The following is a 57671-nucleotide window of genomic DNA, read 5'->3' as shown; positions in this document are numbered from 1 at the left end:
TAGCCGGTGTCGGTGCCGGCCCAGAACGGGCTCGACGCGGTGAACGCCTGCAGGTGCGGCACGTAGGCGAGCATCGCGTTCATGATCGGCACCGCCTTGTCGCGGTCGTCGATCCCGACGTGCACGTGCACGCCCCAGATGAGCATCTGCCGGCCCCACCAGCGCGTGCGGTCGATGAGCGTGTTGTAGTGCTCGCTGTCCGCCGTGATCTCCTGCTGGTCCCACAGCGCGAACGGATGCGTGCCGGAGCACATGACCTGGGCGTCGAGGGGCTCGGCGGCGTCGATCACCTCGCCGATGATCCCGGAGAGCTCGGACGTGGCGCCCTCGACGGTGGTGTGCACGCCGGTGACGACCTCGACGGTGTTCGTCAGGAGCTCCTCGGTGACCTTGTCCGGATCACCGAGCCGCTCCTGCACCGCCCTGATCACCGCCGGGGCCCGGGGGGTGAGGTCGCCGGTGTCCCGGTCGACCAGGGGGAGTTCCCACTCGACACCGATGGTCGACGGGTGGGACTCTGTGAAGCGGATGTCCATGCGGCCATCCTGCCGGTCGGTTGTCGGACATGCACAAGGAACGCCGTCACCGGTCGTGCACCTCGCTCCACCAAGTTGTTCCATCACGGTACTACCGTGGAATCGCTCACAGGGAAGAGGTCCGCATGCAGTTGGTCGTGCGCGGTTCGTCCGCACCACTCGTCGGGGAGATCGACGTCCCGGTCTCCAAGTACCACGCGCACCGGGCGCTGGTGCTGGCATCACTCGCGAAGGGGACGAGCGTCGTCTCCGGTATCAGTTCCACCCGGCAGGTCGAGTGGACCGTCGGCACGCTCCGGGCCCTCGGCGTCGACGTCAAGCGTCGAGGGGACGAGTACCACGTCACCGGCCTCGGCGGCCGCTACGCGGCGACGGACGTCGTCGACCACGGCTCGCGCGGCGCGGACGGGATCCTCAACATGGGGTCCTCCGGTACGACGCTGTACTTCATGACCGGGCTCGCCTCGCTGGCCGATCGCCCGATGACGCTCGTCGGCATGAAGTACTTCCAACGCCGGCCGATCGGTGCCCTGCTCGCCTCGCTCACGCAGATGGGCATCGACCTCGAGGCGACGAACGACTGCCCACCGGTCACGGTCCAGCCGAGGCGACCCCGAGGCGGCGACGTCTCGATCGCCGGCACGCTGTCGCAGTGGATCTCCGGGCTGCTCCTCGTCGCGCCCTTCGCCGAGCAGGAGACCCGGGTCCACGTCACGGGCGGTCGGTTGAACGAGCAGCCGTACGTCGAGCTGACCGTCCGGATGATGCGCGAGTTCGGGCTCACCGTCGAGGTCTCCGACGACTGGCTCGAGTACCGGATCCCGGCCGGGCAGCAGGCGACCCCGCACGACTACGTCATCCCGCCGGACATCGGTTCGGCGGCGTTCGGGATCGCGGCCGCCGGCATCCGCGAGTCGGACCTGCTGCTCCGGGGCATGCGGGCGACCACCACGGCGGAGACCGACCACCCGGAGAGCGAGTTCCTCGACCTCGCCGCCGCGATGGGGGTGCCGATGCGGATCGACGAGGCGACCGGCTTCGTGCGGATCCAGCACGACGGGTCGCCGCTCCGGGCCCTCGACATCGACTGCCGGCCGATCCCGGACCTCCTGCCCGTCCTGTCCACGATGGCGACCTTCGCCGAGGGCACGACCCGCCTCTGGAACGTCGCGCACATCCGGCTGAAGGAGTCCGACCGCGTCGCCGCGATGCTCCAGCTCAACCGCATGGGCGGCCGCGCCGAGCAGGGTGCCGACGAACTGCGCGTGACCGGAGTCCGCCCCGGCGGGCTGCACGGCTCCCCGATGTCCTCCTTCAACGACCACCGCGTGCTCATGTCCCTCGCCGTCGCCGCGTCGAAGGCCGAGGGCACGAGCTCCCTGACGTACCCGCGCGCCTACCGCATCTCGTACCCGACCTTCCTCGAGGCGATGAACGGCGTCGGTCTCGACATGGAGGTCGGTGACGCCCTGCTGGCCCGTGCCGACCGGGACGACCGGATGGACGCCACCACCTCCGAGCCGACCGACCTCGGTGAGGACACCGGCACGCCCGCCACGCAGGACGCGCCGGACGCCGCGCTCGCGACGTCCCCCGACCTCCCCGAGCCGGCCGGGGTCGACGCCGACCCGCTCGTCCTCAGCGAGAAGGTCCGGGCGCTGTCCGAACAGGACCCGGACGGCCTCGCGGTCGTCGAGGTCGGCGGCGCAGTCCCCGTCGAGACCACCTGGAAGCAACTGCAGGACGAGGCCGACCGCGTCTCGGCGCTCCTGCTCGAACTCGGCGTCCGGCGGGGCGAGTCCGTCGCGATGCAGCTGCCGAACTGGCGCGAGTTCGTGTCCATCACACTCGGTGCGATCCAGATCGGTGCCGTCGCGACCCCGATCATGCCGGTCTTCGGTCCCCGAGAGACCACCATGACGCTCGCCCGCTCGAAGGCCCGCGTGGTGTTCCTGCCGAACGTGTTCCGCAAGCGCCGCCCGGCCCTCGAGCTCCTCGACGTGGTCGACGAAGCGCGGGCACAGCGGCGGCGGCTGTCGGTCGAGCACGTCGTCGTGCTCCGTGCCGAGGCCCGCGGCCAGGGCGACGTACCGAACGACCAGCCGCCGCTGCCCGCCGACGCGGCCGAGCGGGTCGCGGCGAGCGCCTGGAACTGGCGCTGGTTCGACACCGCGCTCGGCTCGGTGCAGGTGGACGTCGACCAGATCCGTGCGAACGCGCCCGGGCCCGACGACGTCTGCCAGCTCCTCTTCACGTCGGGCACCACCGGCGAGCCGAAGGGCGTCCAGCACCCCCACCGGACGCTCGGCCTCGCGACCGCGATGCACGTCGCGCAGTCCGGGCTCACCGCCGACGACCGGATCTACATCCCGTCGCCGCTCGCCCACCAGACCGGGTTCCTGTACGGCATGCTGCTCGCGTTCCGGCTCGGTGCTCCGCAGGTCATCCAGCCGGTGTGGGACGGCCGGGTCGCGCTCGAGCAGGCGTTCGGTGTCGCGAAGGCGTCGTTCGTGCAGTGCGCGACACCGTTCCTGACCGACCTCGTCGACCTCGTCGAGGACGGAGCACCCGCACCCGAGAGCCTGCGCGTCTTCGTCCCGACGGGTGCCGCGGTGCCGCGGGCCCTGGCGCAGCGGGCGAGCACGGTGCTCGGGAGTGCGATCCTCGGGGCGTTCGGCACGAGCGAGACCTGCCTCGGGGCGCTGTCCAGTCCGTCCGACGACCCGGCCGACGCGTACGGGCACGACGGCCGGGCGCTGCCGGGCATCCGGATCCGCATCGTCGACGACGAGGGCCACGAGCTCCCCGCCGGCACCGAGGGCAACTTCGAGCTGCACTCGCCGACGATGTTCGACGGCTACCTCGACCGTCCGGACCTCACCGACGACGTCTTCACCGAGGACGGCTGGTACCGCACGGGCGACCTCGCGACGGTCGACGAGAAGGGCTTCCTCTCGATCACCGGGCGCGTCAAGGACGTCATCAACCGCGGTGGCGAGAAGATCCCGGTCGTGGAGATCGAGAACCTCCTCTACCAGCACCCCCTCGTCACCGACGTCGCGATCGTGGCGATGCCCGACGAGCGCCTCGGTGAACGTGCCTGCGCCTTCGTCGTGCCGGCGGCGGGGGAGCGGCTCGACCACCGGGGGATGCAGCGGTACCTCGACAACGCGGGCGTGAGCAAGTACTACTGGCCGGAGCGGCTCGAGTACATCGACGAGCTGCCGCGGAACGCGGTCGGGAAGGTGCAGAAGAACGTGCTGCGCGACCGCGCTGCGGAACTCGTCGCGGACGCCCCCACCACCACGAAGGAGAACGAGACACGATGACGATCGTCGAGCAGACGACCGAGGCCTTCGACGAAGCGGCCTTCGAGCAGCTCAAGGCCGAAGTGACCGCGTGGGTGCGCGGCCGCGGTGAGGAGTGGGCCGAGGAGATCGAGCGCACCGGCCGGGTCGCCCCCGAGCTGTTCCAGGAGCTCAAGGAGAACGGCTGGCTCAGCCTCGCCGCACCGCCGGAGCTCGGTGGCGCGGGGATCCCGTTCTCGAAGTACCTCGAGGTCATGGAGATCGTCTCCCGCTCGCACGCCTCGATCCGCATGCTCGTGCACGTGATCAACGGCACCTGGCGCGCCATGGCGCCCTACGCGACGCCGGAGCAGATCGAGCAGGTCGTGAAGCCGAGCGTCGCGGGGGACTCCCTCGTCGCGTTCACGCTCACCGAGGCCACGGCCGGCACCGGAGCGGACATCCGCACGACCGTCCGTCGCGAGGGCGACACGTACGTGATGAACGGCGAGAAGCACCTCATCACGTTCGGCGTCAAGGCCGACCACTGGCTCATCGCCGCCCGCCTCGAGGGCACCTCCGGCCAGGACGGCACCGTCGCGTTCCTCATGCCGAACTCCGGCCTGCCCGGCGCCGAGGTGGTCGACGACTCCGACACGATGGGCATCCGCGGCACCGACCACGCGATCCTCCGCTTCACCGAGACCCCGATCCCCGCCTCCGCCCGCCTCGGCGCGGAGGGCCAGGGCCTCGAGGTCGCCCTCGGCGGCTTCCTCCTGCCGAGCCGCGTCTCGGTCGCGATGAGTGCCGTCGGCCTCGCCGAGCGGGCGAACGAACTCGCGGTCGCGTACGCGAACGAACGCGAGACCTTCGGCAAGAAGCTCTCCAGCCGTCAGGCGATCCAGTTCTACCTGGCCGAGAACTACGCCGACATCGCCGCCGCCCGCGCTCTCGTGCTCGAGGCCGCTCGCGCCTACGAGGAGGGCCGTCCCGACGCCGGCACGCTCTCGAGCGCCTCGAAGATGGTCGCGGTCGACATGCTCGCCCGGGTGACCGACAAGGCACTGCAGGTGCACGGCGGCCAGGGCTACTGGAAGCGCAACGCGATCGAGCGCGTCTACCGCGACGCGCGCGCGCAGCGCTTCGAGGAGGGCACCAACGAGATCCAGAAGCTGGTCGTCGGCCGCGCCGTCGTCACCGGCCAGGCCGGGTTCTGATCCGCAACCACACGACGGCCTGGAGGCGCGGTGCGGGCCCGCACCGCGCCTCCAGGCCCTGAGAACGCAAGGAACACATTGGCTGCAACCACCGCACCCATCGCGCTCATCACGGGAGCCTCCCGCGGCATCGGCCGCCTCCTCGCACAGAAGCTCGGCCAGCGCGGCGTCACCGTCGTGGTGACGTACAAGGGCAACGCCGACCTGGCCGAGGAGTCGCTCGCCGACGTGCGCGCGGCCGGTGGCGACGGCATCACCGCGCAGGTCGACATCGAGCAGCCGGAGTCGATCGACGCGTTGTTCGACCTGGTCCGCGACACCTACGGCCGGCTCGACATGTTCGTCGCGAACGCCGCCGCGAGCGCGTTCAAGCCCGTCGTGGGCCTCAAGCTGCACCACCTCGACCGCAGCTACGCGACCAACGCCCGCTCGTTCGTGCTCGGTGCGCAGCGGGCCGCCGAGCTCATGGACCGCGGTGGCCGGATCGTCGTGGTGACCTCGTACGGGTCGCTCCGGGCGTTCCCGACCTACGCGGCCCTCGGTGCCGCGAAGGCGATGACCGAGGCGTACACGAAGTACATGGCGGTCGAGTTCGGACCGCGACAGATCACGGTGAACGCGGTCAACGGCGGCCTCATCGACACCGACTCGCTCGACTACTTCTACGGTTCCGTGCCGGGGATGGCGCCGATGTCGTCGGTCATCGAGAAGCTCCCGCTCCAGCGGCCGGGCACGGCCGACGACATGGCGGACGCGGTCGACTTCCTGCTGTCCGACAAGGCGTCGTACATCACGGGGCAGACGCTGTCGGTCGACGGGGGGCTGACCGTGATCGCCCCGCCGTTCTGGGCCGACACGACGTCGCCCCTGCGTGACGCCGTCCTGCCTGCGGCAGAGTAGGGGCATGAGCACCGTCGCCATGCCCGACCTCGCCGTCGTCTCCTCGCCGTGGAGCCTCGGCCCGCTGACCCTCCGGAACCGGGTGGTGATGGGGTCGATGCACACCGGGCTCGAGGTGCACGACGACGGCGGGGCCGGCATGGCGGCGTTCTACCGCGAGCGTGCAGAGGGCGGAGCGGCGCTCATCGTGACTGGTGGCATCGCCGTGAGCGACGAGGCCCGGGGTGGCCCCGACTTCGCGGTGTTCGGCGTGGACGGCGCCGACGAGCGCTTCCGCGTCGCTGTCGACGCGGTGCACGACGCCGGTGGCGCCGTGCTCGCCCAGCTCTTCCACGCCGGTCGCTACGCGCTCGTGGGCGGCATGGTCGACCGGCACGGCCGGCCCCAGCGCGCCGTGGCTCCGTCGGCCTTGCCGTGGGCGGCCGCGCGCGGCGTGGTTCCGGAGGAGCTGACCGGCGCCGAGGTCGAGCGCACGATCGAGGACTTCGCGGCAGCCGCCCGGTCGGCGCGGGACATCGGCTTCGACGGCGTCGAGATCATGGCGTCCGAGGGTTACCTCATCAACCAGTTCCAGTCGCCGCTGACGAACCTGCGCGACGACGAGTGGGGTGGCTCGCCGGGACGCCGTCGGCGCTTCGCCGTGGCGGTCGTGCGCGCCGTCCGTGCCGCGGTGCCCGACCTCGCGGTGACGATCCGGCTGTCCGGTGCGGACCTCATGCCCGGGTCGACGAGCGACGACGAGGTCGACGCGCTCGTGCACGAGCTGCTGCCCCTCGGGCTCGACGGGATCTCCGTCGGCATCGGGTGGCACGAGTCCCGCACCCCGACCGTCCAGGCAGCGGTGCCGCACGGCGCCTGGCTGTCGTACGCCAACCGGATCGCCGGCGTGGTCCGTGACGCCGGGTACCCGGAGGTGCGGGTGATCGCGTCGAACCGGATGACGGACCTCCGCGACGGGGAGGCCGTGCTCGCCGACGGCCTGGTCGACGCCGTCGCCCTCGCGCGCCCGTTCCTCGCCGACCCCGCACTCGTGCAGCGCTCGCTCGCCGGCGCGTACGACCTCGTGAACACCTGCATCGGCTGCAACCAGGCGTGCCTCGACCGGTCGATCGTCGGCGCGCCGGTGTCCTGCCTCGTGAACCCCCGCGCCGGGCGCGAGGTCGCGTTCCCGCTCCGTCCCACCACCGCCCCGAAGCGCGTCGACGTCGTCGGCGGTGGACCGGCCGGGCTCGCCGCGGCCGTCGACGCCGCCCGCCGGGGACACGCCGTGACCGTCTGGGAGGCCTCGGACCGACTCGGCGGGCAGTTCGAGCTGGCGTCGCTCGTGCCGGGCAAGGAGGACTACGCCGCGACCGTCCGTGCCGCCAGGGCCGAACTCGCCGAGCGCGGGGCGACCGTGCACCTCGGACGCGCCGCGACCGCCGAGGACCTCGCCGGGAGCGACGCGGTCGTGGTCGCCGTGGGGGTCGTCCCCCGCGAGGTCGACGTCCCCGGGGCGTCGCTGCCGCACGTGGTGTCGTACGAGCGGGCGCTCCGGGAGGGCGTGCCCGCTGGCACCGTGGCGATCGTCGGCGGCGGCGGGATCGGTGTCGACACGGCGGCGTTCCTCGTCGAGTCGCCGGACGAAGCGGCGCGCGCCACGGAGTTCGGGCAGCGCTGGGACGTCGACGTCAGCGACGAGATCGTCGGTGACGTGCCGCAGCGGCTCCCGGCGGCGGCACGCGTGCTGCGTCCGGGACCCGACGTCACGGTGCTGCGCCGCAGCGGCAAGTTCGGCGCCGGCATCGGCATCACCTCCCGATGGGTGGCGATCGGTCGTCTCCGCGACGCCGGGGTCCGCATGGTGGGAGGCGTGCAGGAGTACCTGCGGATCGAGCCAGGTGCCCTGTGGATCCGGGACGAGGACGGCGAGGAGCGACCGGTCCCGGCGGACACCGTGGTGGTGTGCGCCGGACAGGAGCGTCGAGACGACGCGGACGAGCTCGTCGAGGGCCTGCGCTCCGCGGGCGTCCCGTGCGAGGTGGTCGGTGGTGCACGCGACGCACGGAGCGTCGACGCCGTCCGTGCCACGAGCGAGGCACTCGAAGCGGTGCGTCGACTCGCGCCCTGACGCGGAATCTGCAACAATGAACGGTCGAATCGTGCCTGCTCGACCCTCTATCCAGCTGTGCACGACTCTCATCGAGCTTCCACCGTGTGTGCCCCCACGCCCGCGGTCCGGTTCAACCACAACAACACGCAACAGGAGCATTTGTGGCTGTCAAGATCCGTCTCAAGCGTCTCGGTAAGATCCGTGCGCCGTACTACCGCATCGTCGTCGCGGACTCGCACACCAAGCGCGACGGCCGTTCGATCGAGGAGATCGGCAAGTACCACCCCACCGAGGAGCCCTCGGTCATCGAGATCGACTCGGACCGTGCGCAGTACTGGCTCTCCGTCGGCGCGCAGCCGACCGAGCAGGTCGCCGCGCTGCTCAAGCTCACCGGCGACTGGGCGAAGTTCAAGGGCGAGAAGGACACCGCCTCCAAGGTGAAGGTCGCGGAGCCGAAGCAGGCATTCGTCGCCGACTCCTCGAAGAAGGCCGTCCTCAAGCCGAAGTCGGAGAAGAAGGCGGAGGCCCCGGCCGCCGCTGAGGAGACTCCGGCCGACGACGCAGCCGAGACGACCGAGGCGTAATTCCTTGCTCGAATCCGCGCTGACGCACCTCGTCAAGGGGATCGTCGATCACCCGGACGACGTGCGCGTCGCCAGTTCCACCTCCGCGCGGGGCGAGGTCCTCGAGGTGCGTGTGCACCCCGAGGACCTCGGCCGCGTGATCGGTCGCGCCGGACGGACCGCAAAGGCGCTCCGCACCCTCGTCTCGGCTCTCGCCGACGGCAAGCGGGTGCGGGTCGACGTGGTCGACACCGATTCCTAGGGAGACGACCCAGCTCCGGGTGGGTCGCATCACGAAGGCGCACGGGCTCAAGGGCGGCATCAAGCTCGAGCTCTACACCGACGACCCGGATCGTCGGTTCACGTCCGGAGCGACGTTCACGCTCCAGGTCCCGGAGGACTCCCCGTGGTCGGGCAAGACCATTACGCTGGACGAACTCCGCTGGTACAACGGCCACCCGGTCGCCTTCTTCGAGGGCATCGAGGACCGCACCGCCGCTGAGACGCTCGCGCGGGCCATCCTCTGGGTCGAGCAGGACACCGACGCCGAGACCGGCGAGGACGACGCCTGGTACGATCACCAGCTGGTCGGACTCCGCGTGCTCCGCGACGGCGTCGAGGTCGGCGCCGTCGCACGGGTCGACCACCTCCCGGCGCAGGACCTCCTCGCCATCGACACCCCGGACCGCGGCGAGGTGCTCGTGCCCTTCGTCTCGGCGATCGTGCCCGCGGTCGACATCGCCGCCGGGACCGTCACGGTGACCCCGCCGACCGGGCTGTTCGAGGACCCCGAGGACACCTCCCGTCCCGAGACGGTCTCGCCGTCCGACCAGGGGTAGCGCCGTGCGCATCGACATCGTCACGATCTTCCCTGAGTTCTTCTCGGTGCTCGACGTCTCGCTGCTCGGCAAGGCGCGCGTCGACGGTCTGCTCGACCTCCACGTGCACGACCTGCGTGACTGGACCACCGACCGGCACCGCACCGTCGACGACACCCCGTACGGCGGCGGTGCCGGCATGGTGATGAAGCCCGAACCGTGGGCGCTGGCGCTCGAGTCGGTCCTGCGGTCCGACGGCTCGTCGACGCTCGTGGTCCCCACACCTGCGGGCACCCGGTTCACCCAGTTGATCGCTCGGTCGCTCGCGTCGACCTCGGACCACCTCGTGTTCGCCTGCGGGCGGTACGAGGGCATCGACGCGCGCGTGTTCGCTTGGGCGTCCGAGCGGGCCGACGTCGTCGAGCTGTCGCTGGGCGACTACGTGCTGAACGGCGGCGAGGTCGCGGCGATGGCGATGATCGAAGCCGTCGGACGGCTCGTGCCGGGCGTCGTCGGCAACCCGGAGTCGCTCGTCGAGGAGTCCCACGAGGACGGCCTGCTCGAGTACCCCTCGTACACGAAGCCCTCGTCGTGGCGCGGTCTCGACGTGCCCGACGTCCTGCTCAGCGGGCACCACGCCCGCGTCGCCGCGTGGCGGCACGAGCAGCAGGTCGAGCGCACGCGACGCGTGCGGCCGGACCTGCTGCCGGGATCGGAGTAGCCGGCTCCGCCGTCCCGGCCTGGAGGCACGGTGCGGGCCCGCACCGTGCCTCCAGGCCGTCTAGTGGGCGCGCTGGGCGCGCCGCAGGGTGAGGACCTCGGGGCCGGCCTCGGTGACGGCGACCGTGTGCTCGACGTGCGCGGCGCGCGAGCCGTCGGCGCTCTTCAGGGTCCAGCCGTCGTCGTCCTGGTACAGCTCGTCCGTGCCCTGCATGAGCCACGGTTCGATCGCGACCACCAGGCCCGGGCGGAGCTTCAGCCCGCGACCGGGTCGACCGTCGTTCGGGACGTGCGGTTCGCCGTGCATCGTCCGGCCGACACCGTGGCCACCGAACTGCGTGTTGACGGCGTAGCCGGCCTCGTGCGCGACGTGGCCGATGGCGTACGAGACGTCGCCGAGCTTGTTCCCGACACGGAACTGCGCGATGCCCGCGGCCAACGCCCGTTCGACCGTGTCCACGAGCCGCTGGTCGTCGTCGCGCGGTGTGCCGACCTGCACCGTCACGGCCGAGTCCGCGACCCAGCCGTCGACGCTCGCGGCGAAGTCGAGGCTGACCAGGTCGCCGTCGACGAGCACGCGGTCGTACGGCAGCCCGTGCAGGGCGGCGTCGTTGACCGAGGTGCACAGGTTCCTGCCGAAGGGGCTCTTGCCGAACGACGGGTGGTAGTCGACGTAGCAGCTCTCGGCGCCGCGGTCCGCGATCATGCGAGCGGCCACCCGGTCGAGGTCGAGCAGGTTCACCCCGACGTCGACCGTCTCGAGCAGTTCGTCGAGGACGTCGGCGACGAAGCGGCCGGCGACGCGGAGGCCGTCGAGTTCGGCGGGCGTGCGGAGTTCGATCATGCGACCATCCTGCCGGGAGCCGCGTTCGTTTTGTGTCCTGGACGTCGTGTGGCAAGATTGATCGCTGTGCCCTGGCTGGACTCTGCCACGGGGGAGTCGCCGACACCGGGCACGAACCACACACTTTCCGAAACCGATCCGCGGCGACCCGTGTGCGTCCGCAGAGAGTAGACCCATCATGAGCCAGCTCCTCGACTCCGTCGACGCAGCGTCGCTGCGCACCGACGTCCCCGACTTCCGCCCCGGCGACACCATCAAGGTGCACGTCAACATCATCGAGGGCACCCGCTCGCGTATCCAGGTCTTCCAGGGTGTCGTCATCGCGCGCCAGGGCCACGGCCTCGGCGAGACCTTCAAGGTCCGCAAGGTGAGCTTCCAGGTCGGCGTCGAGCGCTGGTTCCCGGTGCACTCGCCGATCATCGACCACATCGAGGTCGTCACCCGCGGTGACGTCCGTCGTGCGAAGCTCTACTACCTGCGCGAGCTCCGCGGCAAGGCGGCCCGCCGCAAGATCAAGGAGAAGCGCGACGCCTGATCGCCTTCGCAGTGGGCGGCCGCGAGCCGGACGCCGCTGACGAGCCCTCGTCCATGTACGGTTGTGCGTGGATGGGGGCTCTTCCCGTTCCCGGACACATCCCGTGGCACGGGGTCGCCGTCCGCGGGGGAGCCGTGCACGAACGAGAGTGGAAATGACCGACACGACGAAGGAACCGACGCTGCGGCCACGCTCGGGGAAGAAGCGCAACGGCGTCCTCACCTTCATCCGCGACCTCGTCATCATCTTCATCGCGGCGTTGCTCGTGTCGTTCCTCGTCAAGACGTTCCTGATCCGCTCGTTCTACATCCCGTCGGCGTCGATGGAGAACACGCTGCAGATCAACGACCGGGTCATCGTCAACGAACTGGTGCCCGACGTGGTCTCGCTCAAGCGCGGCGACGTGGTGGTGTTCAAGGACCCGGGTGGCTGGCTCACCGGCTCGGACGTGCCGAACGTGACCCCGACGACACCCGTCGGCAAGGCGGCCGACTGGGTCCTCACGCAGATCGGTCTGGGCACCGGCGACAGCGACGACCACCTCATCAAGCGGGTCATCGGCCTGCCGGGTGACACGGTGTCCTGCTGCAACGACCTCGGGCAGATGTCCGTCAACGGTGTGCCGATCAAGGAGCCGTACCTCAAGATCCCGGCGGGTGCGCCGGCGTCGGCGACGAACTTCTCCGTGACGGTGCCGAAGGGCACCATCTGGGTGATGGGTGACAACCGCAACGACTCGAAGGACTCGCGGTACAACGGCGACACCCCGTCCAAGGGCTTCGTGCCGCTGTCCGACGTCACCGGACGAGCGTTCGTGATCTCGTGGCCCACCAGCCGCTGGACGTGGCTCGACGACTACCCCGACGTCTTCGCCGGTGTCCAGGAGCGGGACGAGTGACCGCGGTCCGGCCCTCCCTGCGCGTCGAGAAGCGCCTGCTCGGTGACGGGCGGGTCACGGTGATCGGCATGGACGAGGTCGGCCGCGGCGCGATCGCGGGTCCCGTCGCCGTCGGTGTCGCGGCGGTGACGATCGACATCGGCCGCGTGCCGCAGGGGCTCGCGGACTCGAAGCTCCTCAGCGCCGCCCGACGGGACGCCCTCGTGCCCGTCGTCGAGCGCTGGGCGCCCACGGCGGTGGGCATGGCGTCCGCCGAGGTCGTCGACCGGCAGGGCATCGTGCCGGCGCTCGGGCAGGCGGGTGCAGCGGCGCTCGCGCGGCTCGTGGCGGGCGGGGTGTCGCTCGACGGCGCGGTGGTCGTGCTCGACGGGTCGTTCGACTGGCTCTCGCGCGCGGTGCCGGCGGCGTCGGTCGCCGGGGTCGACCCGATCGACGTCGTCGTCCGGGTCAAGGCGGACCGGGACTGCGCGTCCGTCGCTGCCGCGTCGGTCGTCGCGAAGGTCGCCCGCGACGCGTTGATGGTGGCCGCGCACGACGACGCGCCGCACTACGCCTGGGCGTCGAACAAGGGGTACGGGTCGACGGCGCACTACGACGGCATCCGGAGCGTCGGGGCGCACGCACTGCACCGGAAGTCGTGGCTGCACCAGGCGTCCACGGTCACGCTCGACGGGTTCGCGGAGCTCGACGCCGTCGGCTGAGGTGTGGGACGTGCGTACGGCATCGCCGTAGACTGTGGGGCGCGATGGATGACGACGAATTCGACGACTACGACCGCGAGGTCGAACTGGCCCTGTACCGCGAGTACCGCGACGTCGTGTCGCAGTTCCGGTACGTGGTCGAGACCGAGCGACGTTTCTACCTGGCGAACGAGGTCGAACTCGTCCGCCGGGACACCGAACACGACTTCTACTTCGAGTTGTCGATGAAGGACGTCTGGGTGTGGGACGTCTACCGTTCCGATCGGTTCGTGAAATCTGTTCGGGTGCTCACCTTCAAGGACGTGAACGTCGAAGAACTGACGGCGCGCGAACTGGAATTGCCGAAGGAACTCGCACTCGACGAGTGAATCTTTCTGGGAATCACCGTCACGGAAGCGGCGGAATGCATTTCCGTCCGATACCTTGATCGCGAAGACTTTCCCCGATCAAGGAGTCGCAATGGCACAGAAGGTCACCGTCCAGCTCGTCGACGACCTCGACGATTCGCCGATCACCGCTGGAGAAGGCCGTACGGTCGAGTTCGCGTTCGACGGGTCGACGTACGAGATCGACCTCTCCAACGACAACGTCGACAAGTTCCGCGAGGCGATCTCGGACTACGTGGCGGCCGCACGCAAGGTGAGTGGCCGTCGCTCCAGCAGTGGTGGGGGCGCGTCGAAGCCGACCCCCAAGCGTGGCAACTCGGAAGAGCTCGCGAAGATCCGTGAATGGGCGAAGGACAACGGGTACGAGGTCTCGTCCCGTGGGCGTATCTCGACCCAGGTGCAAGAGGCCTACGCGGCCGCGCACTGACCGTGCGTCGAACGGGCTCGGGCGAGTGATCGTCCGGGCCCGTTCGTCATTCCTGCACAGTATTTTCGTTCTCCCTCTCTGTCCACGATCTCTGCTCTTCCGACCTGGGCAGTGCCGACGATGCCGCAACCTGGCGTCGGAGGCGGAACATGGCGAACGGAACGACGACACCACTCGGCGCGCACGGCGAATCCATCGCGGCGGAATGGTTGACGGAACGCGGTTACGAGCTGGTCGAACGCAACTGGCGGTGTGCTCGGGGCGAGATCGACCTGATCGCGTGGGACGGTGACGCGCTCGTCTTCATCGAGGTGAAGACGCGCGCAGGCGGATCGACCGGGCACCCGTTCGAGGCGATCACCGACGCGAAGGTCGCGCGGTTGCGCCGTCTCGTGCCCGCGTGGTTCTCCGAGCACCCCGGCGTGCGCGCACGCTCGATCCGGATCGACGCGGTCGCGGTGCACGTCGACGGTCCTCGGAGCGCCGTCGAGCACGTGGCGGGCGTCCTGTGACCGGCATCGGACGGGCAGCGGCGGTGGCCCTGCTCGGGGTCAGCGGGCGGCTGGTGGAGGTGGAGGCGCACCTCACCAGCCAGCTGCCGGCGTTCCGGATCATCGGGCTGCCCGACACCGCCCTCGGTGAGGCCCGCGAGCGCGTGCGCTCGGCCGCGGCGAACGCGGGGTGTCCGCTGCCGGCCAGACGCATCACCGTGAACCTCACACCCGCGGCGGTGCCGAAGCGCGGGTCGGGGTTCGACCTCGCGATCGCCATGGCCGTGCTCGCCGGCGCCGGCACGGCTCCGCACGTGTCACCGGCGACGGTCCACCTCGGCGAGCTCGGGCTCGACGGTCGGCTGCGCCCCGTGGTCGGGATCATCCCGATGCTCCTCGCCGCGCGGAACGCCGGCATCCGTCGCGCGGTGGTCCCGACCGGCAACGTCGACGAGGCCGAGATCGTCAGCGGCCTGACCGTCACGGGCGTCGACTCGCTCCGCGCCGCGGCGATCGACGCCGGCGCCGTCCTGCCGCCGGTCGACGTCGATCCGGTGGTGTCCACTGCACCCGGCCCCGAGTCCGCGGCCCGACCGGTGCCGGAACTCGGCGAGGTCGTCGGCAACGAGGTCGGCGTCCGAGCGGTCCTGGCGGCCGCCGCCGGTGGACACCACGTCCTCATGCTCGGGCCGCCCGGTGCCGGCAAGACCATGCTGGCCGAGCGGCTCCCGGGGATCCTGCCGGACCTCGACGACGCTGCGGCGCTCGAGGTCGCCGCCGTACGGTCGGTCGCCGGTCACGGGGTGCGGTCCTGGACGCGACGGCCACCGTGGGAGGCGCCGCACCACTCCGCCTCGGCCGTCGCGCTCATCGGTGGCGGGTCCGGCGTCATCCGGCCGGGCGCCGTCTCCCGAGCGACGCACGGCGTGCTCTTCCTCGACGAAGCCCCCGAGTTCCCGCGAGCCGTGCTCGACGCGCTGCGGCAGCCGCTCGAGTCCGGGCGGATCAGCGTCCACCGCTCGGCCGGCGCCGTCGAGTTCCCCGCGCGGTGCCAGGTCGTCCTGGCGGCGAACCCGTGCCCGTGCGGGCACGCGGGCATCGCGCACAGCGCACCGTGCGAGTGCTCGCCGAGCACCGTCCGGCGGTACCTCGCACGGTTGTCCGGGCCGCTGCTCGACCGCATCGACATCCGGGTCCAGGTCCCGCGGGTCACGTCGGCGGCGGTGCGTGGCGCCGCCGATCGGGCGCCGACGACCGCGGAGGCCCGGGCACTCGTCGCCGCTGCCCGCGCACGAGCCGCCGCGCGCCTGGCCGGCACCGGGTGGACCCGCAACGCCGACGTCGCGGGCACGTGGCTCCGACGCGACGGTCGTGGCGATCCCGGGTCGACCACGGTCATCGACCAGGCGCTCGACCGCGGCGCGATCACGATGCGCGGCTGGGACCGTGTCATGCGCCTGGCGTGGACGCTCGCGGACCTCGCCGAGGCAGACCGGCCGACCGCGGACCACGTGGCGGGAGCCCTGGCACTGCGGAGCGCGCTGTGAACCGGCACGGTCGGCCGGAGCTCCTCGACGCGGTGGCGCGGGCGACGGGCCGCAGCGGAGGTGAGGGCGACGGGGTCGGCGGTCTCGGCGATCGCGGCTCCTTCGATGCGGTCGAGGTCACCACGCGGGTCGCGTGGTCCGTCGTCGCCGAACCCGGTGATGCGATCGCCGGGGGACTCGTGGACGCCCTCGGCGCGGCACCGGCGTTCGAGTCGGTCCTCGCCGCGTTGGACGACGGCATCGACGGCCTCCTCGGGCTCTGTGTCGAGCGCGGTGTCGGGGGCACCGACGACCCTTCGGCCTACGCCCGAGCGCTGACGAAGGCCGTCGACCGGTGGCGGCCACGACTCGCGACCGCCGACGTCGGTGCGGTCCTGGCCGCGGCGGATGCGGTGGGGGCGCGGCTGCTCGTCCCGGGTGGTCCCGGGTGGCCGGAGCGGGTGGACGACCTCGGACACCATGCCCCGCTCGTGCTCTGGACCCGTTCGGCCCGCGGTGCGTCGCCCTCGGTGTTCGAGCCGCCCGCCGTCGCGGTCGTCGGATCGCGGGCGAACACGATCGCGGGCTCCGAGGCTGCGGCGGACATCAGCTCACGGGCCGTCGATGCCGGGTGCGTCGTCGTCAGCGGGGGAGCGTACGGCATCGACGCCACCGCGCACCGGGTGGCGATCGCCGCGGGGGCCACCACGGTCGCGGTGCTCGCCGGCGGGGTCGACCAGCTGTACCCGACCGGCAACGTCGAGCTGCTCCGCAACGTGTCGCAGCGCGGGGCCGTGATCGCCGAGTCGCCGCCGGGGACCCGTCCCTCGCGCTGGCGCTTCCTCGCCCGCAACCGGCTCATCGCCGCGCTGGCCGACGTGACCGTGGTGGTCGAGGCTGGGGCACGCTCGGGAGCGCTGAACACCGCCCACCACGCCGCGCAGCTCGGTCGGACGGTGTTCGCGGTGCCCGGGGTGTTCTCCTCGGCCGCGTCCGTCGGGTGTCACCGGCTCGTGGCGCAGGGGCGGGCGCAGCTGATGGTGCACCCGGACGAGGCGGCCGCCGTGGCGATCGAGCAACGCGGCGGAGTGGTCCTGCAGTCGACGGACACACCGTTGCTCGTGCACGACGACCCGGACGTCCTGCGGGCGCTCGACGCCCTGGGTCGTCGTTCCCTGTCCGTCGACGAGGTCGCACGGCGCAGCGGGTTGTCGATCGCCGACGCGACCGATGCCCTGGCACTCGCGCAGGTCCAGGGGCTGGTGCAGCACGGCGTCGGCGGGTGGTCGAGGGTGACGCAGCGGTGAGTCGTAGCCTGGGGTGGTGGACGGCACGAGCGACGCGCGGGACCTCGAGCGAGTGGTCGACGGCTTCCTCGGCCACGCCCGACACGCGCGCGGACTCAGCGAGCAGTCCCTCCGGGCGTACGCGAACGACCTCGAGCAGTTCGTCGGCTTCGCTGCGGCACGGGGTGTGGCGGACGTCGGGGGTGTCTCGCTCGAACTGCTCCGCGACTGGCTGTGGGAGGCGGACCAGCGCTCGCTGGCGCGGGCAACGATCGCCCGGCGGTCGTCGTCCGTCCGGGCCTTCACCCGGTGGGCGAGCGAGACCGGGCTCCTCGCGTCCGACCCCGGTGTCCGACTCCGAGCGCCCAAGGGAGCGTCCCACCTGCCCCGCGTGGTCTCGACCGACCAGGTGCGGGCGTTGCTCGACGGGCTCGCGGCCCGTGCGGGGACCGACGACCCCGGTGCACTGCGCGACCTGGCCGTCGTCGAGTTGCTCTACGCAGCGGCGATCCGGGTCAGTGAGCTCGTCGGCATCGACGTCGTCGACGTGGACAGGAGCCGGCTGACCGTCCGCGTGCTCGGGAAGGGCGGCAAGGAGCGGGTGGTGCCGTTCGGGGTGCCGGCGCGGGATGCACTCGAGGCGTGGCTCGACCGGGGACGCCCCGTCCTCGCTGCGCGGCGCACGGCGACGGGTGGAGCGAGCGGCACGGCACGGTCGACGAGCGCGAGCGCGAGCGATGGTACCGAGCGAGCACTCTTCCTCGGTGACCGGGGCGGCAGGCTGGGCACGCGGAGCGCCTACCGTGTCGTCGCCCGGCTGCTGCAGGACCTGCCCGGGGAAGGGCCGAGCGGCCCGCACACCTTCCGGCACACCGCGGCGACGCACCTCCTGGACGGGGGAGCGGACCTCCGAGCGGTGCAGGAACTGCTCGGGCACGCGAGCCTCGGGACGACGCAGATCTACACCCACGTGTCCTCGGCCCGACTCCGCGAGGTCTACCGGACGGCGCACCCCCGCGCCTGACGCCGAGCGCCCGCACACCGGGCTCCCGCGCACCGGGCACCCGCACACCGGGCACCCGCACACCGGGCGCCCGAGCACCGAGCACCGAGCACCGAGCACCGAGCACCGCGCACCGCGCACCGAGCACCAACCGTTCATCCGCGCCAGTCGGACTCCGGCAGCAGCACGGGCCACGCCGCCGCGGGCAGGTACACCGTCGGGTCGACGTACCGGTCGTCAAGCCGGGCGCCGAGGTGCACGCACGGATCGGTCGCCGGGCAGTGACCGACGGTGACTCTCCCGACCACGTCACCCTGCGATACGGCGTCACCGGTCGTCACCTCGGGGCTGACCGAGTCCAGTGTGCTCACCAACCCGCCGCCGTGGTCAACCGACACCACCGACCTGCCGGCGACCGCACCTGCGAACGAGACCGTGCCGTCCGCCACCGCGACCGCCGGGGTGCCGATCGACGACGGGACGTCGATGCCCCGGTGTCCGGCCGCGTAGTCATCGGCCGGCGCTTCCCACGGCCGCACGACCACGCGCGAACCCGTCGGCCACACCCACGGCGCGCCGTCCGCACCGCCCGCCACGTGCCCGACCCCGGCGTGCTCGACCACCGCGTGCCCGGCCCCGGCGTGCCCGGCCCCGGCGTGCCCGGCCCCGGCGTGCCCGGCCCCGACGTGCCCGACCACTGCCTGCCCGACCCCGGCGCGCCCGACCTCCGGGCCGACCAGCGCAGCCGCCGCCACAACCATGCACGCAACCGCCCCGACCGTGGTCCTCACCAGAACGTCCATGCGCCCGATCGTCGCGTCCACCAGCCGGCCATGCACGCGACCGCAGCCCACCTGTGGGCGGTGAGCCGTGCCTCCCGGCCGGTGCAGGAGTCGCGGAGACCACGAACCGCGCGCGTTCCGACCCCGCACCGGTCGATCGACGCGCGCGCCGTCGAACCGCGCGCGTTCCGTGGACGCGATCCCACGGCCCGGACCACGCAACCCCACCGCCCGACCGCACCGGAACGAACCGGTTATGACCACACGTCGTCCGAGGAGTACAGTCGGGGCCGCTCCGGAACACGCAACGCCGCTCGGACGGCGAACCAGCCGACCGCCGGAGCACCGTGCGCCACCCAGCACGGCGGCAAGAACCAGGAGCACCGTGTCGAACACGTCCACCCAGCACGGTGAGGACCGTGCGTTCAAGGGGAAGGTCACCCTGTTCGCCATCGCGGCGGCGGTCGGTGGGTTCCTCTTCGGATTCGACTCCTCCGTCATCAACGGAGCAGTCGACGCGATCAAGGGCGAGTTCGGCCTGTCCGAGGCCGCCAGCGGCTTCGCCGTCGCCTCCGCCCTGATCGGCTGCGCCTTCGGTGCCTACTTCGCCGGCCGGCTCGCCGACCGCTGGGGCCGCACGCGCGTCATGTTCTGGGCGGCCGTGCTCTTCTTCGTGAGCTCGATCGGGAGCGCGTTCGCGTTCGCGACGTGGGACCTCGTGATCTGGCGCCTCGTCGGCGGCCTCGGGATCGGGACCGCGTCGGTCATCGCGCCGGCGTACATCTCGGAGGTCTCGCCGAAGGCCATCCGCGGTCGCCTGGCCTCGTTCCAGCAGCTCGCGATCACCCTCGGTATCTTCGCCGCGCTCCTCTCCGACCAGATCTTCGCGGTGACCGCCGGCGGCGCCTCGGAGCAGGTGCTCGGGCTGGCCGCCTGGCGCTGGATGTTCCTCGTCGGCGTCGTGCCGTCGGTGGTCTACGGCGTGCTCGCGATCACCCTGCCGGAGTCACCGCGCTTCCTCCTCGCGAAGGGCCGCAAGGACGATGCGCGCGGGGTCATGGAGAAGATCGTCCCCCGCGACACCGTGAACACCAGCCTGGAGGAGATCCAGGACGGCATCGAGAAGGAGGCCAACGAGAAGAAGGGCTCCATCCGGGGCAACCGCTTCGGCCTCCAGCCGATCGTCTGGGTCGGCATCATCCTCGCCGTGCTGCAGCAGTTCGTCGGCATCAACGTGATCTTCTACTACTCGACGACGCTCTGGCAGGCCGTCGGCTTCAAGGAGGACCAGTCCTTCCTGATCTCGACGATCACCTCGGTCGTCAACGTCGCGGTCACCTTCATCGCGATCTTCACGGTCGACAAGCTCGGCCGGAAGCCGCTCCTCGTGGCCGGTTCGACGGGCATGTTCGTGTCGCTGGCGATGGTCGCGATCGCGTTCTCGCAGGCCACCATCGTGGACGGCGCGCCGCAGCTGCCCGGCGCGTGGGGCCTCATCGCCCTCATCTTCGCGAACCTGTTCGTGGTGTCGTTCGGCGCAACGTGGGGCCCGCTCATGTGGGTGCTGCTCGGCGAGATGTTCCCGAACCGCATCCGTGCGACGGCGCTCGGTGTCGGGTCGGCGGCGAACTGGATCGCCAACTTCGTGGTCACGATCTCGTTCCCGGTGCTCTCCGGCTTCAACCTCACCGTGACCTACGGCATCTACGCGCTCTTCGCGCTCCTGTCCCTGTTCTTCGTCATCAAGAAGATCCCGGAGACCAAGGGCCGTTCGCTCGAGGAGATGGGCATCACGGCCGAGGGCGAGACGATCGACGCCAAGTCCTGATCTTCCGGTCGTCGGCCTGGAGGCCCGGATCACTCGCGCCGGTCGGCGTGCGTGATCCGGGCCTCCGGTCTGTTAGCATTTGTCCAGCAGCGCGCTGAGCGCGCTGACTTCGCGTGTCCACACGCACCCCACGGCCACCGGTCCCGCTCTCGCGAGCGGGCGGCCGTCCGGGGTGGGGCACCAGGGGCCACGACCACCGGTCGTGACCGACACAACCGCAACCGTGCACGCGGCTCGAACAGCTGCGCGCCGAGAACAAGGAGGGACGGCATGGCCGTCGTCACCATCCGCCAGCTGCTCGACAGCGGCGTCCACTTCGGACACCAGACCCGTCGGTGGAACCCGAAGGTGAAGCGATTCATCCTCGCCGAGCGCTCGGGCATCCACATCATCGACCTGCAGCAGTCGCTGGCCTTCATCGACCGTGCGTACGACTTCGTCAAGGAGACGGTCGCGCACGGCGGCACGATCCTCTTCGTGGGCACCAAGAAGCAGGCGCAGGGCTCCATCGCCGAGCAGGCGACCCGCGTCGGCCAGCCGTACGTCAACCAGCGTTGGCTCGGCGGTCTGCTCACGAACTTCCAGACGGTCTCCAAGCGCCTCGCGCGCATGAAGGAGCTCGAGGAGATCGACTTCGACGACACGACGAAGGGCTTCACCAAGAAGGAGCTCCTCATCAAGAAGCGCGAGCTGGACAAGCTCCACAAGACCCTCGGTGGTATCCGCAACCTCACGCGGACCCCGAGCGCGCTCTGGATCGTCGACACCAAGAAGGAGCACCTCGCGGTCGACGAGGCGCAGAAGCTCGGTATCCCGATCATCGGCATCCTCGACACCAACTGCGACCCGGACGAGATCACCTACCCGATCCCGGGCAACGACGACGCGATCCGCTCCGTCGGTCTCCTGACGCGCATCGTCGCCGACGCCGCTGCCGAGGGCCTCAAGACCCGCCACAACGGCGGCGACGAGGAAGAGGCCGAGCCGCTGGCCGAGTGGGAGCAGGAGCTCCTCGGTGGCGAGCAGGCCGCGCCGGCCGCTGCCGAGGCCCCGGTCGCCGAGACCCCGGTCGAGGAGAACGACGCCGACGCGCAGGTCGCCGAGAAGGAGATCGGCGAGCCGATCGCCGAGGCCTCCAAGAACGCGGACGCCACCTCCGCCGAGTGACCTCCGGGGGCGTCGGACCGTGTCGGTCCGGCGCCCCGCTCCACGTCCCACACACGCAAGTCCAGAAAGGACTCCAGTCAATGGCAAACTTCACCGCTGCTGACGTGAAGAAGCTCCGTGACGACCTCGGCGCCGGCATGATGGACGCCAAGAACGCGCTCGTCGAGGCCGACGGCGACTACGACAAGGCCGTCGAGCTCCTCCGCATCAAGGGTGCCAAGGCCGTCGCCAAGCGTGACGACCGCGCCACCTCCGAGGGCATCGTCGTGGCCTCGGCCGAGAACGGCGCCGCGACCGTCGTCGAGCTCGCCAGCGAGACCGACTTCGTCGCGAAGAACGAGCGCTTCGTCGCGCTCGGTGACAAGGTCCTCGCGGCCGTCGCCGCCGCCGGTGCGACCGACGTCGCGTCCGCGAACGCCGCCGAGGCCGACGGCAAGACCGTCCTCGACGTCGTGAACGAGGCCGCTGCGCAGCTCGGCGAGAAGATCGAGATCCGCACGGTCCGCCGTGTCGAGGGCTCGGCCTTCGAGATCTACCTGCACAAGACCTCGCAGGACCTCCCGCCGCAGATCGCCGTCGTCGTCGCCTACGAGGGTGCCGACGCCGCCGAGGCCCGTTCGATCGCGCAGCACATCGCCTTCGCGAACCCGACGTACCTCACGCGCGACGAGATCCCGGCCGAGGACATCGAGAAGGAGCGCGCGACCGTCGAGGCGATCACGCGCGAGGAGGGCAAGCCGGAGGCCGCCCTCCCGAAGATCGTCGAGGGTCGCCTGAACGCGTACCGCAAGCAGGTCGCGCTCCTCGAGCAGGACTACGCGAAGGACAACAAGATCTCCGTCGCGAAGGCCGCCGAGAACGCCGGCATCACGATCCAGGGCTTCGCCCGCGTCAAGGTCGGCGCGTAACGAACCCGTGACGGGGCCCGGAACCAGCATCTGGTTCCGGGCCCCGTTTTTCGCGCGCCGTCGGGTGCGCGAGTAGATTCCCACGAGACATTCGACGAAGGGTCCGACCACATGACGAACGAGAAGACCGGGCGACGCCGCGTCCTGCTGAAGCTGTCGGGGGAGGCGTTCGGTGCCGGGTCCCTCGGGGTGAACCCGGACGTCATCAGCACGATCGCCAAGGAGATCGCCTCGGCGGCGCAGGAGGTCGAGGTCGCGATCGTCGTCGGCGGCGGGAACTTCTTCCGCGGCGCCGAGCTGTCCCAGCGCGGCATGGACCGCGGCCGCGCGGACTACATGGGCATGCTCGGCACGGTGATGAACGCCCTCGCGCTGCAGGACTTCCTCGAGCAGGCCGGGGCCGCCACGCGCGTGCAGTCCGCGATCAGCATGACCCAGGTCGCCGAGCCGTACATCCCGCGACGCGCCGAGCGGCACCTCGAGAAGGGCCGGATCGTCATCTTCGGCGCCGGTGCGGGCCTGCCCTACTTCTCCACCGACACCGTCGCGGCGCAGCGAGCGCTGGAGATCGACGCGCACGAGGTCCTCGTCGCCAAGAACGGCGTCGACGGCGTCTACACGGCGGACCCGAAGAAGGACGCCTCCGCCGAGAAGCTGCACCACGTGACCTACCAGGACGCACTCCTCAAGGGACTCAAGGTCGTGGACGCCACGGCGTTCTCGCTCTGCATGGACAACGGCATGCCGATGCACGTGTTCGGCATGGAGGGCGAGGGCAACGTCGCTGCGGCGATCCGTGGTGAGCGGATCGGCACGGTCGTCAGCAACTGACCCCGACCGCTGACTAGACTCGACGCAGTACCGAAGGAGAACCACCGTGATCAGTGATGTCCTGACCGAAGCCACCGAGAAGATGGCGAAGGCCGTCGACGTCGCCAAGGACGACTTCGCGACCGTCCGTACCGGACGCATCAACGCCGCGCTCTTCCAGAAGATCCCGGTCGACTACTACGGCACGCCGACGCCGCTCGCGCAGCTCGCCGGCCTGCAGACCCCGGAGGCACGCACGCTCGTCGTGACGCCCTACGACAAGTCCGCGCTCAAGGAGATCGAACGCGCCATCGCGACGTTCCCGAACCTCGGCGCCAGCCCGTCGAACGACGGCGACGTCGTCCGCGTGACGATCCCCGAGCTCACGCAGGACCGCCGCAAGGAGTTCGTCAAGCTCGTCCGCGGCAAGGGCGAGGACCACAAGGTCGTCGTGCGCAACATCCGCCGCAAGGCCAAGGACGACCTCGACGCGCTCAAGGGCGAGATCTCGGACGACGAGATCGCCCGCGGCGACAAGGAGCTCGACGTCATCACGAAGAAGCACGTCGACCAGATCGACGACGCGCTGAAGAAGAAGGAAGCCGAACTCCTCGAGGTCTGATGCGTCGTCACGACCAGGGCGCTGACCGCCCCACGACCCAGGAACCCGCCAAACGGGGTCTCCGCCAAGACTTCGACGCTCGGGCCCGCGCAGCGCGGTCCGACTTCGAGGCCTCCATCCAGCGGCGTCGAGCGGACTTCGACGCCCGCAACGAAGCACTGACGGCCCGGACCGGGCGCAACCTGCCGGCAGCGATCGGCATCGCGCTCGCGTTCGCGGTCGTCATGCTCGCGGCGCTCCTCATCTGGAAGCCCGCCTTCATGGTGGTGGCGGCGTTCCTCCTCGGCGTCGGCGTGTACGAACTCGCGAGCGCCATGCGCTTCGCAGGTCGCGACGTCCCGCGGATCCCGAGCGTCGCCGTCGCGATCGCGATCGTGCCCGCCGCGTTCGTGTACGGCCAGGTCGCGGCGCTGTTCACGTTGCTCGGCGGCATCGTGCTGATCAGCGTGTGGCGCCTGGTGGAGGTGGCGTTCGCGCAGACGAAGCCCCCGGCGGGCAACGTCGCACGAGACCTCACGAACGGGCTGTTCGTGCAGGCGTACATCAGCCTACTCGGCGCGTGCGTCGTGCTGCTCTCCCGCGAGGACCGGGGTCAGCTCTGGGTGATCGCGTTCATCCTCGTGGTGGTCGCGGTCGACACCGGCGCCTACGCCACCGGCCTCAACCTCGGCAAGCACCCGATGGCGCCGCGGATCAGCCCGAAGAAGACGTGGGAGGGCTTCGCGGGCTCGGTGGTGGCGAGCATCGTGGTCGGCATCGTCGTGAGCACGCTGCTGCTCGCGCTGCCGTGGTGGACGGGTGTCGTCCTCGGCCTGCTCATCTCCGGGTCGGCGACCCTCGGCGACCTCACCGAGTCGATGATCAAGCGCGACCTCGGGATCAAGGACATCTCCTCGTTCCTGCCCGGCCACGGAGGACTGCTCGACCGGATCGACAGCATCCTGCCGTCGGCCGCCGTGGCGTACGTGCTGTTCCTCATCGTCACCCACTGAGCTCCGTCGGGTCCGTTCCCTGAGGGGTGCGCCCGCGCGTCCAGGTCGCACCAGGGAACGGTGCTGGCAGAATGTCGCCGTGGCCACCACCTTCCCGAACGCAGCACGCAAGACCCTCGGGTACGACGTCGACGAGGTCGAGCGCTTCCTCGAGGACGCCCGTCGTGCCTACACGGCGAACGACACCGAGCCGGGGCTCGAGGCGGCGAAGATCCGCGCGACCGCCTTCTCGATGCGCAAGGGCGGCTACTCGACCGCGCACGTCGACGCCGCACTCGAGCGGCTCGAGGACGCCTTCGCGGCACGTGAGCGGGAGCGCGAGATCGCCGACGGTGGCAAGAAGGCCTGGTACGCCGAGGCGCGGACGAAGGCCTCCGACGTCGTCGCCCGGCTGGAGCGTCCGGACGGGCAGCGGTTCTCGCGCGTCAGCTTCCTCGGCACCGGGTACCACCCGAAGGACGTCGACGCCTTCGCCGCACGGCTCGCCGGGTACTTCCGTGACGGCAAGCCCCTCAGCCTGACTGAGGTGCGCTCCGTCGTGTTCCGGCCGAAGCACGGTGGCTACCGGGAAGCCCAGGTCGACGCGGTCCTCGACGCCGTGGTCGAGGTCATGCTCGCCGTCCGCTGACGACGCGCGCGCCGGAAGTGCTTCGCTTTCCGTGATGCTTCCGTTATCCTGGTCGGACTCATGGGCAGGCACACGGCAGACTCCAGCTCCGACCGCAATCCTCGCGAGCACCTCGACCGCACGGTCTCGGGTGAACGCCGCGCGGCACTGAACCGAACCCGCACCACGGGCACCGCGGACCCGTCCACCCGGGCGACCGCTCCCCAGACGGTCCCCGAGGTCACGGGTCCGGTGCTCGTCGCACCGAAGTCGGTCGCGGCCAACCGGGTGTCCGACGCAGCGGTCGCGCACGCGGTGCCGAGCACCCCGGCCGACCCCCGCATCGTCAAGCAGCGTCGCGCCCGCGTGACGACCGCGGCGCTCCGGTCGAAGCCGGCGCACGAGCAGCCGATGCGCGGCGTCAACTCGTTCATGCGCAAGCGTGCGACGATCCCCGCGCTCTCGTTCTTCGCCGTCTTCGGGTTCGTGGGCGGTTCGCTCTTCAACCCGATGCAGCCCGACGTCGCACAGGCGGCTGTGCAGACCGCCGTGCTCGCGAAGGCTCCGGCCGCGGCGCCGCAGCAGTACTCGCCGCACGGCACGTACGCCGCGTTCGACGCCGATCGTGATGGCTACGACGTGAGCGTCCCGAAGCCGAAGGTCACCAAAGCGCCAACGGACGACGCCACCGCCGACGCGGACAGCACGGACGACAGCTCGACGACGCAGGTTTCCGCCACGAACACTGTCGCCCCAGCCGCTGTTGCGCCTGATCCGGGTAGTGCACAGGCCGAAGCGCTGCGCCAGGTCACGGCTCGTGGCTGGGGCACCGACCAATACAACTGCCTGGTCCAGCTCTGGAACGGCGAGTCCGGCTGGCGAGTCAATGCAGCCAATCCGAGCGGGGCGTATGGGATCCCACAAGCGCTGCCGGGAATCAAGATGTCGAGCGTCGGCGCCGACTGGCAGACGAACCCTGCGACCCAGATCACTTGGGGTCTGAACTACATCAGTGGCGTCTACGGCACGCCCTGCGGTGCTTGGGGTAAGTGGAACGCTCGCTATCCGCACTGGTACTGATCGGCTGCCGGGGTGCCGCGGAGCAACCGGCCGCGGCGACCTCGCGGTCGCGGGCCCGAAGCCGAGGAAGAGGCCGGCTTCGACCGCCTCATGAGCGGGTGGAAGCGGACCGAGTTCCGTCGCGGCCGTGAGTACACGGTCCAGCCCGTCTCGGCAGCGTCGGCGCAGAAGGAGTACGTCTGCCCGGGCTGCGGCGGCACGGTGGTGCCCGGCACCGCACACGTCGTCGTCTGGCGTGCCGACGGGGTGCTCGGCAACGAAGCCGACCTCGCGTCCCGCCGTCACTGGCACAACCACTGCTGGAGCATCGCATGACCGAGCAGACCCAGTCCGAGCAGAACCGGCCCGAGCCCGTCGAGATCCGGTCGGGCACCGAGCTGCCCGCACGGCGGACCGACATCGAGCTCGTCACGGACGACCACCTGACCCTCGTCGGTGAGCTCGCCGAACCCCTGGAGCGGCCCGCCCGCGGCACGATCGTGACCCTGCACCCGCTGCCCACCGCTCAGGGGTTCATGGACTCGCACGTCCTGAAGAAGGCCGCCGCCCGGTTGCCCGCGCTCGCCGACATCGCGGTGCAGCGCTTCAACTTCCGCTCGGTGTCCTCGCCGCGCGGCACCTCCGAGGGTGTCTTCGGGGACGGCGTGTCCGAGGGTTTCGACCTCCGCGCCGCCGTCTCCGACGTCGTGGAGCGTGGTCTGCCGACGCCGTGGCTCGTCGGGTGGTCGTTCGGCACCGAGGTGATCCTCAAGCACGCCCTCGAGCACGTGCGAGCGGGTCGGGTCGCGGGCGTGGTGCTGCTGTCGCCGCCGCTCCACCGGACGACCGACGAGGAGCTCGCCGCGTGGACCGGCGCCGGCGTCCCGGTCGTCGCCCTCGTCCCGGAGCACGACGACTTCCTCCAGCCCGACGCTGCCCGCGCGCGGTTCGCCGTCGCGCCGGACATCCGGGTCGAGCCGGTCGAGGGCGCGAAGCACCTCTGGGTGGGGGAGCGGTACGTCCGCATCGTGCTCGACCGCATCGCCGACCTCGTCGTCCCCGGCAGCGCGCCGCTCCCGACCCGCTGGCCGGTCTGACGACCGTCGGCGGTCCTCGCCTGGCAACCCCGGTGAGGGACGGGACGTCGTGACGGACGGGAGGCCCGTGGCGGCGTCGCCACGGGCCTCCCGTCCCGTCCGGTGGTGTCAGCGCGCGGTCGCGTCCTCGGTCGCGTCGGCGCCCTCGTTCGCGTCGTCGTCTGCCGCGCCCTGGTCCGAGGCCCCGTCCTGGGTGCCCAGGAGGCCCGTCGCGTGCGTCAGCACGCCGCGCAGGTTCTCGAGGTAGCCGGCGACGGCGTCGCGCTCGGTGCGGATCGCGGCGAGTCGGTCCTCGGCGTCCGCGACGATGCCGGCGGTGCGGCTCTCGGCGTCCTCGACCATGCGGTGGACCCGCTCCTGTGCATCCGCGACGATGGTGCGCGCGTGCTCCTGCGCCTCGGCCGTGCTCGTCCGCTCGAGGTCGTCGGCCTCCTGCTGGAGCCGCTCGGCGCGCTCCCGGGCCTCGCTCGCGCGGCGGGTGGCCTCGGCGAGCTGCAGGTTCGCCTCGTCGAGGTACTTCTGCGTCTCGGTGACCGTCTCGTGGTGCTTCTGGAGGTACTCCTGCTCGGCGTCGTCCCGGCGGGCGGCGAGCTCGGACTCGAGGGCGGTCCGGGCGTCGTCGCGCATCCGGGCGACGTCTGCCGCGGCCTCGTCACGCTCACGGACGAGCGCGGCGCGGGCGGTGTCGATCTCCTGTCGGAGTGCGGTGCGCTCGGCCTCGAGCGCTCCGATGTCCGCGGCACGGCGGTCGGCGATCTCCGTGTCGAGCTCGCCGTGCTCCCGGTCGCGACGGGCGGCGAGCTCGGCCTCGTGGTCACGGACCGCGCGCTCGAGTGTGGCGTCCGCCTCGGCGCGCTCGCGCTCGATGCGCGTCCGGTGCTCCTCGAGCTCGCGGGCGGTGCGGGCCGCGGTCTCCTGCACGAGGCGCTCGTTCTCGGCGCGGGTCTGTTCCTCGTCGACACGGAGCTGCGCACGGGCCGCTTCGACCTCCTGGGCGAGGGCGGTGCGGGCTGAGGCGAGTTCGCGGTCCCACTCGGCACGTGCGGCGGCGAGCTCCTCGGCGGTCTCGCGGCGGCGGTCGTTGAGCTCGGCGTCGAGTTCGGCGCGACGTCGGTCGACCTCGGCGGCGAGGTCGGCGCGTCCGGTCTCGAGCTCGAGGGCGTGGGCCCGCTGCTGCTCGTCCCGCTCGTGGTGCCAGGCTGCCCTGCCCTCGGTGACCTCGCGGTCGAGTGCGGCACGACGCTCGGTCTCGGTCCGGTCGAGGTCCTCGACGCGGCGGGCGTGGTCCGCCTCGAACTCGGCGCGGCGGTGCTCGGTCTCGCGGTCGAGGTCTGCCGCGGCGGCGCGGGCGTCGGCGGACTCACGGTGCGCGGTCTCACGGAGCTCGGCGACCTCGTGCTCGACCCGGGCGCGCAGGGCGTTCGTCTCGCGGATGGCGACCGAGCGGACCTCGGCGGCCTCGGTGACCGCGGCTCCGCGGACGGCGGCGCCCTCGTTCCGGGCGTCCTGCAGGAGCAGCCCGGCCTCGGCGCGGGCGCGCTCGACGGTGTCGGCCGCTTCGGCGCGGGCACGGGCGAGTTCGTTGGTGGCGCGGGTGCGGGCGTCCTCGAGGGTGTCGCGGGCTTCGTCCTGGGCCTCGCGCACCAGTCGGTCGGCCTCGGCCCGGCTCGAGGCACGCAGCCGCTGGGCGTCGATGTCGGCCTGGCTGATGAGGCGGGTCGACTGCTCCTCGGCGACGCGGAGGGTGGACTCGAGGCGGGTACCGAGTCCGCTGTACGTGGGCGTGCCCGCCTCGTCGAGCTCGCCCTGGAGGTCGGAGACGCGGGACTGCAGGAGACGGATCTCCTTGGCGGCGTCCGCCCGGTCCTTGTTCGACTTGATGAGCTCACGCCGGAGGTCGCCGAGCGCGCGGTCCACCTCGTCGCGGCGGTACCCCCGCAGTTCCGAACCGAACTCTGCTTCGTCGTTCGCCACGTGTCGCTCCTGGTGCTCGCCGGCGGACCCGTGCGGCCCGCGGGTCGATCGTAGCGTGGCCGTGACCGGGAGTTCCCTGGCCCGGGAGCACCTGGCCTGGGAGACGGCCTGACCTGGGAGTCTGGGGCGGGGAGGACCGCGCAGGATGCACTCCACAGGGATGCTCGGTATCGTGGACCGCTGATCCGGCGCCGATTCCCCACCCCGGCGCGGTAGGGAGAGAGTTCCGTGCGGTTCGTCCTGGCGATCGTCAGTTTCGTGGTCGGCCTGCTGCTGGTCGGCCTCGCGGTCGGTCAGCGCACCGTCTTCGCGCCCCCGTCCTCGCTCGTCGCCGACTCCACGGCGAAGACCTCCGCCCCGGTGACCGTCATCCCGGGCACGACCCTCAACGCGAACCCGGGCTACCAGGAGATCAACGTCAAGGGCTCCGGTGACGTGTTCGCCGCCTACGGCAAGACCTCCGACGTGCTCGCGTGGGTCGGCGACGCCGCGCACACGACGCTGCGCTTCGACGCCGAGGACGGCACCCTGCAGGGCCGTACGACCGGCTCCGGCACGAGCGTGCCGGACCCCGCGGGCAGCGACCTCTGGTACCAGGAGTACGACGGCGCGGGGCAGTTCACCGTGCGGCTCCCCGAGGACGTCTCGGTCGTCATCGTCGGCGACGGCAAGGACGCCGCTCCGAGCGACGTCTCCGTCACCTGGCCCCGGGACACCGCGACGCCGTCGGTCGGGCCGCTGCTCGTCGCCGGCGGGGTGTTCCTGCTCGGCGGGATCGCGCTCCTGGTCTGGGCGATCGTGCACCAGCGCCGCGGCCGTGGTCCGCGTCGTCGCAGCGGGGGGACGCGTCCGCCGCGCGTGCGTGCCTCACGCCGTGCCGCCGCCGCCGGCGCGCAGGTGCCGAGCCGCGGCCGTCGCGGTCGTCGGGCGTTCGTCGCCGTTCCGGTCGTCCTCGTCGGCGCGCTGACCCTCGCCGGCTGCTCCGCCGAGTACTGGCCCCAGGGCGGCGACACGACGCCCACCCCGACGCCCACCGCCTCCGGCACGGCCGACCAGTCCGAGCCGGTCGCGGCGACGAAGCAGCAGATCAAGCGGATCGTCGAGCGCGTGGCGACGACCGCGCGGAAGGCCGACACCGCCCGCGACGCGAAGCTCGCGGCCGAGCGCTTCACCGGCGCTGCGCTGGAGCTCCGCGAGGCCAACTACACGATCCGCGCGAAGGACTCCGACGTCGACGCCCCGCCGAAGATCTCCGCGGACGAGGTGTGCGTAGCGCTCCCGCAGCAGACCGACACCTGGCCGCGCACGATCTTCGCGATCACCGCAGCGGACTGCTCGGCGAAGACGGCGGCGCCCCAGGCCCTCACCCTGACCCAGGAGACCGCGCGTGACCCGTACAAGGTCGCGTTCGACGTCTCGCTCGAGGCCGACGCGCAGATCCCCACCCTCGCGCCGACCTCGGTGGGTGCCGCGCTGCTCGCACCGACCACGAAGCTCCTGACGATCGAGCCGGACCAGGTCGCGACCGCCTACGCCGACATCCTCGCGAAGGACACGAAGAGCGAGTACGCCGACCTGTTCGACGTCGACGGTGACGCCCTCCGGTCCACGATCGGCAAGGCGTACAAGGACAAGAAGGCCAAGGCGCTGCCGGACACCGCGAAGATCGAGTACTCGTCGGAGATCCCCGACGACAGCGCGGTCGCGTTCGCCACGGACAAGGCCGGCGCACTGGTCTCCGCTGACCTCGACGAGGTCGAGAAGGTCACGCCGACGGCGTCCGGCGCAGAGGTGAACACCGAGGGGGCCGTGAAGGCGCTCTCCGGTGTCGACTCCAGCAAGAAGGGGATCAGCGCCACCTACGGCGTGCAGGTCCTGTTCTACGTGCCGCCCGTCGGCTCCGATGAGAAGGCGGTCCTGCTCGGCTTCACGCAGGGCCTGACCGCCGCGAGTGAGGTGCAATGAGCAACGTCCCCCCGACCCCGTCCGGACTCCGCGGCGCGGTCGACCTGTCGTCCCTCGTCGACCGGGCGCAGCGTCCGGCGACGGCCCCGGGAGCGCCCGCCCCGGCCGGGCCCGGTGCGACCGGCAGCGATGCGACGGGCAGTGTCGCGGCTGCCGGCAGCGGTGTCGACGGCGGCGCGGACCTGACCGTCCCGTCCCTCGTCCTCGACGTCACCGACCAGACGTTCCAGGACGTCCTGCAGCTCTCGACCGTCGTCCCGGTCATCGTCGACATCTGGGCCGAGTGGTGCGGGCCGTGCAAGCAGCTCTCGCCGATCCTCGAGCAGCTCACCGCCGAGTACGACGGCCGGGTGCTGCTCGCCAAGGTGGACGCGGACACGAACCCGCAGCTCGTGCAGGCGTTCCAGGCGCAGTCGATCCCGACCGTGGCGGCGCTCATCGGCGGCCGCCCCCTGGGGCTCTTCGTCGGCGCGCTCCCGGAGGCCCAGGTGCGCGACGTCTACGAGCAGGTCCTCGCCGCCGCCGAGCAGAACGGCGTCTCCGGTCGGGTCACCGTCGACGGCGCCGTGCCGGCGGACGCCGCCGAGCAGGGCGAGCCCGAGCCGGAGCCGCTACCGCCGCACCACCAGGCCGCGTACGACGCGATCGAGCAGGGCGACTACGCGACGGCGATCCAGGAGTACAAGACCGCGATCGCGCAGGACCCGAACGACCAGATGGCGGTCGCCGGGCTGGCGCAGGTCTCGCTCCTCGACCGGCTGCACGGCCGGACCGCCGACGAGGTCCGGAGCGCAGCGGCCGCGGCACCGACCGACGTCGAGGCGCAGCTCGCCGTCGCCGACCTCGACATCAGCGGCGGGCACGTCGATGACGCCTTCGGACGGCTCCTCGACCTCGTGCCGACGGTGTTCGGCGCCGACCGCGAGGCCGTGCGCGTTCGACTCGTGGAGTACTTCGAGCTCATCGGGACCGACGACCCGCGGGTCGTCGCCGCCCGCAGGCGGCTCGCCAGCGCGCTGTACTGACGCGCGGTCGAGCACGCGGGCGCGTCCGCGTGCGGACGCGCTGTCACACCGTGGAAGCGACATCGAACCAGGCTCTCGCGCTGGTTCGATGTCGCTTCTGTGGTTCGCGACCTGTGGACCGGCGGATTCGCGTGACCACCCGCGACACGCGACCACCGACGGACGGGAGGCCCGGTGCCAGCTGGCACCGGACCTCCCGTCCGTCTCGCGGTCGCGTCGCGATCGCGGTCAGCGTCAGCGGGCGAGCTTCAGCCAGACCGCGCCGAGCGGCGGCACCACGAGGTGCGCTGATGCCGGACGTCCCGCCCACGGCGTGTCCTCGGCGGTGACGACGCCGAGGTTGCCCACGCCCGACCCGCCGTACTCGGCGGCGTCGGTGTTCAGCACCTCGTGCCACTGGCCGGCCGCGGGGAGACCGAACCGTCGCTCGACCGGCACCCCGGAGAAGTTGACGAACACCGCGAGGCGGTCGTCGCCGTCCTTGCGGAGGAACCCGAGCGTCGAGTGCGGAGCGTCGCCACCCTCGATCCACTCGAAGCCGTCCGGGGTCGAGTCGTGGGTCCACAGTGCAGGCGTGTCGCGGTAGACGCGGTTGAGCGCGGCGACGAGGTCCTGCACGCCACGGTGACCGGGGTCGTCGAGGTGCCACCAGTCGAGCCCTCGTGCCTCGGACCACTCCTGCACCTGGGCGAACTCCTGGCCCATGAACAGCAGCTGCTTGCCCGGGTGGGCCCACATGAACGCCAGGTAGGCCCGCACGTTCGCGAGCTTCTGCCACTCGTCCCCGGGCATCTTCCCGAACAGCGACCCTTTGCCGTGCACGACCTCGTCGTGGCTGATCGGCAGGGTGAACTGCTCGCTGAACGCGTACACGAGCGAGAACGTGATCTCGTCGTGGTGGTAGCTGCGGTGCACGGGCTCGCGGCCGATGTACTCGAGCGAGTCGTGCATCCACCCCATGTTCCACTTCTGCCCGAACCCGAGGCCGCCCGCGCTCGTCGGCTGGGTGACACCCGGCCACGAGGTGCTCTCCTCGGCGATCATGACGATGCCCGGGTAGCGCTTGTACGCGGTGGCGTTGGTCTCCTGCAGGAAGGAGATCGCCTCGAGGTACTCGCGTCCGCCGTGGATGTTCGGCAGCCAGTCGGTGCGGGAGTAGTCGAGGTACAGCATCGAGGCCACGGCGTCGACGCGGAGGCCGTCGATGTGGAACTCCTCGAGCCAGTACAGCGCGTTCGCGACCAGGAAGTTGCGGACCTGGGGCTGACCGAAGTCGAACACGTAGGTGCCCCAGTCGAGCTGTTCGCCGCGCCGGGGATCCGGGTGCTCGAAGAGGGCGTGTCCGTCGAACTTCGCGAGGGCCCACTCGTCCTTCGGGAAGTGCCCGGGCACCCAGTCCATGATCACGCCGATGCCGGCCGAGTGCAGCCGGTCGACGAGGTACCGGAGGTCGTCGGGGGAGCCGAACCGTGCCGTCGGGGCGTAGTACCCGGTGACCTGGTAGCCCCACGACCCACCGAACGGGTGCTCGGCGAGCGGCAGGAACTCGACGTGGGTGAACCCGAGGAACTGCACGTGGCCGATGAGTTGGTCGGCGACCTCGCGGTAGGACAACCCGGGTCGCCACGACCCGAGGTGCACCTCGTAGACGCTCATCGGACGGTCGTGCGTCGTGGTCCGTGCGCGGTGCTCCATCCAGGCGGTGTCGCCGTCGGACCACGTGTACGAGGACGCCGTGATGACGGACGCCGTCGCTGGCGGGACCTCGGTGCGACGCGCGAACGGGTCCGCGCGCTCCACCCACCCGGAGTCGGTGAGGATCTGGAACTTGTACCGCTGGCCCTCGAGGGCGCCTGGCCAGAAGAGCTCCCACACGCCGAGGTCGTTCAGCCGGCGCATCGCGGTCGTCCGGCCCTCCCAGCCCTCGAAGTCGCCGATGACCCGGACGGCGGTGGCGCGGGGCGCCCACACGGTGAACGCGACGCCGTCGACGCCGTCGACCGTCTGCACGTGCGCGCCGAGGTGGTGCCAGAGCTGCTCGTCGCGGCCTTCGCCGAAGAGGTGCAGGTCGAGCTCGCCGATGGTGGGGGCGAAGCGGTAGGCGTCGTCGGTCGTCCAGGTGATGTCGTCCGTGTCACCGGAGGGGTCCGGGTCGTAGTCGGCCTCGACCCGGTAGTGGCCGAGGGCGCCCTCGGTCGCGCCGGCCCAGAGGCCGTCTCCCTCGTGCACCAGTTCGATGTCGTCGCCGTCGGGTCGGACGATCCGGACCGCGCTTGCGAGGTGCCGGACGACGCGGACGCTCGTGCCGCCGTCGACGGGGTGCGGGCCCAGGACGTCGTGCGGCTGCGACCAGCGGGCCTCGGCGACCTGCTGGCGGAGCCAGTCCTCGACCGGGGCCGGACGCGGGCCGTCGGGCGACGGCGCCGAGGTGGCACCGCTCACCACGGGGGCCGGTGCTGACGTCGAGGCGCCCGGCTGGGCGTCGGCCAGCGGTGCACCGCCCTCGGAGGTCGGGGCGTCGGCACCGTCGTCGACCGCGGTCGTCAGGTGACGGGGGTGCGCCGCGTCGGGAGCGTGCCCGGCGAGCGTCGCGGACTCGGGGACACCGCGGTCCGGCGCTTCCTTCGCCGGTTCGGGGGCACCGGGCAGGTCTTCGCCGGGTCCGGAGACCCGGGGCTCGTAGCGCGGCTCGGGAGGACGCGACGCGCCGGACGCGGCGGCGGGCACCGTCGGGCCGTCCGTCGCGGGAGCAGCGACGTGCTGCGCCGGGTGGGTCGGCCGAGGGGTGTCCTCGGGCATCCGACGCGGGAGCACGGGCGGCGGCGGGGGCGGCACGGGGGGCACGCTCGGCCCCTGACCACGACCGGGCTGCGGCGGGGTGGGCTGTGCCTCCGTCCCGCGGTCCTTCGGCGTCTTGTCGGCGTCGGTCATCGGTGCGGTCCCTCCACGACGAGCAGGTGCACGGGCTCCTGGAAGGCGTCCAGGCGTACGTAGTTCGACGAGCCCCACACCCATCGCTGCCCGGTGACGACGTCGCGGACGTCGAACGGCTCCTCGGTTGCGAGCCCGAGGGCGGCCAGGTCGAGGTGCACCGTGGTCTCACGGGCCGAGTGGGGGTCGACGTTGGCGACGACGATCACGGTGTCGTCGCGGCCGGAACGGACGAACCGCCCCGGCAGGTGCTTGGAGTACACGACGATCGCCGGTTCCTCGGCGTGGTGCACGTGCAGGTTCCGGAGCTGCCGGAGCGCCGGGTGCGCTGCACGGAAGCGGTTGAGCATCGTGACGTACGGCGCCAGGCTCGCACCCTCGGCCTCGGCGAGGGCGAAGTCGCGCGGCTTGTACTCGTACTTCTCGTTGTCGATGTTCTCCTCGGACCCCGGTCGGGCGACGTCCTCGAAGAGCTCGTACCCGGAGTACATGCCCCACGTCGGCGCACCCGTCGCGGCGAGGGCGGCACGGACTTTGTAGCCCGCTCGGCCGCCGAACTGCAGGTACTCGGTGAGGATGTCCGGAGTGTTCACGAAGAGGTTCGGGCGCAGGTACGCGCTCGTCTCGTGGCTGAGCTCCTCGAAGTAGGACTCGATCTCCTCGCGCGTGTTCCGCCAGGTGAAGTACGTGTACGACTGCTGGAACCCGACCTCGGCGAGCGCCCGCATCATCGCCGGGCGGGTGAACGCCTCGGCGAGGAACACCGTGTCCGGGTGTTCGTCACGGATCTCGCGGATGACCCGCTCCCAGAACCAGAGCGGCTTCGTGTGCGGGTTGTCGACGCGGAAGATCCGCACGCCGAACGACATCCAGTGCCGCAGGACGCGCAGCACCTCGGTGACGAGGCCTTCGGGGTCCGCGTCGAACTGGATCGGGTAGATGTCCTGGTAGCGCTTCGGCGGGTTCTCGGCGGTGGCGATGGAGCCGTCCGCGCGCTGGGTGAACCAGTCCGGGTGCTCGGTGACCCACGGGTGGTCGGGGGAGCACTGGAGGGCGAAGTCGAGCGCGACCTCCATCCCGGTGTTCTTGGCGGTCTCGACGAACTCGCGGAAGTCGTCCTCGGTGCCGAGGTCGGGGTGGATCGCGTCGTGGCCGCCCTCGGCCGATCCGATGGCCCAGGGGCTGCCGGGGTCGTGCGGGCCGGGTGTCAGCGTGTTGTTCGGGCCCTTGCGCGCGGTCGTGCCGATGGGGTGGATCGGCGGGAGGTAGACCACGTCGAAGCCCATCCGGGCGACCGCGGGCAGGCGACGGGCTGCGGTGCGGAAGTCACCGCTCTTCCAGGAGCCGTCGGCGTTCTTCTTCGCACCCTCGCTCCGTGGGAAGAACTCGTACCAGGCACCGACACCGGCGCGGGTGCGCTCGACGTCGAGCAGCTGCGTCGGCGAGTGGGTCCGGAGTGAGGTGAGGGGTGCGTCCTCGATCTCGCTCGCGACCCGGGGGTCGTCGATCGCGGCGAGGCGTTCGGCAGCGTCGAGTGAGGTGTCGCGGATGCGGGCCGCGGCGCGTGTGGCGGCGGGGGAGTCCGTCTCGGTCGCGAGTCGGTCGAGCAGCACGCCGCCGTCGAGGAGCGTGGCCTCGGTGTCGACGCCGGCCGCGATCTTCAGGCGCGCGGCGTGCACCCACGTGGCCCAGTCGTCGGAGTACGACTCGACGTGCCACGACCAGACGCCGACGTGGTCGACCTGCACGGTCGCCTCGTACCGGTCGGTCCCGGCGGCGACGAGGGTGAGCGGGACGGTCCTGGTGCCGCCGTCGGGACGCTCGAGCACGAGGTCGGCGCCGATGATGCCGTGCCCTTCGCGGAAGACGGTCGCGCCGAAGGTGATCACCTCGCCGTCGAACGCCTTGCTGGGGTAACCGTTCGGCGTCGCGGGTGCGAGTTCGGTGATGGGGATGCGCCCGGGCTTCGGTCGCCGGGGTCGGTCTGCGGTGGCCACGGAGCCGACGCTACCCGGAAGCCGCGACGGCGTTCTCCGGAAGGCGTGTCGTGTGGACGACGAGCGCGTGCTGCGCGCCTGTGGAGGAGCGGCCCCGGAGGCGCGCCCCACCGGCCGGGAGGCCCGTGGCGGCCCCGCACCGCGCCTCCCGTCCGGCGTCCGGTCGCGCGTCGACAGGCGCACGTCCGCCCGTCCGCACCGGCGCGCGCACGTCCGCCCGTCCGCACCGGCGCGCGCACGTCCGCCCGTCCGCACCGGCGCGCGCACGTCCGCCCGTCCGCACCGGCGTGCGCGCCGGCGTCGCGGGGCGGCCCTAGGCGATCTCGAAGACGTGGATGCCCGGCCCGTACGCCGTGAACACCTGACCCGCGGGTCGGAGGCGCTCGTGGTCGCGGTGCTTCTCGCTCGACCACGCCAACCGGTAGCCGAGGACGTCGTCGCGCACCGGCAGCGTGATGTCCCGCGTCCGGCCGCTCCCGTGCACGACGACGAGCACGCGGTCGTACGGCTCGTGGTCGGGTGTCGACTCCACGAAGTACTGCAGCGCCCGGTGGATCGGCTGGTCCCAACCCTCGAGGGTCATCGGGCCGCCGTCCGGTCCGTACCAGGTCATCCGCGAGGCACCGGGGGTCTCCTGACCCTCGACGCCGAAGCGCGTCGGCCGGAGCGCCGGGTGCGCCGCGCGGAGACGGGTCAGCTCGGCGACGGTGGTCGTGGTCGACTCGGCGTCCTCGTCGTCGGACCAGTCGACCGGCGTGAGGTCCTCCGACACGACGTAGGCGTTGTTGTTGCCGTGCTGGGTGCGGCTCCGCTCGTCGCCCGCGGTGAGCATCGGCACGCCGGCGGAGAGCAGGAGCGTCCCGAGGAGGTTGCGCATGCTCCGACCACGAGCCGCGCGGACGCCCCGGTCGGCCGTGTCGCCCTCGATGCCGTGGTTGAACGAGCGGTTGTCGTCCGAGCCGTCGCGGTTCTCCTCGCCGTTCGCCGTGTTGTGCTTGCGGTCGTACGACACGAGGTCGAGCAGCGTGAAGCCGTCGTGGGCGGTGACGAAGTTGACGCCGGCGAGCGGCCCGCGCTCCGCGCCGAACACGTGGCGTGAGCCGGTCAGCGCTCCGGCGAGCGCCCCGATGCCGGTGCGCGGTGCGCCGTTGCGGCGCTCCTCGGCGATGTCGGTGAGCCAGAACTGCCGGACCGTGTTCCGGAAGCCGTCGTTCCACTCGCTCGTGCCCGAGCCAGCGCCGCCGAACGACCCGGTGCGCCACCCGTCCGGCCCGACGTCCCACGGCTCGGCCACCACGAGCACGTCCTGCAGGTCGGGGTGTTCCCGGATCCGCTCGAGCAGCGGGTGCGCCGGGTCGAACACGTGCCGGGCGTCACGGGCGAGCGAGGCCATGAGGTCGAACCGGAAGCCGTCGACCCGGACCTCCTTCGCCCAGTAGCGGAGGCTGTCGACGACGAGGTCGGCGCTCGCCGCGACGGAGGTGTCGAGCGTGTTCCCGCAGCCGGTGGTGTCGTAGTAGGCGTCCGCGTCCGCCGCCCACCGGTAGTGGTTCGCGCCGTCCAGGCCGCGGAGCGACGACGTCGGCCCGCCGAGGCCTTCCTCGGCGGTGTGGTTGTAGACGACGTCGAGGACGACCTGGATGCCGGCCTCGTGCAGGAGCCGCACCATGCCCTTGAACTCGCGGAGCACGGCGGAGGCGCCGGCAGCCCGGGCGGCGGGGGAGGCGTGCGCGGCGTGCGGCGCGAAGAAGCCGAGCGTGTTGTAGCCCCAGGCGTTCTCACGTCCGGCGTCCCGGAGCCACCGCTCGGTGTCGAACGCGTGCACCGGCAGGAGCTCGAGCGTGGTGATGCCGAGCCGGTGCAGGTGCGCGATCGTGCTCTCGTGCGCGATGCCGGCGTACGTGCCGCGGAGGTCCTCGGGCAGGTGCGGGTTCGCGGCGGTGAGGGTGCGGACGTTCGCCTCGTACACGACCATCCGGTCACGTGGGGTGCGCGGCGCCACCGAGCCGCCCCAGTCGAACGCTTCGTCGACCACTTCGGCGCTCCACCGGGCGCCGGGGCCGGACCCGGCGCCGACCGCCACGATGCCGCGCGCTGCGGGGTCGAGCAGGGGGAGCGCCGGGTCGAACGCGTGCCGCGGGCCGGTCGGTCCGTCGGCGAGCAGGTGGTACCGGTCTCCGGGGACGACACCGGGGACCTCCACCGACCAGCGGTCACCGTCCGGGTCGCGGGTCAGCGCGTGCGTCCCGCGGCCCTCGACGACGAGCGTGAGTGCGGTGGCGGACGCCGAACGCACCGTGAAGCGGCCGCCGCCGTCGCCGAGGACGAACCCCGGGAGGGCCTCGGTCGCGGTCTCGTGCATGACGACAAGGGTACGAGGGCCCACAGGTATCCTGGAAACGCCCGATCAGGGGGCACGATCCGTCGATGGGAGAGCAGGGTGAGCGTCTACCTGGACCACGCCGCGACGACGCCGATCACGCCCGGTGCGCTCGCCGCCTTCACGGCCGCGCTGCAGACCGTCGGCAACCCCTCCTCGATCCACAGTGCCGGGCAGCGGGCGAAGATGCTGCTCGAGGACGGACGTGCCGCCGTCGCGCGGTCGCTCGACGCGGACCCGGTCGAGGTCGTCTTCACCTCCGGCGGGACCGAGAGCATCAACCTCGCGGTGAAGGGGCTGTTCTGGGCACGGCAGCAGGACCGTCCCCGCCCCCGCATCGTCGTGCCGGCGGGCGAGCACCACGCCACGGTCGACACGGTCGAGTGGCTCGAGCGCCACGAGGGCGCGGTCGTCGACGTGGTCCCGTTGGACGCGGAGGGTCGCGTCGACACTGCCGCCCTGGAGGCACGGCTCGCCTCCGCGGACGACGTGGCCCTGGTCACGTTCCTCTGGGCCAACAACGAGGTCGGCACCATCCAGCCGGTGCGGCGGATCGTCGAGGCCGCGCACGCCGCCGGCGTGCCGGTGCACAGCGACGCGGTCGCCGCCTACGGGCAGGTCCCGGTGTCGTTCCGGGACTCCGGACTCGACGCGCTGAGCGTCTCGGCGCACAAGGTCGGCGGCCCGGTCGGCATCGGGGCGCTCGTCCTCGGGCGGCGCGCCACGGTCGAGCCGCTCATCCACGGCGGAGGTCAGCAGCGGCAGGTGCGGAGCGGGACGCAGGACGCTCCGGCCGCGGCGGCGTTCGGCGTGGCCGCGACGGCAGCGGCGGCGGTGGCGGCGGCCGGGGACGACACCGTGCGGGCACTGCGCGACCGGCTCGTGTCGGGGGTGCGGGCGGTGGTGCCGTCCGCGGTGCTCATGGGTGACCCGGTCGACCGGCTGCCGGGGAACGCGCACTTCACGTTCCCGGGGTGCGAGGGTGACTCATTGCTCTTCCTCCTCGACGCCGCGGGGGTCGCGGTGTCGACCGGCTCCGCTTGCCAGGCCGGCGTGCCCGAGGCCTCACACGTGCTCCTCGCGATGGGGCTCGACGAGCAGGACGCCCGCGGTGCCCTCCGGATCACGCTCGGGCACACCTCGACCGACGCCGACGTCGACGCGTTCCTGTCCGCGCTGCCCGACGCGGTGGCGCGGGCCGGTGCGGCCGGGATGGCGTCCCGGGAACCGCTGCTCGGTCGGTAGCGCTGCCCGCGGGGACCACGCGCGATCAGCTCTGCCTCGTCGAGGCGTGCGGGGAGGGGCCCGTCGGCGCGCTGGCCCCAGTCCGGGGTGCACCTGCGCGGACCGCTGTCGGACCCGATCACCGCGCCCGATAGTCGCCGACGTCCCGGTCGGTCAGGGACGGACCATGTGCAGAGGAGCGGGCGATGGACGTGCAGGCGGACCACCACGCAGTGCGGGCGCGAGGACACCTGGGGGCGGCCGTCGTCCGCAGACACGCACGCCGACGCTCCGTCGTCGTCATCGGCATCGTGTCCGCGATCATCGCTGCAGCGCTCGACCCGTCGCCGGCGCTCGCCGCGAGCACGACGACGACGGGTGCGTTCGACGGCGTCGTCGCCGGACCCGGGACCGTGACGGTCCGCGGATGGGCGGTCGACAGGGCTCGGTCGAGTCGCTCGACGTCCGTCCGCGTCACGGTCGGGAGCACCGCGGTCGGCACGCTCCCGGCTGCGTCTGCCCGTGCCGACGTGAACCGGGTCCTCCGCGTCACCGGCGCCCACGGCTTCGGGGCATCCCTCGTCACCACGAAGACCGGCAGACAGTCGGTGTGCGTCACGGCGCGGAGCCTGTCCGGCCGGAAGGACGTCTCGCTCGGGTGCCGGACGGTCGTCGTCCGGGACCCCTCACCGGCCGGTTCGCTCGACGTCGTCACGACGGCCCCGGGCACCGTGGCGGTCCGAGGGTGGACCCTCGACCCGAACACCCCGGCCGGTGCGATCGACGTCGCCGTGACCGTCGGCCGCACCCGGGTCGCGACCGTGCGCACCGACGTCGCTCGCGGCGACGTCAACCGGGTCCGCCGCGTCACCGGGACCCACGGCTTCGCTGCATCGGTGGCGACGACGAAGACCGGGACGCAGTCGGTGTGCGTCATCGGGGTGAACGTCGGCCCGGGGACCGACAGGCAGGTCGGGTGCCGGACGGTGACCATCCCGGCCGCGCTGCCCGCCGCCACGCCGTCGCCCGCACCCTCGACGCCGCCCACGCCGCCCGTCCCGACGCCACCGGACGGCCCCGGCGCGTCGGACCGGCAGGACGGCGGGGTGATGCCGGCGGCCGCGTCGGGGTGGACCCGCGTCTTCGGGGAGGACTTCACCACACCGGCGTCCGCCGGGGACTTCACGACGACCTACGGCGACCGCTTCATCGCCTACGACGGCTTCGGCGACACGAGCGGCGTCGGGACGTACCGACAGTCCGCGATCTCGGTGGCCGACGGGACGCTCGACATGCACATGCACACCGACGCCGCCGGGCGACCCACCGGCGCCGCGGTCATCCCGCTCGTCGGCGGACGGTGGGGCGGGCAGACCAGCGGCCGGTACGACATCCGCCTCCGAGCGGATCCGGTCGCGGGCTACGGCCTCGCCGGACTGCTGTGGTCGGACACCAACACCTGGGAGGACGGGGAGGTGGACTTCCCCGAGGGCGCACTCGACGGCACCGTCACGCTCTCGAACCACTGCCCGGGCGACCCGTCCGTGAACTGCCTGCACCGCCAGCTCGGGACGACGTTCTCCGACTGGCACACCTACACGATCGAGTGGTCGCCGACGAAGCTCGACTTCCTCGTCGACGGCGTGAGCGTGGCCTCGACGACGCAGGCCATCCCCACGAAGCCGCTGCACCTCGTCCTGCAGGCCGCGACGGCGTCCTCGCAGAAGCCCGCGAAGGACGCTGCCGGCGACGTGCAGGTCGCGTGGATGAGCATCTCCCGCGCCGGATGACGGGTCGGGGTGCAGGCGGCGGCCGTGCCGCCGACCGGGCCTGACTGACGGAACCGCCCCGTGCCTCCCGGTCGGCCGGAGGGGACGCGCGCCGGTAGGATCGACGACCATGGTCGAACTGGACTTCTCCGAGCAACTCTCCGCCCTCCGCGAGACGTTCGGCAACATCCGCTCCGTGGTCGACGTCGACCGCCTGCAGCGCGAGATCGCCGAGCTCAGCGAGCAGGCCGGCGCACCCGACCTGTGGGACGACGTCGAGCACGCGCAGCAGGTGACGAGTGCGCTCTCGCACCGCCAGGCCGAGCTGCGGAAGATCACCGACACCGAACAGCGCATCGACGACCTCGAGGTCCTCGTCGAGATGGCGAACGAGGCCGACGACCAGGACTCCGCGGACGAGGCCGAGGCCGAGCTCAAGGCGATCCAGAAGACCATGAGCGACCTCGAGGTGCAGACGCTCCTCGACGGTGAGTACGACGACCGGCCGGCCGTCATCACGATCCGCGCCGGCGCCGGCGGCGTCGACGCCGCCGACTTCGCCGAGATGCTCCTGCGCATGTACCTGCGCTACGCCGAGCAGCACGGCTACGAGACGACCGTGATGGACACCTCCTACGCGGAAGAGGCCGGCATCAAGTCCGCCACGTTCGAGGTCGACGCGCCGCACGCGTTCGGCACCCTCTCGGTCGAGGCCGGCACCCACCGGCTCGTCCGGATGTCGCCGTTCGGTGCGGCCGGCAAGCGACAGACCTCGTTCGCCGCGGTCGAGGTCATCCCGCTCATGCCCGAGACCGAGGCCATCGACATCCCCGAGAACGACATCCGGGTCGACGTGTTCCGCTCGTCCGGCCCCGGGGGGCAGTCCGTCAACACGACCGACTCCGCCGTCCGCATCACCCACCTGCCGACCGGCACCGTGGTGTCGATGCAGAACGAGAAGTCGCAGATCCAGAACCGCGCCGCCGCCATGCGCGTCCTGCAGTCGCGCCTGCTCCTCCTCAAGAAGGAAGAGGAGAACGCGAAGAAGAAGGAGCTCGCGGGCAACATCACCGCGAGCTGGGGCGACCAGATCCGCTCGTACGTCCTCGCGCCGTACCAGATGGTGAAGGACCTGCGGAGCGAGCACGAGGTCAACAACCCGTCCGCGGTCTTCGACGGCGACCTCGACGGCTTCATCAACGCGGGCATCCGCTGGCGCAAGCAGTCCGACGACGACTGAGTGGATCCGCGGGGACCTGAGCCGCGCGCCTCGACCCGATTCCGCTCCGGGCGACCTACCCTGAACCGGTCATGATCAAATTCGACCAGGTCACCAAGGTGTACTCGGGCAACCCGAGTCCTGCGCTCGACGACATCTCCCTCGAGATCCTCAAGGGCGAGTTCGTCTTCCTCGTGGGCGCGTCCGGCTCCGGCAAGTCCAGCTTCCTGCGCCTCGTGCTCAAGGAGGAGAAGCCCTCCCGCGGGCAGATCCACGTCCTCGGGCAGCGCCTCGGCTCCCTGTCGTCGCGCAAGGTCCCGTACTTCCGCCGCAACCTCGGCGTGGTGTTCCAGGACTTCCGTCTCCTGCCGAACAAGAACGTCTTCGACAACGTCGCGTTCTCCTTGCAGGTCATCGGGAAGAGCAAGGGCTTCATCAGCGAGGCCGTCACCGACGTGCTCAAGCTCGTCGGCCTCGCCGGCAAGGCGACCCGCATGCCGCACGAACTCTCCGGCGGTGAGCAGCAGCGCGTGGCGATCGCCCGCGCCGTCGTGAACAAGCCGGCGATCCTGCTCGCCGACGAGCCCACGGGCAACCTCGACCCGACCACCTCGGCCGGCATCATGGCCCTCCTCGAGCGCATCAACCAGGGCGGCACGACCGTGCTCATGGCGACGCACGACGCCAGCATCGTGAACCAGATGCAGCGCCGAGTGATCGAGCTGTCGAACGGCACGATCCTGCGCGACGAGCAGTCCGGCGGCTACCAGACCCAGGCCGTCCCGATCCAGCGAGGCAACACCGTGTCGAACACCACCGGCATCCAGACCATCCCGGGGATCATCCGATGAGGCTCGGGCTCGTCATGTCCGAGGTCGGCTCGGGCCTCCGGCGCAACGCGTCGATGGTCGTGTCGGTCGTCCTCGTGACGTTCATCTCGCTGACCTTCGTCGGGACCGCGATCCTGCTCCAGATGCAGATCAACCAGATGAAGGGGTACTGGTACGACCGGGCGCAGGTGGCCGTCTACCTGTGCACCGACACCGACACGACCGGCAACTGCACGGGGGCCAAGGCCACCGACGACCAGCGCCAGCAGGTGGAGTCGCAGCTCGAGTCGTCGACGCTGAAGCCCTACATCGAGAAGTTCTACTTCGAGAACCAGCAGGACGCCTACACCCGGTTCAAGCAGCAGTTCAAGGACTCGCCCGCGACGGAGTTCGTGAAGCCCGAGTACCTCAACGAGACGTACTGGGTGAACCTCAAGAACCCGTCGCAGTCCGACGTCCTCGTGGAGAGTCTGTCGAAGGTCGCCGGCGTGCAGAGCGTCGTCGACCAGCGCGGCTACCTGCAGCCGATCTTCAACCTGCTGAACGCATCGTCGTACACAGCGATCGGCATCGCGGCGCTGATGCTCGTCGCGGCCGTGCTCCTCATCGCCACGACGATCCGGCTCTCGGCCTTCAGTCGACGGCGGGAGCTCGGCATCATGCGGTTGGTCGGTGCGTCGAACCGGTTCATCCAGACGCCGTTCGTGCTCGAGGGGGTGATCGCCGCGGCCATCGGGGCGGTCCTCGCCGGCGGGGCGATCACGGCCGTGGTGTGGTTCTTCGTCCGGAACTACCTCGCGGTGCGGTTCTCCGGGACGGCGTTCATCGGCATGGGGGACGCGGCCGTGGTCGTCCCGGCGGTGGTCGTCATCGGCGTCCTGCTCGCCGGACTGTCGGCGTTCGTCGCGATCCGGCGCTACCTGAAGGTCTGACTGCGGCGCACGTTGCACGATCGCCCTGAGCAGCACCTCGCGACCGAGTCTCGTGCTCAGCGACGTGTCTCGCACTCCTGGCCGCGAGCGATGTCGCGCACGCCGAGTCCCGGGGCAGCAAGCACGAGTCTCGGGGTGGCAACCGTGAGACTCGTGGCCCGCGACGCGCCGGGAAGGTGCGGCACCACCGCGGTGTTCAGTACGCTGGAGGGCTGCGCCGGACGCCGGGTCCGGACCGCACACCCACGAGAGGAGTCGTCATGGCCAAGGAACGCGGTGAGAAGATCGTCGCCACGAACCGTCGCGCCCGCCACGACTACCTCATCGAGGACACGTACGAAGCGGGCATGGTGCTCTCCGGCACCGAGGTGAAGTCGCTCCGGCAGGGGCGTGCTTCGCTCGTCGACGGCTACGCGTTCATCGACGGTGGCGAAGCCTGGCTCGACGCCGTGCACATCCCCGAGTACACCGAGGGGACCTGGAACAACCACTCGCCGCGGCGCAAGCGCAAGCTCCTCCTGCACAAGCAGCAGATCGTGAAGATCTCGCACAAGACGGCGCAGGGCGGCTACACGCTCGTGCCGCTGCAGATCTACTTCCACGACGGCCGAGCCAAGGTGGAGATCGCGGTCGCGAAGGGCAAGCGTGAGTTCGACAAGCGTCAGGCGCTGCGCGAGAAGACCGACAAGCGCGAGGCCGAGCGGGCCATGCGCACCCGGAACCGCGTCGGCGAGTAGCGCGACGCACCTCGGTCGACTAGACTGAGGGACCGCCTGAACGGCGGACTGGTAACTCAACAGCGTGACAGTGGCTCGCGCGTCCGGCCAGCATGGGGATGATCGGTTTCGACATTGCCTGTGTGCCGACGGGAAGCGGGCCGAGGAACCACGGTCATCTCGTGAACGATCCGTGGAAAACAACAAGTGCCAATTCCAAGCGCACTGACTTCGCTCTCGCTGCGTAAGCAGCCCAGCACATGAAGTCCGTCGGCCAGGTGACCGTCCCCTAACCTGATCCCGGCGTCATCCAGAGGACTTGCTGCACGGTTGCGTCTCAGGGCCGTGCGGGACTTGCACTGAGACTGGGCCCGTCGTCCAAGAAGCCGGTAGCAATGGACGGGGCCGAGCAGAACGCCTGATCCGGATACGCCCGTAGAAGACGTCGAATTGCAGCGATGGACGGGGGTTCGATTCCCCCCATCTCCACCACCTGCCGGTCGTCGGGCCACTGTCGCGCCGAGTTCCACCCGGACGCCCCGCTCGCACGAGTGGGGCGTTCGTCGTGTCGGCCTGCACTCGTCGTCCTTCCGGGCGCACCGAATACGCTCGGTCCCATCGGCGCGGAGACACGCCCGCGCCCCGACGAGAGGTGCGAGTGTGGTGCAGGAGATCGCGATCCGAGTCCGCCTGCGTGAGCAGGAGCGTCTGGGCCTGGGGGAGTACGAGCGCATCGTCGGCTCCGTGGCCACCGTCGCCGCGCTCATCCCGTGGTTGCCGGACCCCGAGGCGAAGCTCGTGCTCCGCGGGCGCGGTGCCGAGCCGGTCCGTGTCGAGACCGTCACCTACGGGGCGGTGTTCGAGATGCTCGTCGTCCTCGACCAGCGATCGGCGGCCGTCGAGCGGGCCGCGGCCGTCGTCGCCGCGCTCATCGAGTCCGTCCGGCACGAACGCGTCGCCGACGACGTCGCCGGTGTCGCCGGGGAACTCGACCGCCTCGACCGTTCCGCGCCGCGGGGTCGCTCGGTCGCGGAACGGTCGCTGCGGACGCTCCTCGAGGGGGCTCGCGTCGACGTGCTCGCGCGTCGCACGACGACCCGGGTGCGTGCTGCGCAGGGGCTGCTCCGACTGGCGGAGGACGGCGCCGAGCTGATCGTCGAGCGTGTGGACGACGCGCTCGCGCCCGTGGTCGAAGAGCAGGTGGTCGACGTCGCGGCGGACACGGGGGCCGCGGTCGTGGTCGAGCCGGTCGACGGCGTCGTGGACGACGAACCCGCGCCCCGATCGGAGTCCGCGGCACCGGAGCAGCCGGCCGAGACCCAGGCCGAGGACCAGGACCGCAAGAAGAAGTCGGACAAGAAGAAGGACAGCAAGAAGAAGTCGGACAAGAAGAAGTCCGACAAGAAGGACGGCAAGAAGAAGTCCGACAAGAAGAAGGACAGCAAGAAGAAGTCCAACAAGAAGGACGGCAAGAAGAAGTCCAGCGGGAAGTAGCCTGAGGGATTGTACAGGGAAATGTTTCCACCTCGTTAAATAATCCGGCGAGACTCCTGTCCGGTGCCATTGTCGATGCACGCGCTCCCCACGATCGCGGGGCTCGCGTCACTCGACAGGAGCAACAGTGGCAACAACGACGACACAGGCGCTGCCGGACTCCGGCCTGAAGCGCAACGTCGGCTTCATCGGCCTGATCTGGGCATCGACCGGGTCCATCATCGGATCCGGGTGGCTCTTCGGCTCGCAGGAAGCCCTGAAGACGGCGGGTCCCGCCGCGATCATCTCGTGGCTCATCGGCGGCGTGGCCGTCCTCGTCCTCGCGCTCGTGCACGCCGAGCTCGGCGGCATGTTCCCGATCGCCGGCGGCACCGCGCGCTTCCCGCACATCGCCTTCGGCGGCATCGCGGGAGCGTCCTTCGGCTGGTTCTCGTGGTTGCAGTCCGTGACCGTCGCTCCGATCGAGGTCGAGGCGATGATCAAGTACGCGCAGCACTGGCAGTTCGCGCACCCCTGGCTCCACACGGTCGTCGTGAACGGCGAGACGCAGCAACTCCTCACCGGGTCGGGCATCGCGGTCGCGATCGTCCTCATGGCGGTCGTCACAGTGGTCAACCTCCTGAGCGTCCGCATCCTCGCGAACACGAACTCGGCCGCAACCTGGTGGAAGGTCGCCATCCCCCTGCTCGTCATCATCGTGCTGGCGTTCAGCGGCTTCCACGGCAGCAACTTCACGGCAGCGGACGGGTTCCTCCCCGGTGGTGCGAAGGGCATCCTCGCCGCCGTGTCGACGTCGGGCATCATCTTCGCGTTCCTCGGCTTCGAGCAGGCCGACCAGCTCGCCGGCGAGGCGAAGAACCCGAAGCGTGACATCCCGCGTGCCGTCATCGGGTCCGTCGTCATCGGCCTCGTGATCTACCTGCTGCTGCAGGTCGTGTTCCTCGGCGCGCTCCAGTCCGGCGCGATCCAGGGCTCGTGGGCGACCGCGGACTTCACGAAGTACACCGGCCCGTTCGCCGACATCGCCATGGCGGCCGGGATCACCTGGCTCGCGGTGATCATCTTCATCGACGCGATCATCTCTCCCGGTGGCACCGGCCTGATCTACGTCACGGCGACGACCCGCATCTCCTACGGGCTGAGCCGGAACGGGTACTTCCCGAAGGCGTTCGAGTGGACGACGAAGGCCGGCGTGCCGTGGGTCGGTCTGGTCACCGCGTTCGTGGTCGGTTGCGCCTGCTTCGCGCCGTTCCCGTCGTGGCAGGGCCTCGTCAGCCTGATCACGAGCGCGTCCGTGCTCATGTACGCCGGCGCACCGCTGGCACTCGGGGCGTTCCGGAAGCGCATCCCCGAGATCGAGCGCCCCTACCGCATGCCGGCCGCGGCGGTGTTCTCACCGATCGCGTTCATCGTCGCGAACCTCATCATCCTCTGGACCGGGTGGGACACTGACTGGAAGCTCGGCGTCGCGATCCTCATCGGTGCCGTGGTCATCGTCCTGAACAACGTGTTCCGCGGTGCGTCGAGCGTCCGGCCGCGCTGGGACTGGAAGGCGGCGCAGTGGCTGCTGCCCTACCTGATCGGCATGGGGTTGATCGTGTTCCTCAGCGACTTCGGGCCGCTCAAGAACCCGGTGTTCCCGCTGTGGGTCGACATCGTGGTGGTGGCCGTCTTCTCGCTGGTGATCTACTACTGGGCGGTCAACTCGGCGAGTTCCCGTGAGGAGATCCTCCGCACCGCCGAGGACGTCCGTGAGGTCGAGGAGTCCAACGTGGTGGAGCCCGTGCGCCACTGACCCCGGGACGGGAAACGCGCGCGTTCCGACGTCGCACGTGTCGATCGACACGAGCCTCGTCGGAACGCGCGCGTTTCGTCGAGCAGGCCTGCCCGGGTCGAGCAGGCCTGCCCGGGTCGAGCAGGCCTGCCCGGGTCGAGCAGGCGGCGCCCGTCAGAAGTCGAACAGGTTGCCCCGGATCCCGCCGTCGCCGTACTCCCGACGCAGAAGCCCGCGCTGCCGGAGCACCGGGACGAGGTCGCCGAGCATCCGGTACACCTGCGCCGGGTGCAGGTCGCCAGAGAAGATGAAGCCGTCGTTCTCGGCGTCCGCGCCGAGTTCCTCCACGAAGTCGCCGAACTCGTCCGCCGTGCCGACGAAGCCGTCCCGGGTGCTGATCCGGCCGAGTCGGGCCTTGCGGGTCAGCAGCTCCCGGAGCGGCGCGTGCGGGGTGTCCCCGACGAGGCCGCGGATCGTGCCGGCCGAGACGTGGTCGCCGAAGGTCCCGGCGGGGATCGGCCCGTCGAGGTCGAGCGAGAGCAGGTCGGTCTCGGAGTCGCTCGACCACGCGACCGCGGCGGCGCGCAGGGCCTCGTCGGTCGGGTGCGCGGAGGCGGCGACGATCCGGTCGGCCTCCTCGGGCGAGGACAGCACGACGGGCTTCAGCACGAAGAGCACGCGGATGTCGTCGGCGGAGCGGCCGGCGTCCGAGGCAGCCGTGAGCACGCGGGAGCGGTAGTCGCGGACCGCCGCCGCGGACAGGGGCGCGAGGGCGAGCTGCACGTCGGAGTGCGTTCCGGCGAACCCGAGCCCACGGCCGGAGCCGCCGGGGGAGACGATCACCGGGTCGCTGTCGAGGGGGAGCGCGTTGAGCGGCCCGTCGGCGGTGAAGTACGCGCCCTCGTGGTGGAACGCGTCGAGCGCGTCGCCGTTCGCGAAGTGCCAGTCGGACGGGTCCCCGACGTAGCCGGCACCCCCGTCGGAGCCGTGCGACCCCCACGAGTGCCAGAGCCGACGGACGAGCTGCAGCCACTCCTCGGCTCGGTCGTACGCGGCGTCGTGCGGCAGCGGCGCGAGGCCGGCGTGCCGGGCGCTGCCGGTGTCGGTCACCACGTTGAGGCCGAACCGGTCGCCGGAGAGGTGCGCGAGCGTGGCGGCCTGTCGTGCGGCGAGGTACGGCGGCGTGAACCCGGCGTTGATCGTCGGCGCGATGCCGATGTGCGAGGTCGCGGTGAACAGGTACGGCGCGAGCAGCAGCGGGTCGTGCTTCGGTCCGCCGTACGCCTGTCGGATGCGCAGGTCGAGCGTCGAGGGGTTGCCGAGCGAGATCGCGTCCTCGGCGATCACGAGGTCCATGCCGGCCTGTTCGAGCGCACGGACGGACTGCTGGTAGAGGTCCGGCTTCGTCCAGTCGTGGCCCCAGTGCCAGTCGTCCCGACCCCATGCCTGCGGACCGAACCCGCGCGAGAAGAAGTACCCGAAGTGCTGTAGGTCCGCCATGCTCAGACCTCCTCGGCGATGACGTGCCCCTGCGGGACGGTGTGCGCGAGCGAGGCAGCCTCCGAGGCGGGGTCGACCCGTGCGTCCAGGCCGGTGTGCCGTGCGCTGTTGACGGAACCCGCACGGATCGCGGTGAAGCCGCGGTCGAGGTCGCGGACCAGGTCCGCGACGTCCTCGATGCCGACCGACAGCCGGATCAGGCCGTCCCAGATGCCCTGCTCGGCGCGTTCCTCGGTCGTGCGGCCGGCGTGGGTGGTCGTGGCGGGGTGCAGGATGAGCGACCGCACGTCGCCGAGGTGGGTCATCCGGCTGAACAGCTGCACGGCGTCGATGAAGGTGCGTGCGGCGGCTTCGCCGCCGGCGAGCGTGAACGCGAAGACGGAGCCGGCTCCGCGCGGCAGGTAGCGCTGGGCGAGGTCGTGGAACGGACTGGAGGCCAGGCCTGCGTGGTCGACGCTCGTCACCTCCGGCTGCTGGTCCAGGTACTCCGCGACGGCCAGCGCGTTCGCGCTGTGGCGTTCGACACGGAGGCTCAGCGTCTCGATGCCCTGGCGGAGCAGGAACGCGTTGAACGGCGACGGCGTGGGGCCGATCCGGGATGCGATGACGTCCCGCGCGTACACGACGAACGCCCGGCTGCCGAAGCGCTCGACGTAGCTCTGCCCACCGAGCGACCGCTCCGGACTCGTCAGGTGCGTCCACCGCTCGGGTGCTGCCGACCAGTCGAACGTGCCGCCGTCGACCACGACGCCGCCGAGCCCGGCGCCGTGTCCCGAGAGGAACTTCGACGCGGAGTGCACGACGATGTCCGCGCCGTGCTCCACCGGCCGCACGAGGTACGGGGTGGCGAGGGTGTTGTCGACGACGAGCGGCACACCCGCCCGGTGCGCGACGTCGGCCACGCCTGTGATGTCGAGGACGTCGTTCTTCGGGTTCGGGATCGTCTCGGCGAAGAACGCCTTCGTGTTCGGCCGGACCGCGGCGGCCCAGGCGTCGAGGTCGCGGGCGTCGGCGACGAAGTCCACCTCGATACCGAGTCGGCCGAGGTTCTGCAGGAGCAGGCCGCGGGTGCCCTCGTAGATGCTCCGCGCGCTGACGACGTGGTCGCCGGCCTGCAGCAGCCCGAGGAACGCGACCGTCGCTGCCGCCTGGCCACTGCCGACCAGGATCGCCTCGGCGCTGCGCTCGAGCAGGGCGATGCGGCGCTCGACGTCCGCGTTCGTGGGGTTGCCGAGGCGGGTGTAGGTGTAGCCGTCGTCCGTACCGGCGAAGCGGTCGCGGGCCTGGTCGAAGTCGTCGAAGAGGAACCCGGAGGACATGTGGATCGCGGGCACCCGTGCGCCGTGCGCGGCATCGGGCACGAAGCCGCCGTGCACCTGCTCGGTCGCGAAGCCGTGCTCGGTCGGGTGGCCGTGCTCCTCGTTGCTCATCGTTCCTCCACCGGTCGTCGGGTGTCGGTACCCTCGCACGCCGCGCTCGGTGGACAGGCGATTGCTGCGGTTGGTTACGACCGGAGGTCCAATCGGTCCGAGCCGTCGGGGCGGCGCCGCGGGACCTCTGCCACGCTGGGGGCATGCTCCACGACGACGTCGACCTGGTCCTCCGCAACGTCCGACCCTGGGGTGGTGACCCGTCCGACGTCCTCGTGGCCGGCGACCGCATCGCCGCGGTGGTCCCGACCGGCTCGTCGGCGCCCGAGGGAGCCGCCGTCGTGGACGGGTACGGCCACCTCGCGCTCCCGGGGCTCGTCAACGCCCACGCGCACGTCGACAAGAGCTGGTGGGGTCGGCCGTGGGAGTCCTACGGCGGAGAGGCCGGCACCCAGGGCCGCATCGCCCACGAGCGGGCCCGGCGGGACGCCCTCGGCATCCCGGGCGTCGACGTCGCCACGCGAGTGCTGCGCGAAGGGCTCCGGACCGGTACCACCCGGGTCCGGACGCACGTCGATGTCGACCTCGGGGTCGGGCTCCGCGGCATCCACGCCGTCCGTGCGGCCGCGGAGGCGCTCGACGACGCCGTCGAGGTCGCCATCGTCGCGTTCCCGCAGGACGGGGTGCTCCGTCGGCCCGGTGTGCTCGACCTGCTCCGTCAGGCGGCGCTCGCCGGTGCAGAGCACATCGGTGGGCTCGACCCGTCGCTCATCGACCGCGACCCGGTCGGCCAGCTCGACGGCCTGTTCGCCATCGCCGCCGACACCGGCTGCGGCATCGACCTGCACCTCCACGAGCCGGCCGAGCTCGGAGCGTTCGCGTTCGACCTCGTGCTGGACCGAGTCGAACGCGACGGGATCGCGCCCGGGAAGGTGAACATCGCGCACGGTTTCGGGATCGTCGACGTGGAACCCGTGCGGCGGCGGGACCTGCTCGCCCGGATGGCAGGACTCGGCGTGACGATGACCACCGTGGCACCGGTGCGGATGCGCCAGCTGCCGTTGCACGAGTTCGACGCCGCCGGGGTCCGGTTCGGCCTCGGCACCGACGGGATCCGCGACCTGTGGAGCCCCTACGGTGACGGGGACCTGCTCGGGATCGCGTGGCAGTACGCCCGCGCCGGGGGCGTCGTCCGCGACGAGGACCTGCTGCGGGTCGTGGAACTCGCGTCGCGGGACGGCGGGGCGTTCGTCACCGACGAGGTGCACGACCTCGTGGCCGGGGCGCGGGCGGACGTGGTGCTCGTCGATGCGGAGAACCCGATGGACGCGCTGGTGCGGCGGGTCCCGCGGTCGCTCGTCGTGGCCGGCGGGCAGGTGTTCGACCCCGTGGCGCTGGAGCAGCACCCCTGGGAGTGAGGCGCGTCGGGCGCATGGGGCGGGGTGATCAGCCGGCGCTGGCGGCGTTGCGCGCCGCGTCGCGTGTGGCTTCACTGGCGGCATGGCGCGCGGCGTCGCGTGCGGCTTCGCGTGCGGCGAGGAGCCGGTGAGGGAACGTCGACGGCAGGGCGTCCGGCAGGTCATCGACGCGGAACCACCGGACGTCGTCGCTCTCGTCGCTGACCGCGGTCACGCTCGACGGGTCGACGAGTGCCACGAACCCGACGTCCCAGTGCGCCGTGCACACCCCGAAGCCGCTGTGGAGGTCGTGCCGGTCGACGTCGACGACGCGGCCGTCGAGCAGCTCGAGGTCGGCGATGCCGGACTCTTCGCGGGCCTCGCGGCGGGCGGTGTCCGCGAGGTCCCGGTCGTCGGGTTCGGCGTGCCCGCCGACCTGCACCCAGAAGCCGCCCTTCCGGTGCAGGCAGAGCAGGGTCTGGCCGAGGTCGGGGGAGAACACGAAGCACGACGCCGTCAGGTGCTCGGGACCGCCCTCGCGCCGGAGTGCCGCGTCACCGTGCTCCGCCACGAACCGCCGTGCCGCGACGACCCCGGGGGCGTCGTCGTCGGTGCGGGCGAGGGTGGTGGTGACGTCGGCGAGGCGCATCGACCCATCGTCGCAGGTCGGGCGGGCGGGTGCCGTCGGGTGCTGTGGGCCGTGTCTCGTCGGGCCCGCAGCGCGGAACGGCTGCGACGAACCACGTGTCGATCGACGCGTGGTTCGTCGGGACGCGCGCGTTTCGTGGACTCCTCCGTGCCGCGCCGCCCAGCCCCGACCGCGTCAGAACAAGGCGCGGACGCCCGCGGCGACCGTGGCCCAGGACTCGGCGAGGGGGACACGGGCGAGCCACACGGCCACGCCGTTCACGACCACGAACAGGACGAACCAGAGCGACGCCGGCACCCGCATCTCCGCCGCGGCGATGTGGAAGTCCGTCTGCACCCGGGCACCGGTGAGCAGCCACCGAGCGACCTGCGCCACCGACCGCAGCCCGTCGACCACGAAGAGGGCGCCGACCGCGGCCACGACGAGCACGGTGAGGTCCGACGGGCGGACGGCCACCCACAGCGCGAGCGCGTCGAAGCCGACCACCACGAGCAGCCCGAACCAGTTCCGCACGAACAGCAACGCGACGATCCCCACGACCCCGAGCACGGCGACCGGCAGCCACCGCGACCCGTGCAGGACCCCCGTGACGAGCAGCACACCCGCCCAGAGCGGCGCGCTGTAGCCCGCGTACAGGTTGAGCACCCGCACGAGCCAGCGGATCGCGCCGGGCACCCGTCCGAGCTGCACCCAGGCCTCACCGGAGCCGTCCGGGTGCAGGTCGATGCGCCGGATCTGCCCGCCGAACGGCACCACCACGACGACGTGTCCGACCTCGTGCACGATGGTCGCCGCGATGCGTGCCACCCGCCCCACGACGGGCACGAACGGCAGGACGGCGCCGACGAGCAGGGCGACGAAGACGAGGGGCGGGGCTGCGGTGGTCAAGCGACCAGCATGACAGCCCCGCCGCCGAGGAGGCCGAGGATCAGCCGAGCGACGGTGATCAGGGCGAGAGCACCCAGGCGACGACCACCACGGTGGCGATGATCGTCAGCCCGGCGAGGACGGCGAGGAACACCGTCAGACGGTTCACGGGCCGGTGCCTGGCTATTCGACCGTCACCGACTTCGCCAGGTTCCGGGGCTTGTCCACGTCGCACCCGAGCTGGAGGGCGAGTTCGCGCGCGAGCATCTGCAGCGGCACGACGGCCTCGAGCGGACCCCACGGCGCGGTGCTCGCACCCCAGGTCAGCCCGCTCGACGCCCGACCCGCGAGCGCCGGGATGTCCGAGCCCTCACCGCCGATCGTGATCACGAAGCCGCCGCGGGCACGGACCTCGGCGATGTTCGCCTGCAGCCGGTGCTCGCCGTGGTCGACGACGACGACCGGGGTGCCCTCGTCGACGAGCGCCAGCGGGCCGTGCTTCAGCTCGCCCGCCGGGTACGCCTCTGCCCACCGGTAGCTGAGCTCCTTGAGCTTCAGGGCACCCTCCGCCGCGTACGCGAGGCCCTGACCACGCCCGAGGAACAGGAAGCCGGACGCCTCCCGGACGCTCGCGACGAGGAGGGGGATGCGGTCGGCGGCGATCGCCGCGGCGTGCTCCACCCGCCCGGGCAGCTCGGACAGCTCGCCGACGAGCGCGGCCGCACGGGCGGTGCCGATCCGCCCGGACGCGACCATCGCCGAGATCATCGCCGCCACACCGACCACGACCTGCGCCGTGAACGTCTTCGTCGCCGCCACACCGATCTCCGGGCCGGCGTGGCAGTCGAGCACCGCGTCCGCCCGACGGGCGAGCGACGAGTGCAGGTTGTTCGTGAGGGCGAGCACCGGGTGCCGGTCGTCGAACCGGTCGAGCGCCCGGAGGACGTCGGCGGTCTCCCCGGACTGGCTGATCGCCACCACGAGCGTCCCGGCGCCGAGCACCGCCTGGTCGGCCTCGCTCGCCACGACGATGTCCGTCGGGACCCCGCCGATGCCGCGCAGCGCGGTGGCGATCACGTGCCCGGCGTTGAGGGACGTCCCGCACGCCACGATCGCGAGCCGGTGGAACCCGGGCAGCCCGAGACCCACCCACATGCTGCCGTCGACGGCACGCCGCGCGACCCGCTCGAGGATCGACGACACGACGGAGGGCTGCTCCTCGATCTCCTTCGCCATGTGGTCCGGGTGGTCGCCGAGGTCGAGCGCCGTCGCGGCGAACGGGGACGGCGTCGGGAACGGCACCGGCACCGTGACGCCACCGGACGACCACGTCCACGCCTCGCCGAGCTCGACGACGTCGCCGTCCCGCAGCGCCACGAACGTCTCGCACCACTCCGCGATGGCGCCGACGTCGCTCGCCACGAAGTCGCCACGGGCCGACCGGGCGACCACGAGCGGGGAGCGGTCCGCGGCGACGACCATCCGACCGTCGCGGGCGTCGAGCACGACGACGGCCCACGACCCCTCGAGCTGTGCGGTCGCGATCTGCACCGCGA

Annotated in this window: 50 protein-coding genes and 1 other RNA gene (2 of these 51 only partly in view); 39 read left to right on the top strand and 12 right to left on the bottom strand. The window is 71.4% G+C overall.

The genetic code is table 11. The features are described 5' to 3' along the window. On the bottom strand, positions 1 to 536 hold the 5' end (the start) of the coding sequence (locus tag ACIPYW_RS14550) for a glutamate--cysteine ligase (RefSeq protein WP_290131454.1). Its footprint begins 595 nt before the window's first position; only the first 536 of its 1131 coding nucleotides appear in the window; the start codon lies at positions 534 to 536; its stop codon lies off the left edge, out of view. Between the two features lie 125 nt (positions 537 to 661). On the opposite strand from ACIPYW_RS14550, the gene aroA reads away from it, so the two are divergent. The 8 genes from aroA (at position 662) to trmD (ending at position 10134) form a co-directional block, all read left to right on the top strand. Continuing rightward, on the top strand, positions 662 to 3865 hold the full coding sequence (gene aroA / locus ACIPYW_RS14545) for a 3-phosphoshikimate 1-carboxyvinyltransferase (RefSeq protein WP_400414696.1): 3204 nt from the start codon (positions 662 to 664) through the stop codon (positions 3863 to 3865). Beyond that, positions 3862 to 5040 (top strand): acyl-CoA dehydrogenase family protein, encoded by a 1179-nt coding sequence (locus tag ACIPYW_RS14540; protein WP_400414694.1) that lies wholly within the window; start codon positions 3862 to 3864, stop codon positions 5038 to 5040. Before aroA ends, ACIPYW_RS14540 begins: the two co-directional genes overlap by 4 nt. Before the next feature lie 78 nt (positions 5041 to 5118). Then, positions 5119 to 5940 (top strand): SDR family oxidoreductase, encoded by an 822-nt coding sequence (locus ACIPYW_RS14535; protein ID WP_400414693.1) that lies wholly within the window; start codon positions 5119 to 5121, stop codon positions 5938 to 5940. Between the two features lie 4 nt (positions 5941 to 5944). Continuing rightward, positions 5945 to 8050, top strand: coding sequence for an FAD-dependent oxidoreductase (locus ACIPYW_RS14530; protein ID WP_400414691.1), 2106 nt, complete (start codon positions 5945 to 5947; stop codon positions 8048 to 8050). A 143-nt stretch (positions 8051 to 8193) separates the two neighbouring features. Then, positions 8194 to 8616, top strand: a complete 423-nt coding sequence (gene rpsP, locus ACIPYW_RS14525) for a 30S ribosomal protein S16 (RefSeq protein WP_290131459.1) — start codon at positions 8194 to 8196, stop codon at positions 8614 to 8616. 4 nt (positions 8617 to 8620) lie between these two features. Then, entirely contained in the window at positions 8621 to 8857 is a 237-nt protein-coding gene (locus ACIPYW_RS14520; protein WP_022902329.1) for an RNA-binding protein, read from the top strand. A 19-nt stretch (positions 8858 to 8876) separates the two neighbouring features. Beyond that, positions 8877 to 9434, top strand: coding sequence for a ribosome maturation factor RimM (rimM, locus tag ACIPYW_RS14515; protein ID WP_400414688.1), 558 nt, complete (start codon positions 8877 to 8879; stop codon positions 9432 to 9434). Positions 9435 to 9438: 4 nt separating this feature from the next. Next, positions 9439 to 10134, top strand: a complete 696-nt coding sequence (trmD, locus tag ACIPYW_RS14510) for a tRNA (guanosine(37)-N1)-methyltransferase TrmD (RefSeq protein WP_400414686.1) — start codon at positions 9439 to 9441, stop codon at positions 10132 to 10134. 60 nt (positions 10135 to 10194) lie between these two features. On the opposite strand, the gene map is transcribed toward trmD, so the two are convergent. Continuing rightward, positions 10195 to 10977 (bottom strand): type I methionyl aminopeptidase, encoded by a 783-nt coding sequence (map, locus tag ACIPYW_RS14505; RefSeq protein ID WP_400414684.1) that lies wholly within the window; start codon positions 10975 to 10977, stop codon positions 10195 to 10197. Positions 10978 to 11155: 178 nt separating this feature from the next. On the opposite strand from map, the gene rplS reads away from it, so the two are divergent. From rplS to ACIPYW_RS14460, 9 genes are all read left to right on the top strand, one after another. Then, positions 11156 to 11512, top strand: a complete 357-nt coding sequence (gene rplS, locus ACIPYW_RS14500; protein WP_058726668.1) for a 50S ribosomal protein L19 — start codon at positions 11156 to 11158, stop codon at positions 11510 to 11512. A gap of 154 nt (positions 11513 to 11666) precedes the next feature. Beyond that, positions 11667 to 12410, top strand: coding sequence for a signal peptidase I (gene lepB / locus ACIPYW_RS14495; protein WP_400414681.1), 744 nt, complete (start codon positions 11667 to 11669; stop codon positions 12408 to 12410). Further along, positions 12407 to 13111 carry a ribonuclease HII gene (locus tag ACIPYW_RS14490; RefSeq protein ID WP_290131464.1) on the top strand — a complete coding sequence of 235 codons (705 nt, stop codon included), beginning with the start codon at positions 12407 to 12409 and terminating at the stop codon, positions 13109 to 13111. Before lepB ends, ACIPYW_RS14490 begins: the two co-directional genes overlap by 4 nt. 44 nt (positions 13112 to 13155) lie before the next feature. After that, positions 13156 to 13479: a DUF2469 family protein gene (locus tag ACIPYW_RS14485; protein ID WP_058726671.1), complete on the top strand. Its 324-nt coding sequence runs from the start codon at positions 13156 to 13158 to the stop codon at positions 13477 to 13479. A gap of 91 nt (positions 13480 to 13570) precedes the next feature. After that, a complete protein-coding gene (locus tag ACIPYW_RS14480) occupies positions 13571 to 13924 on the top strand; it encodes an Lsr2 family protein (RefSeq protein ID WP_290131465.1) in 354 nt (117 codons plus the stop codon). 149 nt (positions 13925 to 14073) lie between these two features. After that, positions 14074 to 14436 carry a YraN family protein gene (locus ACIPYW_RS14475; RefSeq protein ID WP_400414679.1) on the top strand — a complete coding sequence of 121 codons (363 nt, stop codon included), beginning with the start codon at positions 14074 to 14076 and terminating at the stop codon, positions 14434 to 14436. Then, positions 14433 to 15962: a YifB family Mg chelatase-like AAA ATPase gene (locus ACIPYW_RS14470; protein WP_400414677.1), complete on the top strand. Its 1530-nt coding sequence runs from the start codon at positions 14433 to 14435 to the stop codon at positions 15960 to 15962. Before ACIPYW_RS14475 ends, ACIPYW_RS14470 begins: the two co-directional genes overlap by 4 nt. Then, positions 15959 to 17248, top strand: a complete 1290-nt coding sequence (dprA, locus tag ACIPYW_RS14465; protein WP_400414675.1) for a DNA-processing protein DprA — start codon at positions 15959 to 15961, stop codon at positions 17246 to 17248. The genes ACIPYW_RS14470 and dprA overlap by 4 nt, the downstream gene beginning before the upstream one ends. 16 nt (positions 17249 to 17264) lie before the next feature. Then, positions 17265 to 18251: a tyrosine recombinase XerC gene (locus ACIPYW_RS14460; RefSeq protein ID WP_400414673.1), complete on the top strand. Its 987-nt coding sequence runs from the start codon at positions 17265 to 17267 to the stop codon at positions 18249 to 18251. Positions 18252 to 18385: 134 nt separating this feature from the next. Here ACIPYW_RS14460 and ACIPYW_RS14455 read toward each other — a convergent pair whose 3' ends face one another. Continuing rightward, entirely contained in the window at positions 18386 to 18991 is a 606-nt protein-coding gene (locus ACIPYW_RS14455) for a murein hydrolase activator EnvC family protein (RefSeq protein WP_400414672.1), read from the bottom strand. A 406-nt stretch (positions 18992 to 19397) separates the two neighbouring features. On the opposite strand from ACIPYW_RS14455, the gene ACIPYW_RS14450 reads away from it, so the two are divergent. From ACIPYW_RS14450 to ACIPYW_RS14405, 10 genes are all read left to right on the top strand, one after another. Next, positions 19398 to 20840, top strand: coding sequence for a sugar porter family MFS transporter (locus tag ACIPYW_RS14450; RefSeq protein WP_400414670.1), 1443 nt, complete (start codon positions 19398 to 19400; stop codon positions 20838 to 20840). Positions 20841 to 21110: 270 nt separating this feature from the next. Then, complete coding sequence (gene rpsB, locus ACIPYW_RS14445; protein ID WP_290131472.1) at positions 21111 to 22007, top strand: 30S ribosomal protein S2; 897 nt, start codon at positions 21111 to 21113, stop codon at positions 22005 to 22007. 80 nt (positions 22008 to 22087) lie between these two features. Next, complete coding sequence (tsf, locus tag ACIPYW_RS14440) at positions 22088 to 22915, top strand: translation elongation factor Ts (RefSeq protein ID WP_400414668.1); 828 nt, start codon at positions 22088 to 22090, stop codon at positions 22913 to 22915. Between the two features lie 111 nt (positions 22916 to 23026). Continuing rightward, the gene (gene pyrH / locus ACIPYW_RS14435) at positions 23027 to 23746 is read left to right on the top strand and encodes a UMP kinase (protein ID WP_290131474.1); all 720 of its coding nucleotides are present in this window, start codon (positions 23027 to 23029) and stop codon (positions 23744 to 23746) included. A gap of 46 nt (positions 23747 to 23792) precedes the next feature. Continuing rightward, positions 23793 to 24347, top strand: a complete 555-nt coding sequence (gene frr, locus ACIPYW_RS14430; RefSeq protein WP_290131475.1) for a ribosome recycling factor — start codon at positions 23793 to 23795, stop codon at positions 24345 to 24347. Next, positions 24347 to 25339: a phosphatidate cytidylyltransferase gene (locus tag ACIPYW_RS14425; RefSeq protein WP_400414664.1), complete on the top strand. Its 993-nt coding sequence runs from the start codon at positions 24347 to 24349 to the stop codon at positions 25337 to 25339. The genes frr and ACIPYW_RS14425 overlap by 1 nt, the downstream gene beginning before the upstream one ends. 79 nt (positions 25340 to 25418) lie before the next feature. Then, positions 25419 to 25967 carry a DivIVA domain-containing protein gene (locus ACIPYW_RS14420; protein WP_290131477.1) on the top strand — a complete coding sequence of 183 codons (549 nt, stop codon included), beginning with the start codon at positions 25419 to 25421 and terminating at the stop codon, positions 25965 to 25967. A 60-nt stretch (positions 25968 to 26027) separates the two neighbouring features. Continuing rightward, entirely contained in the window at positions 26028 to 27026 is a 999-nt protein-coding gene (locus tag ACIPYW_RS14415; protein WP_400414662.1) for a hypothetical protein, read from the top strand. A 12-nt stretch (positions 27027 to 27038) separates the two neighbouring features. After that, on the top strand, positions 27039 to 27341 hold the full coding sequence (locus ACIPYW_RS14410; protein ID WP_400414659.1) for a hypothetical protein: 303 nt from the start codon (positions 27039 to 27041) through the stop codon (positions 27339 to 27341). Continuing rightward, positions 27338 to 28102, top strand: a complete 765-nt coding sequence (locus ACIPYW_RS14405; protein WP_400414658.1) for an alpha/beta hydrolase — start codon at positions 27338 to 27340, stop codon at positions 28100 to 28102. Before ACIPYW_RS14410 ends, ACIPYW_RS14405 begins: the two co-directional genes overlap by 4 nt. A gap of 108 nt (positions 28103 to 28210) precedes the next feature. Here the strand turns inward: ACIPYW_RS14405 and ACIPYW_RS14400 are convergent, their stop codons facing one another. Beyond that, positions 28211 to 30076 carry a DivIVA domain-containing protein gene (locus ACIPYW_RS14400; protein WP_400414656.1) on the bottom strand — a complete coding sequence of 622 codons (1866 nt, stop codon included), beginning with the start codon at positions 30074 to 30076 and terminating at the stop codon, positions 28211 to 28213. Positions 30077 to 30304: 228 nt separating this feature from the next. Here ACIPYW_RS14400 and ACIPYW_RS14395 point away from each other — a divergent pair, with 228 nt between their 5' ends. Further along, positions 30305 to 32041 carry a hypothetical protein gene (locus ACIPYW_RS14395; RefSeq protein ID WP_400414654.1) on the top strand — a complete coding sequence of 579 codons (1737 nt, stop codon included), beginning with the start codon at positions 30305 to 30307 and terminating at the stop codon, positions 32039 to 32041. Continuing rightward, positions 32038 to 33066: a tetratricopeptide repeat protein gene (locus ACIPYW_RS14390; RefSeq protein ID WP_400414652.1), complete on the top strand. Its 1029-nt coding sequence runs from the start codon at positions 32038 to 32040 to the stop codon at positions 33064 to 33066. Before ACIPYW_RS14395 ends, ACIPYW_RS14390 begins: the two co-directional genes overlap by 4 nt. A gap of 234 nt (positions 33067 to 33300) precedes the next feature. Here the strand turns inward: ACIPYW_RS14390 and glgB are convergent, their stop codons facing one another. The 3 genes from glgB to ACIPYW_RS14375 all read right to left on the bottom strand — a co-directional run bounded on the left by glgB (position 33301) and on the right by ACIPYW_RS14375 (position 40356). Continuing rightward, the gene (gene glgB, locus ACIPYW_RS14385; RefSeq protein WP_400414650.1) at positions 33301 to 35997 is read right to left on the bottom strand and encodes a 1,4-alpha-glucan branching protein GlgB; all 2697 of its coding nucleotides are present in this window, start codon (positions 35995 to 35997) and stop codon (positions 33301 to 33303) included. Beyond that, on the bottom strand, positions 35994 to 37994 hold the full coding sequence (locus ACIPYW_RS14380) for a maltotransferase domain-containing protein (RefSeq protein ID WP_400414649.1): 2001 nt from the start codon (positions 37992 to 37994) through the stop codon (positions 35994 to 35996). The genes glgB and ACIPYW_RS14380 overlap by 4 nt, the downstream gene beginning before the upstream one ends. Positions 37995 to 38307: 313 nt before the next feature. After that, positions 38308 to 40356, bottom strand: a complete 2049-nt coding sequence (locus ACIPYW_RS14375; RefSeq protein ID WP_400414647.1) for a glycogen debranching protein — start codon at positions 40354 to 40356, stop codon at positions 38308 to 38310. A 78-nt stretch (positions 40357 to 40434) separates the two neighbouring features. On the opposite strand from ACIPYW_RS14375, the gene ACIPYW_RS14370 reads away from it, so the two are divergent. The 9 genes from ACIPYW_RS14370 to ACIPYW_RS14330 all read left to right on the top strand — a co-directional run bounded on the left by ACIPYW_RS14370 (position 40435) and on the right by ACIPYW_RS14330 (position 50353). Then, complete coding sequence (locus ACIPYW_RS14370) at positions 40435 to 41619, top strand: cysteine desulfurase family protein (protein ID WP_400414645.1); 1185 nt, start codon at positions 40435 to 40437, stop codon at positions 41617 to 41619. 185 nt (positions 41620 to 41804) lie between these two features. Continuing rightward, the gene (locus tag ACIPYW_RS14365; protein WP_400414643.1) at positions 41805 to 43388 is read left to right on the top strand and encodes a glycoside hydrolase family 16 protein; all 1584 of its coding nucleotides are present in this window, start codon (positions 41805 to 41807) and stop codon (positions 43386 to 43388) included. Positions 43389 to 43497: 109 nt separating this feature from the next. Continuing rightward, positions 43498 to 44607 (top strand): peptide chain release factor 2, encoded by a 1110-nt coding sequence (gene prfB, locus ACIPYW_RS14360; RefSeq protein ID WP_400414642.1) that lies wholly within the window; start codon positions 43498 to 43500, stop codon positions 44605 to 44607. Positions 44608 to 44678: 71 nt separating this feature from the next. Continuing rightward, positions 44679 to 45437, top strand: coding sequence for a cell division ATP-binding protein FtsE (gene ftsE / locus ACIPYW_RS14355; RefSeq protein WP_058726342.1), 759 nt, complete (start codon positions 44679 to 44681; stop codon positions 45435 to 45437). After that, on the top strand, positions 45434 to 46348 hold the full coding sequence (gene ftsX, locus ACIPYW_RS14350; RefSeq protein ID WP_290131489.1) for a permease-like cell division protein FtsX: 915 nt from the start codon (positions 45434 to 45436) through the stop codon (positions 46346 to 46348). The genes ftsE and ftsX overlap by 4 nt, the downstream gene beginning before the upstream one ends. A 260-nt stretch (positions 46349 to 46608) precedes the next feature. Further along, entirely contained in the window at positions 46609 to 47085 is a 477-nt protein-coding gene (gene smpB, locus ACIPYW_RS14345) for an SsrA-binding protein SmpB (RefSeq protein ID WP_022904941.1), read from the top strand. 94 nt (positions 47086 to 47179) lie between these two features. Next, positions 47180 to 47556, top strand: a transfer-messenger RNA (tmRNA) gene (gene ssrA / locus ACIPYW_RS14340). 168 nt (positions 47557 to 47724) lie between these two features. Further along, positions 47725 to 48558, top strand: a complete 834-nt coding sequence (locus ACIPYW_RS14335) for a hypothetical protein (RefSeq protein ID WP_400414639.1) — start codon at positions 47725 to 47727, stop codon at positions 48556 to 48558. Positions 48559 to 48685: 127 nt separating this feature from the next. After that, entirely contained in the window at positions 48686 to 50353 is a 1668-nt protein-coding gene (locus tag ACIPYW_RS14330) for an APC family permease (RefSeq protein ID WP_400414636.1), read from the top strand. Between the two features lie 153 nt (positions 50354 to 50506). On the opposite strand, the gene ACIPYW_RS14325 is transcribed toward ACIPYW_RS14330, so the two are convergent. After that, positions 50507 to 51832 (bottom strand): LLM class flavin-dependent oxidoreductase, encoded by a 1326-nt coding sequence (locus tag ACIPYW_RS14325; protein ID WP_400414635.1) that lies wholly within the window; start codon positions 51830 to 51832, stop codon positions 50507 to 50509. 2 nt (positions 51833 to 51834) lie between these two features. After that, complete coding sequence (locus tag ACIPYW_RS14320) at positions 51835 to 53262, bottom strand: O-acetylhomoserine aminocarboxypropyltransferase/cysteine synthase family protein (protein ID WP_400414632.1); 1428 nt, start codon at positions 53260 to 53262, stop codon at positions 51835 to 51837. 143 nt (positions 53263 to 53405) lie between these two features. Here ACIPYW_RS14320 and ACIPYW_RS14315 point away from each other — a divergent pair, with 143 nt between their 5' ends. After that, on the top strand, positions 53406 to 54620 hold the full coding sequence (locus ACIPYW_RS14315; RefSeq protein ID WP_400414629.1) for a cytosine deaminase: 1215 nt from the start codon (positions 53406 to 53408) through the stop codon (positions 54618 to 54620). Between the two features lie 28 nt (positions 54621 to 54648). On the opposite strand, the gene ACIPYW_RS14310 is transcribed toward ACIPYW_RS14315, so the two are convergent. From ACIPYW_RS14310 to glmS, 3 genes are all read right to left on the bottom strand, one after another. Further along, entirely contained in the window at positions 54649 to 55248 is a 600-nt protein-coding gene (locus ACIPYW_RS14310) for an NUDIX hydrolase (RefSeq protein WP_400414627.1), read from the bottom strand. A gap of 174 nt (positions 55249 to 55422) precedes the next feature. Continuing rightward, positions 55423 to 56136: a M50 family metallopeptidase gene (locus ACIPYW_RS14305; RefSeq protein ID WP_290131498.1), complete on the bottom strand. Its 714-nt coding sequence runs from the start codon at positions 56134 to 56136 to the stop codon at positions 55423 to 55425. Between the two features lie 162 nt (positions 56137 to 56298). Next, positions 56299 to 57671: the 3' portion of a glutamine--fructose-6-phosphate transaminase (isomerizing) gene (gene glmS, locus ACIPYW_RS14300; protein ID WP_400414624.1), read on the bottom strand. Its footprint extends 442 nt past the window's final position; 1373 of the gene's 1815 nt are visible here — the last part of the coding sequence; the start codon falls outside the window, past its right edge — the gene reads right to left on this strand; the stop codon is at positions 56299 to 56301.

The organism is Curtobacterium sp. NPDC089689 (genome assembly GCF_044749145.1).
Lineage (GTDB): Bacteria > Actinomycetota > Actinomycetes > Actinomycetales > Microbacteriaceae > Curtobacterium.
Note: the sequence above shows the minus strand (reverse complement) of the source record. Positions and strands in the feature narration are given on the sequence as shown.

What these genes read in the sequence shown, in the direction of transcription:
- aroA (WP_400414696.1), top strand. Translation starts at nt 662, where the DNA reads ATGCAGTTGGTCGTGCGCGGTTCGTCCGCACCACTCGTCGGGGAGATC.
- ACIPYW_RS14540 (WP_400414694.1), top strand. Translation starts at nt 3,862, where the DNA reads ATGACGATCGTCGAGCAGACGACCGAGGCCTTCGACGAAGCGGCCTTC.
- ACIPYW_RS14530 (WP_400414691.1), top strand. Translation starts at nt 5,945, where the DNA reads ATGAGCACCGTCGCCATGCCCGACCTCGCCGTCGTCTCCTCGCCGTGG.
- map (WP_400414684.1), bottom strand. Translation starts at nt 10,977, where the DNA reads ATGATCGAACTCCGCACGCCCGCCGAACTCGACGGCCTCCGCGTCGCC.
- rplS (WP_058726668.1), top strand. Translation starts at nt 11,156, where the DNA reads ATGAGCCAGCTCCTCGACTCCGTCGACGCAGCGTCGCTGCGCACCGAC.
- lepB (WP_400414681.1), top strand. Translation starts at nt 11,667, where the DNA reads ATGACCGACACGACGAAGGAACCGACGCTGCGGCCACGCTCGGGGAAG.
- ACIPYW_RS14485 (WP_058726671.1), top strand. Translation starts at nt 13,156, where the DNA reads ATGGATGACGACGAATTCGACGACTACGACCGCGAGGTCGAACTGGCC.
- ACIPYW_RS14480 (WP_290131465.1), top strand. Translation starts at nt 13,571, where the DNA reads ATGGCACAGAAGGTCACCGTCCAGCTCGTCGACGACCTCGACGATTCG.
- ACIPYW_RS14475 (WP_400414679.1), top strand. Translation starts at nt 14,074, where the DNA reads ATGGCGAACGGAACGACGACACCACTCGGCGCGCACGGCGAATCCATC.
- ACIPYW_RS14455 (WP_400414672.1), bottom strand. Translation starts at nt 18,991, where the DNA reads ATGGTTGTGGCGGCGGCTGCGCTGGTCGGCCCGGAGGTCGGGCGCGCC.
- rpsB (WP_290131472.1), top strand. Translation starts at nt 21,111, where the DNA reads ATGGCCGTCGTCACCATCCGCCAGCTGCTCGACAGCGGCGTCCACTTC.
- tsf (WP_400414668.1), top strand. Translation starts at nt 22,088, where the DNA reads ATGGCAAACTTCACCGCTGCTGACGTGAAGAAGCTCCGTGACGACCTC.
- pyrH (WP_290131474.1), top strand. Translation starts at nt 23,027, where the DNA reads ATGACGAACGAGAAGACCGGGCGACGCCGCGTCCTGCTGAAGCTGTCG.
- ACIPYW_RS14425 (WP_400414664.1), top strand. Translation starts at nt 24,347, where the DNA reads ATGCGTCGTCACGACCAGGGCGCTGACCGCCCCACGACCCAGGAACCC.
- ACIPYW_RS14415 (WP_400414662.1), top strand. Translation starts at nt 26,028, where the DNA reads ATGGGCAGGCACACGGCAGACTCCAGCTCCGACCGCAATCCTCGCGAG.
- ACIPYW_RS14405 (WP_400414658.1), top strand. Translation starts at nt 27,338, where the DNA reads ATGACCGAGCAGACCCAGTCCGAGCAGAACCGGCCCGAGCCCGTCGAG.
- ACIPYW_RS14390 (WP_400414652.1), top strand. Translation starts at nt 32,038, where the DNA reads ATGAGCAACGTCCCCCCGACCCCGTCCGGACTCCGCGGCGCGGTCGAC.
- glgB (WP_400414650.1), bottom strand. Translation starts at nt 35,997, where the DNA reads ATGACCGACGCCGACAAGACGCCGAAGGACCGCGGGACGGAGGCACAG.
- ACIPYW_RS14375 (WP_400414647.1), bottom strand. Translation starts at nt 40,356, where the DNA reads ATGCACGAGACCGCGACCGAGGCCCTCCCGGGGTTCGTCCTCGGCGAC.
- ACIPYW_RS14365 (WP_400414643.1), top strand. Translation starts at nt 41,805, where the DNA reads ATGGACGTGCAGGCGGACCACCACGCAGTGCGGGCGCGAGGACACCTG.
- prfB (WP_400414642.1), top strand. Translation starts at nt 43,498, where the DNA reads ATGGTCGAACTGGACTTCTCCGAGCAACTCTCCGCCCTCCGCGAGACG.
- ftsE (WP_058726342.1), top strand. Translation starts at nt 44,679, where the DNA reads ATGATCAAATTCGACCAGGTCACCAAGGTGTACTCGGGCAACCCGAGT.
- ftsX (WP_290131489.1), top strand. Translation starts at nt 45,434, where the DNA reads ATGAGGCTCGGGCTCGTCATGTCCGAGGTCGGCTCGGGCCTCCGGCGC.
- smpB (WP_022904941.1), top strand. Translation starts at nt 46,609, where the DNA reads ATGGCCAAGGAACGCGGTGAGAAGATCGTCGCCACGAACCGTCGCGCC.
- ACIPYW_RS14325 (WP_400414635.1), bottom strand. Translation starts at nt 51,832, where the DNA reads ATGGCGGACCTACAGCACTTCGGGTACTTCTTCTCGCGCGGGTTCGGT.
- ACIPYW_RS14320 (WP_400414632.1), bottom strand. Translation starts at nt 53,262, where the DNA reads ATGAGCAACGAGGAGCACGGCCACCCGACCGAGCACGGCTTCGCGACC.
- ACIPYW_RS14315 (WP_400414629.1), top strand. Translation starts at nt 53,406, where the DNA reads ATGCTCCACGACGACGTCGACCTGGTCCTCCGCAACGTCCGACCCTGG.
- ACIPYW_RS14310 (WP_400414627.1), bottom strand. Translation starts at nt 55,248, where the DNA reads ATGCGCCTCGCCGACGTCACCACCACCCTCGCCCGCACCGACGACGAC.